Below are 57,671 nucleotides of genomic sequence, written 5' to 3' on the forward strand. Positions count from 1 at the left end.
CCACCCCCCAGGTCATCCCTTCGACAGGGGGCAACAGTCATACCGGGCCCGGAGGCCAGCGGCCCTCTTGCAGGACCGCGAAAAAGATAACGGGGTGACCAGTCCAAGGTTCATGGCGTGCGAGCCGAGGCAGTTCACCGTGCGGGCTGCCGTTCCGTGCCGGTGACAACTATCTTGCGACAGGCCCAGCGCCCAAGCCCTGACCCGGCCGTGGGCGGGGGCGCCGGTGGCGAAGGCGCCGCTGTGCGGGACCGGCTGCGGGGCGCTCACACACCAGAGGGCAGGACCCAGTTGCGGCGCTCGTAGACCACCTTGAAGCCCAACCGGCGCATGTTGCGGAGCGAGGTGTTGTGTTCTCCCGGAGCTTCGGCGCCGGTCTCGGTCACCAGCCAGCGGCAGCCGGCCGCCTTGGCCGCCTCGGCGCGCGCCGCGAACAGCGCGGTCTGGCCCCCGCGGCCTCGCGCTTCCGGGGCCGTGAAGCCGGCGTAGCAATGGGCCGTCTCGGCTCCGAGGAACACGATGGCGCCGCCGACGATCTCCTCACCGTCCCGAAGGACGAACGTCTCCCATCGGTCACGGCCCACGACCGCGTCGATGACGGGAGCCAGTTCGTCGGGCAGTCCGAAGACCCTGTCCCGCAGGGCGCCCCAGCGAGCGATGTCCTGGGGACGCACGGTCTCGACCTTGAGGGTCGGCCGCGGAATCGCGGGGTCGTCGAACCGGGCGAGCACGGTGTCCACGTCGCCGGCGAGCTTCACCCAGGTCTCGGCTTCCGCGATGCCCCGCTCGGCGCGGATCGTCTCCCAGTCCGCCGGCAGCGCCTGGGGGGCGACGTACAGGTTGGTGGAGGCCACGCGCTCGGCGCGGTAGAAGGCGCGGATCTCGTCGACGAGGTCGGCGGTCAGCGGCTCGTCGTGGCCGAACCCGACCGCCTTGCTCCAGTACTTGGTGGGGTCGTTCCGCATCGCCGTCAGCGCCCCGCCCCCGAACCGGGCACCGCTGATACCACGTTCGGCCCGGAATGCCGTCGGCGCCGCGTCCACCACCAGGTCGTACAGTGAATCGGCTTCCGACTGATCGGCCATGGCACGTCACGTTCACAGAAAGAACCACCTTGGATCGCGCGGGGGCGGTTGAGCGTCGTCAGGCCCCGCAGCTGAGCGTGAGTCGGATGCGGCAGCACCGGCGCATCCGTTCCCCCGTCGATAGATTACGGTCGCAATCTTTACATACGCAGGCAAAGACTTACGCAAGCACAACCTTTGGGTTGGCAAAGTCGCCGGAACGCCCGCTACGGGGACACCGCGCCGCTCGGGCACGCTGCCACACGTACGGCGGCCGTCCTCGTCAAGCCGTAGGCCCGGGGTGAGGGTCTGCGTGATGCCGCCGCCGTGGTGCTGCTCGGCGGTGGGGTGGGCGGGGGGACACGACCGCCATGAGCAGCGGCTGACCCGCAGGCACGGTCACGCCGTTGAGGACTCCGTCACCCATCGCTTGCTGCTGATGTCGACGGGGCTGTTGTGGGAGGCCCGGCGTTGCCCCTCGATGAGGAGGTGGCCGGCGGGCACGTCGTGCACGGTGCCGTCGAGCCACAGCCGCACCTCGCTGTTGGGCAGTCCAGGCCGGGTGATCACGGCGAGGTGGTGGATGTCGCCCCAGCCGGGGTGGAGTCCGCCGGGCCGAACCCACGTCCAGGTGCCCGGGCGGATGTCGCCGGGCCCGGCCGGGGTGTGCCGGTAGGGGGCTGCTGGCGGCAGGCCCGACGGGGCTTGGCCGGGTAGTAGTAGCTCGGTGGGTAGTGCGGCGGGCGGCCCTTGGCGGCGTCGGCTGCGCGGGCGGCGACGGCTCGGCTGGGGTCTGGCAGCGTGGGCCGGGGTGCCAGCGTCGGAGGCCACGCGTCTCCCACCAGGTGGGGCTTCCGCAGCCGCACTGGCCGGGTGTCAGGTATGAGGCGGCGGTCTCGCACGGCCAGGGCGCGCACTGGCGGGCACGTCCAGGTCGCTTCGCGGGTCTGCGGGAGGTGGAGGTCGGGGAGTCGGACGGGGCGCATCGTGCTGTCCCTTCCTTCGGGGCGGGGGAAGTCGATCGGGCAGGGAACCGGTAGAAGCAACGTGCGGCTTGGGAGCTGCTGCCCCCGCATGTGGCCGACTGGTACCGAAGGGGCCGGGGATGGTCTGGCCGCACAGCAAGGCCGGGATCGTACCCGCCCATTGGGGGCCCTGACCGCGCCAAGCAAGCCCCGCAACCCCCGTCCCGGGCAGCGACGCGAGGCGCGGCGGCCGTCGAGGGCTACGCGGTACGGCAACGGCCCCGCAGCCCTGACGCGGTGGCGCAGGGGTGCGGGGCCGTCAGTCACGAGTGGTGGTACGCGGCTGCCTGGTCGGCGTCGACCGTGGTGGACGGCGAGCAGGCAGCAGAGCTCAGCGCGCTCCGCGACAAGCTGTCGAACCGGTTGGACGAGGTCGCGGCAGCTACGGAGTCGATCGGATGTGACCCGGCCAAGGCGAGCGAGCTCTCGCTTGTGGCAACAGACGTGATCAAGAAGGCTGCGTCAGCGGCTCTGGCTGGCACGCCGGAGCAGGAGCACGCCACGTACTTGTGGCGGATAGGCAGCGGCCACGTCCACGGACATCCCTACACCCACTACCTCCAACTTCGGACGGGTGACCTCACAACGGACGCGGACGGCCGCCTCTGGGGCCGGAACACCGCCACGATCACCGAGGTCGGCCTGGCTGCGTCAGCGGTCGTCCCCATCACTGTGCGCGCATGGGCGCTTTACGACCAGCGCCGGAGCAACCAGCTCTAGCTAGAGTCGGCGGATGACCCTCTACTTCGACCCCGTCCCACTTCTCGGCGACGACCGTATGGCGTTCCGCGGGCTGAGCCGGGCCTTCCGCGAGCCCTGGAACCGCCGCGCACACTCAGCAGGCGTGCGGCACCAGGCCATGGCGCCAACGCGCGGGCCCGAACCCCCGGCAGAGGGTTCAGGTCGTCAGGTAGGTCCAGGTCTCCACGTGACGGAAGCCCAGTGACTCGTAAAGGGGGCGGGACATGGGCGAGTTCTGGGTGAACGCGAGCTTGACGCCGGCCGCGCGGGCATCATGCAGGCGCGTCAGCACGAGGGCGCGGTAATAGCCGTTGCCGCGGTGCTCGGGAGGGACCGAGCCGTTGAACAGGCCCACCCAGTCACCTGCCACGACGTTGTATCCAGTTGCCGCTGTCGCGCCGTCACGCTCGACAACGTAGGCAGTCATGCCGGGACCGTCGAGCAGCGTAGGGGCAGCCAGCGCGGCCGCGACCTCGGCGGGCATTTCGAAGCCCCGCGCAAGCGCATCAGCGTAGCCCCGCGGGTCCGTGCCGGAGACCGTGCGTACGACGGCCCCTTCCGGCAGCTGCGGCGCAGGCAGGGTGACGTCGTCCGTGAGGGCGAGCAGGGGCAGCCGAATGGTGTTCGTCAGTCCGTGTTCGGCAGCGAAGGCGGATACTTCCGCGGAAGCCTCGCCTCGAACCTTCACCGACCAGGGCAGCTCCAGCCCTGCCAGCTCTCCGGCGAGCTTCGCGGCTTCCGCGATGTCCGGGTGGCTCTCAAAGCTCAGCCCGTTCATAGTCGCAAGCGGCATCCTACTGACCAACAGCCGGGTCCCGGCGGCCCCATGCCGTATGTACCCTCCCGGAAACGCTTCGACCAGAGCCTCGGCCACATCGAAGAACGCCTCGACAACCTGATCCGCGTGTATCCCCTTCAGGCCCGTTCGACTTTTCTCCTGGCCTGATCCGCCCCCTTGCGTCACGGCAACAGAGGGGGACACCTTGATGTTGTGGTTGATCCGGAACATGTTGGTGGGGTCGTAGGTCTTCTTCGCGGCGGTGAGGCGCCGGTAGCGTTCGGCGCCGTAGACCTCGCTCAGCCGTTGCGGGTCGGTGGCTTCTTCGACGGAGAGGAAGTTGACCATCCTGCGCCTGTCGGCCCAGGGCTCCATCGCGTTCATGACCTCGTCGAGCTTGCCGCCGAAGAACTCGGCCTGGTCCGGGCCGCCCACACCGAAACCGAACAGGACGAAGGGCAGTCCACGGCTGGAGACGGCGTTGGGTACCGCGGGCTCGCGGTCGAGCGCACCGCCCAACATGCGGAGCTCGACGCTGACCAGAGGGGAGTCCGAGTCGGGGCCGAGTAGTTCGACCAGCTTGTCCGCCGCTTCGGCGGGGAACTCACGGAGCATGGTGGTGCGGTCGAAGTAGGGCATGGGTGTCGGGGGGTCCATGTGGAGGGCGCCCGTGGCGGTGTAAGGCATCTCGCCCACGGTGTCGATGAGCGCCGGGGCGGCGGCGCGCAGGGGTGCGATGAGCCGCTCGCCCTCGGCCGCCGGGCCGAGGTGGGCGATCCGTATGTGCACCACGAACGCCCCGCGCAGGGGTTCGGGCAGTTCCGGCAGCGGGGGCAGCCGTTGCACAGCTACCGAGGAGGACATCTCCTCCGGCATCCCCGACTGCCAGGTACGCCAGGTGTGGAGGACCTCGGCGAGTCGTTCGCCGGGGAACCAGATGCCGCCACCGTAGAAGTGGGTCAGCGGGAACAGGTCGAATTCCAGTGCGGTGACAACGCCGAAGTTGCCCTTGCCGCCGAGCAGGGCCCAGAAGAGTTCGGGGTCGCTGTCGGGCGTGACGTGGCGCAGTTCGGCATCGGCGGTGACCACGTCAAGGGAGCGTACGTGGTCTGCCGCGTATCCGTGGAGGCGGCCGAGGACCGGGCTGAGTCCGCCGCCGAGGGTGTACCCGGCGACGCCCACCAGCGGGGCCGAACCGCTCATCGGGGCGAGTCCGAAGGCGGCGGCCTCGTCGATCACCTCTTGCCAGATGACGCCGGTCCCGACGTGTGCGCGTCGTTCGGCGGCGTCGATGGCGATGCCCTTCATGCGCCGGGTGCTGATCAGGATCCCGCCCCGGGCGGGGGTGACCTGCTGGTGTCCCGTGGTCTTCACGGTCACGGGCCGGCCCTGACGGGCGGCGAAGTGGACCGCCGCCCGTACGTCGGCCGCGCCGACGGCGCCGACCACCAGGGCGGGCTCCAACGGGACGTTGAGATTGTAGATCCGGCATTCGGCCTCGTAGCCCTCGTCGCCAGGCAGCAGAACCGGGCCGCTCGTCAGTGACGCCAGTTCTTCTGCCTCCGTGGGCGACACTGGTGCGAACGCATCTTCGAAAGTCATGGGGTCCCTCGTGGCATGGCGCCGGAATGGACGGACGGCAGCCCGCCGAGTCATTCCGCGCCTGTGAATGTTTCCGCATGGGTGCCGGCCGCCACCCCTGGGCGGCCCGACCGGTCCATGCAATGTATTACACCAATAATCTAAGTTGCCGGTGGTGTCCGGTCCGTGGACGTCAGGCACGCCCGCGCCGAAGGCCGCCCCGGACGGGACCCCCTCGGAGGCAATGCACGGCGACGGGTGCGGGGTGGCCGGCGAACCGACCGTGCTCGCCTACCCAATGCACGCGCCCGAGCCGGCCACGGCCCCGGCCGCACCGCCGGGAGCCGCCCTCGGACCGCTTCTCGGACGGACCCGGGCGACGGTGCTCCAGGCACTGCGCGAGCCGGCCACGACCAACTGCCCTCGCCGAGCGGGTCCAGGTCTTGCTCGCGGCGGCCAGCCAGCACGCAGGTGTGCTGCGGAACGCCGGACTGGTGACCACAACCCGGATCGGTACCGCCGTCCTGCACACCCTCACCCCGCTCGGCGCGGCCCTGCTGTCGGGCGAACCGCCCACGGCGTAGCCAAGCCACGCCCGCAGGGCAACATCTGAAACGTGCCACGGCAGGCTGTCGCTGTTCGACGACGGAGCCCCCTGGCACACGGCGGAGGTCCGAGGCCGAGACGCCGACCGAAGGTGACCATGCCCACGCTGGGCACCGGCTGGCTCTCGCTGCAGGTGACCGGCGCGAACCGTTCCGGCACGTCAGTGACGGAGACGGTCACCGGGGCCACCGTGTCGGCTGCCCGGAGCAGTGGTCCGGCTCCGCCCCGGCCTGGCCCCACTGGCCGGGACGGATAGCGAAGTGGCCTTGCCACTCCAGCCGCGTTGAGGACCACACCGAGGCCGAGCAGCCCGAATGGTTCCCACTCGGCCCGGCCGCCGACCGTCGGGCAGTGCAGGCCAGTGGCCCCGGATGACCGTCTGTGTCGCGGTGTTGCCCCGTGTGTCCGAGGCGCGGAGCCACAGCCTACGAACGCGGCCTTCCGCGGGGTGTCCAGCGTCACGTCACGGCGCCGCCCTCCAGGTCCCACGTGGAAAACTCGGCCGCCGAACCGAGTGTAGGCGGGCCTTGGCCACCTTCGCGGACCTTCTGGGTCAGCGCGTCGACCCAGACGAACGCATAGGGTCCGGCGTCCAGCGGCCGGTTGCGGAACGCGGCGACCTGGTCGTCCAAGTGCTTGGACATGGCGCTGACCTGGGACTTCGACAGTTGCGTGAGGCCGAGGGACTCGGCGAGTTTCTCGACCCGGCGGGTGGAGACCCCGAGCAGGTAGGCGGTGGCGACTACCGAGATCAGGGCCTGTTCGGCCCTGCGGCGTCGTTCCAGGAGCCAGTGCGGGAAGTAGCTGCCGCTGCGGAGCTTGGGGATGGCCAGCTCGACGGTGCCGGCCCTGGTGTCCCACTCGCGCGGGCGATATCCGTTGCGATGGTTGACGCGTTCGTCGCTGACCTGCCCGTATTCCGCGTTGCAGAGGGCATCTGCCTCCGCGGACATGAGCGCGTCGGCGAACGTCTTGACCATCGCGCGCAACAGATCCGGACTCGCCGCGGCGAGATTCTCCTCGGCGAGGGCGTGCAAGGGCAGACTGTCAGGTGCGGTCATCGTGCTGATCCCCTTCGAGGCTTCGACACTTCGAAGATCAGCCGGTGGCCGTTTGTCCATGCGGGCACCAACCCAGACGCCGGAGCAAACCCCCGCATCAGGTCCAACCCGTTACACCACTTCCAAGGACGCAACCTCGGGCCGTCGATCACAACACACGGCCCCTTCACGTCGAGTGCGCAAGGTCACCGCGGTGCCGGCCAAGGTTCCGGCCTGGTCGAGGGTCAGGTGCACTGACACATCATGGGAGAGTGCGCCGTGTCAGGCATCAGCGCCATGGGCAGCTGGCATCGGCAATTCGAACCACACGGTCTTCCCCCGTCCGCTCGGTGAATTGCCCCATGCCGAAGCCAGCGCGGAAACAATGACCAGTCCTCGTCCCCCCTCGGCCTGGTCCTCATCGCGGGGAACCGTTACGGGCTGCGCGAGATGCGGATCGCTGTCACGGACCTCTACGCGTATGCATTCGGGATACTTGTGCACGTAGACGTATACGTCGCTGTCACCGTGTACCAGGCCGTTGGTGACGACTTCCGACACCAGCAGTTCCTCATCGTCAGCCATGGCCGACAGCTCCCACCCCGCCAACCACTCCCGCACAAGTCTGCGCGTCCGCTCGGCTCCTAGCAGATCGCGCCGGTGGATCCTCAACTGCCGGACATTCTGCTTAGCTTCAGCCGAGGGCCCTTCGTAGACGACCAAGAGCAACGCGGCATCGTCGGAGCACCGCAGGGGCGACTCGCTGAAGCCCCTGATGAGCCGGTCGCCGACGGACTCAAGATTCCCCGGGTCGTCGAAGGCCACGCTCACCACCTCGTGGTCCACATCTCCTCCGAGGCCGGCCAGACCGTCCGTGTAGAAGGCGAGCAACGTACCCGGCTCGAGTTGCAGGTCCATCACCTCGAAGGTCGCCTCCGGGTCGATACCGAGAGGCATGCCCGCTTCGAGAGAGAGGAGGGGCATCCGGCCGTCAGGCGTGCGCATCAGAGGCGGTGGATGCCCGGCGGTGGCCATCTGCGCCCTGCCGGTGTCCGGATCGAGCCAGGCGCAGCAGCAGGTGGCGAAGAGGTCCGTTTCCAGGCCGATCAGGAGCTGGTTCGCCCGGGTAAGGACGACTCCAGGATCGTGTCCTTCGGTCGCGTATGCGCGCACGCCGCTGCGCAGCTCGCCCATCACCACTGCGGCGGCCGTGTTGTGACCCTGGACGTCCCCGATCACCATCATCACCCGGCTGTCGGGGAGCATGATGAGGTCATACCAGTCTCCCCCGAGTTCGATGCCGCTGGTCGCCGATGTGTATCTGCTGGTGCTCACCACTCCGGCCGGCTGGGGCAGCACGGGTGGTAGCAGCGCGTGCTGCAGGTCATCAACCAGCGCGTGCTGAACGTGGTGCATCTGGGTCCGTTCTACCGCCTGACCGACTGCCGTGGCCAGCGCTGTCAGCGTTCCCTGCTCGGCGAGGATGTCCCTGCGCTCGGCGCCGAACGCCATGGCGAGGGCACCCACCGCCTTCCGCCCGGCAAGGAGCGGCAGGACCATCCAGAAGGACTCCTGGTCCGACAGCGGCTCGGGCAACCGGCCGGCTGTCAGTGCATCCCGGGGGCCGTACAGCGTCGGCCGTCGTCGGTCCACCGCCTCCGTCTCCGGCCTGCGCTGTGCGAGCAGTGAGCCATTCAAGGTGCGGATGAATTCCCTTGCACAGCCCGAGGCACATGCCACGCGAAGCCGATCTCCATCGACCAGGCTGACGACGGCGGCTCGGGCCTGGAACCCGTCCAGCACACGCTCCATCGACATCTCCACGACGTCTCGGGTGTGAACCGTCGTTGCCAGGAGCGTGGCGAGTTTGTGTAGGTGGTAGATGAGGGGAGCGGTTGATGAGGTCATGCTTTCGGCGCCCGCCCCCTGACCCTCTACGGTGACCACGTGCGGTACCGGGGGCGGGACCATCGATGTCCCATGATCGGCCAACCGGTCCAGGTCGCGGGCCAGCGACGAGGCCGCGACGGCCAGTCGCTCCTGCTCCGACTCGGCGATCTCGCCACCTACGGGCGGCCAGAACGCCGCGAGCGTCCCGAAGCGGCGGGTCGGCGAGAAGAGCGGCGCGGCCGCGGCCTGCAGTGGGAAATGTGCGTAGGCTGCCAAATGCGGGTGGCCTGTCATGAAGTCCACCTGATGCGCGGTCTCCACATGGCCCGACTGCCACGCCCGTGACGACGGGTAGGTGCTGTCATCCAGGGGTACATGTTCGGGCGCTCCGATTCCCATGGCGGTCACCGCCACGACAGCAGCATGCAGATGCGGGGTGTCCGCCACTTTGAGGTAGACCGTCGCGGCCGATGCGCCCAATTCGGCGACAACGCTCTCGGCCGCCGATACCAGCAGCCGTTCTCTATCTCGCGTTGCCGGGTGTAGACAGTCCCAACCCGGCGGGATGGGCCCAACCTGTTCCATCTCTTTCGCCGCCCGACTGCCGTTGGCGCTGCTACTCGCTTATTTTACTACCGCCGCCCTGACCTTCTCTGATTCTTGTCCCGACCGCCGGCCCGCCGGCGCTGCTGTTCTCAATCGGCTCAAGCACGGACGTCGAGAGGAATCTTCTCGGGCGCCGAGCGATCCTCGGCGCGCTCGCGGCGCGGCGTGCCGCGGTTGCGGTGACCCACAGTGACCTCGCGCTTACGAGCCCGTGCGGGCCTAGGCCGCCGAGCGCAGAGAAAGTGTCGCCGAGGAGTGCACGCTGACAGCGCTGGCCATGGCAGTCGGTCGAGAGAAAGTGTTCCGCCCCGTCCCGGCAGGTCCAGCGCCTGGCCTTCCTGGCCGCCGCGTGCCCCGGGGCCCGGACCAGCAAGCATACGAAGATCGGACTTCTTTAAGGGCACTCGTGCGCACCGCGGAAAGCCTCGTCCGCCCGAGCTCGTGCAGGCCTCTACCGGAAAGAGCACGATGCGATCTCGCTGGGGACACCAGGAAGGAGGGAAGACCCGCCGGGCAGGGATTCACCGTTGTCGAGGAACAAAGCCTAATCCAGGCGTGTCCTAGTGCCGATTGCGCTGTTGATCACGGGCATGAACACACTTCCCGATGACTCGCCGGCCTCGCTCCATCCACGCGTGGTCTTCGTAGAACTGCGGGGGCCGGCGCAAGAGGTTGCAAAGGTGCAGGCGTGGATCGAGGAACGCGCCCTGTACTGCGACGCCGCAACCGTCGGCGTATTCGGTGACCAGGCCACGTGCCACATCAACGTTGTCGTCGATCAGGAGTAGGCAACGCTCCCACCATCGAAGCCAGCGCCCTGAGCGGGAAACCACACCTAGGTTGCAGGGGGGCGGGCAGCATTTGCGGTCCGTGTCCAGGGTTGCTGCGGGCCCCTCCTCTGCGGCGCAGTGACAACCTCATCGTACGGACTTCCAACTGACACGCCGCCCATGCGCGGCGGCGGTTTCCCGGTCCCGGGCCGCCGCCGCGGGCGCACGCGGGTCAGCGGTTGGTGGACTCCAGTGCCGACGCGGTGTAGCGCGCGCCGCTGACTTCCCCGGGCGGCAGATTTCAACTTCCATGTGGCAGTCGTGACCTTATGAGATTTTGCATGCGGGTCCGCGGCGCTTGGCCGGTCGAATCCAGCGGGCATGGTGCTGGTCATGAGGGGTGGTTCTCCTGTAGTGCCAACCCGGCGAAGCGGGGCGGGCGTCTTACCAAAGGCTGGTTGAGAGGGGAATGCGGGCGGCGGAGATCTTCTTCTTCGCCCGGGTAATCCGGGCAGCCATCGTCTGTTCCGACACCAGCAGCGCCCAGGCGACATCCGGTGTGGGCGCCCGCACACCAGGTGCCGTCGCCGACGGTGACCAGCAGGACTGCGGCGGTCCTGACGCCGACGCCGGGCAGTGACGTCAGGACCGGGGAAAGAGGGTGGGCCTCCAGCAGGTCGCTGATCCGGGCTTCCAGGGCGCGTCGTTGTTTGTGGACGGCCGTGAGTTGGCGGGCCAGGGAGGGGACCACGATGTCGAGGGTGCCGGTGCCCGGAACGCCGACGGTCTGCTCGTCGAGCGCGTCGAGGACGTCGTCGATGAGCCGGTTGGCTATGCGCGGGGCCTTGCGGCGGATCAGCTCGACGAGTCTGCGGCGGCCGGCTTTGCGGAGGGCGGCCGGGGCCCGTGGCGTTCCAGGAGCCATGTGACGGCCTGGTGGTCCAGGCGGGGCCCGAGGACGCGCTCGAGGGAGGGGGGAACTGGGTGAGCAGGCCGCGGATGCGGTTGGAGGTGCGGGTGGCTTCGGCGGCGAGGTCCTGGTCGAAGCCCCCGAGCACGGTGAGCGACGGAGCCCGCGTCCGGCACGGGAGGGTCTGTGAGTGCGGAAGACGTGGAAGTTTCGCAATCGGAGTCGCGCGCGGCTGGGAGCGTCCCGACGGCCGCACCGTCGTGCTCCTCGATGAAGACCTGGCCGCTCGCGGCGAACAACCGCTGAGACGGCACGTGCAAACGTGTGTCAGGCCAACCTCGACTGCTGGCTCAGAAGTGCAGGGTCACAAAGCGTGTTGCTGGAACCACGCCGCCGTGGTGCGAGCACGCGCCCTGCTTGCCGATAGAAGACGAGATCCAACCGTCAGCACAACGAGATGCCGTGGGCATCTCTACCCATGCCACGGCTGTCGGGGTGCTGATGACGTGTTCGACCGCCTCGATGACGTCTTCGCCGAAAGCAGTCGCGGTGGGCTACGAGGATCGGGGCAGCTTCGCCGGCATGCTCCCGCTTGGGTGGCATAGGCAGCTCTGACGTCAGCCTCCGTGGCTGCAGGGTCCTCCCCGGGGCCTCCTGACAGATCGCCGTGCTCCTTGTTGATCTCCATCCCGCTCTCCGTGTTCGGCATGCACCATCGGCGGAGCGTAAAGGTCGCATATCCATGCGTGCCGTATCCGGTCGGTGAGCCGCGGTCAGCCACCCGGGTGACCTCCGGTGGCGATCAGGGGCAGCTTGGCGCGGCAGATTGATCCACTGCGAACTGTTGCCTTGACTCCGTGCACGTGGTGACCAACGGTTCTTCCCGGATGCCGCAGCCTTTGGGAGCGGTCCTGGACGGTGCGGCGATGTCGCGGCTGCACATGAGGTTCTGGCTGCTGGCCGGGCTGGGGATCCTGCTCGACGGGTTCGACTTCTTCATCATCGCGGTGGCGAACCCGCTGATCGCGAAAGACTTCGGGGGCAGTGCGGCCGAGCGGGGACTGCTGTCGGCGGCGGCGATCGTGGGGGCGGTGTTCGGTGCGGCGCTGCTGGGGCCGCTCGGCGACCGCATCGGGCGGAGCCGGATCTTCAAGGTCGACCTGTGGCTGTTCGTGGTGTTCTCGGTGGCGTGCGCGTTCGCCTGGGACATCTGGTCGCTGATCGTGTTCCGGCTCCTGCTGGGTGTCGCGGTGGGGCTGGACTACCCGATCGCGGCGAGTTACGTGGCGGAGATCCTGCCCTCGCGGAACCGGGGACGTTGGCTGGTCGGCGCATTCAGCCTGCAGGCGGCCGGGATCGTGCTGGGGGCGGTGGCGGGTGTGGTGATCCTGCTGGTGCTGCCGGAGACGGGGTCATGGCGGCTCATGCTGGGCTTCGGGGTCCTGCCGGCGCTGTTGATCATCGTGCTGCGTCGGAACGTACCGGAGAGCCCCCGGTGGCTCGCGCAGAACGGGCGCGAACGCGAGGCCTGCGAGATCGCGGAGGCCATGACCGGGCGGCGCTGCCATGTGACAGAAGCGGACCGTGCACGGGGCGAGCCACCGCCGGAAGGCCTGAAGGCTTTCGCGCAGCCCCGGTTGTTCGCCAAGCGGCTGCGAAGGCGGACGGTGTTCACCGCCGTGCCTTGGTTCCTCATGGACATCGCGACGTACGGGGTGGGGATCTTCACCCCTACGCTCCTTGCGGGGCTCGCTCTGGGCGGCGCGAACGCCACGTTCATCGCCGAGGACATCGCCTCGACCGAGGGCACGGCGCTGCTCGACGTCTTTCTGGTGGTCGGTTTCGTGCTGGCGATCGTGCTGGTGGAACGAGTCGGGCGGGTACCGCTGCAACTCGCCGGCTTCGCCGTGATGGCCGTGGCGCTGTGCCTGCTTGCCGTCGCCGAGTCGCTGCCCGGTGGCGGCAACGCCCACCTGCCCCTGGTCTTCGTGGGCTTCGCCCTCTTCAACACCTTCATGAACCTGGGCCCGAACGCCACGACCTTCACCCTCCCCGCCGAGGTCTTCCCCTCCGACGTGCGGTCCGCGGGCCACGGCTTCGCGGCCGCCTGCGGCAAGCTCGGGGCGGCGCTGGGGACCTTTCTGTTCCCGGTGGCGCTGGATGCCGTTGGGACTGCCGTACTGCTGTACGCCGTGGCCGCCACCAGCGCACTGGCCTTCATCGTGACGTGGGCCTTCCGCATCGAGCCCCGCGGCCGCTCGCTCGAGGAGCTCTCCGGCGCCGACACGGCGACGCTCGCACCGCGCGTCACCCCGCCATGACGGCCGGGGCGCCCGGTGGCCGCAGGAACCTGCGTGCAGCCGGGCGCAGCTTGTTCAGTTCCACTTTTCAGGGCAGTACACCTATGAGGTGAGGAAAATGGGCGAACGCGGATGTAACACATCCTCTGTCGTCAAGGAGACGGTGGCGCATCCCCTGGACACCATGAAGTCCACGGCGCAGCGACTGCCGGGGGCGGGCGCGGTCAAGGGGGCCTTCGACGGTGTGCTGGACACGGTAGGGGTGGTCTCGCCGCGCACGCGACGGGTGGCCGCGTACACCGGGGCAGGTCTGCTGGGCATCGCCGGAGTCGTGGAATGGCCGGTGGCGGCCGCCGGGGCGGCCGCAGTGTGGCTGACGCAGCAGCGGCCGGAGGCGAAGCAGGCCCAGTCGGTCCAGGACCAAGCCGGCGCACAGACACCCCCGGCGACGGGCATGGCAGGGCAGGAAGCGCCGGAGACCAAGGACTCGATGGCCCCGCCACAGTCGCGGGTACCGGCCGCGCCGCACGGGCAAGAGCCGATGCCTGCGTCGCAGATGAAGGAGGCATCCGGAGCCTGACAGGCCCATCGTCGACTGGGCAGGAAAAGACACGCCAGGCGGTCCGGCCCGCTCATCGCTGCCGAGACAGCGGTGATCGCCGCATTGGCTGCTGCTTCGCCCCTGTGATCGTCGGCCAAACGGCCTTGGCGAGCCCGCCCGGCTGGGGCCCGGGCCTCGTGGACTACTCACACGGCCAGTCGGGCGGACGTCTCCAGCAGTGTGGCCCTGCCCCGAGGGCTGAATCCGTTCCGCATTGGGCGGGGCCACAATTCCAGGATGCTCCTCCGACCACGGAACCGGGCATGGCCGACGTCCGGATGGTCGGCGGGCGGGACCGTCAGCCAGAAGATGGACGGGCCAGCCGCCCAGAGGGCGGCGAAGTCGCAGCGGAAGCGCAACGTCCCGGTCCGGGTGAGCAGGTCGAGGCGGCGCTTGACGGTGGAGGCGCTGAACGGTGGCTGCAGGGTGGTCCTGGCACCACAGCTGACGTGGGTGCGGACGGCGCGGACGGTGTGGGCCGGGTGTGCTGCGGGCGGGGCGAACGGCCAAGGTGCGGCATGTGCCGGTGCTCGGCTGAGGGCTCTCACCGCACGCAGTGGCCATCCGGCAGTGCCTCGTAGACTGGGACACCGCCGAAGGTCAGCTGGCTTCTTCCGATTGCCGATGTCGACCGGAACGCGCTGATAGGTGAAGCGGTCGTCCGCCCATACCCCGATCGTCATCATGGCCGCGGACACTTCCCAGCTGGTGTGATCTGGACACAGGGTTGGCGCCCTATGCGAAGGAGTTGTGATGCAGGTAGCCGTGGTCACTTTCGACGGGTTCAACGAGCTCGACAGCTTCATCGCTTCCGCGCTGATCAACCGGTGCCGCAAGGATGGCTTGGAGGCTTACATCACAACGCCGACGCCGGTGGTCACGTCGATGAACGGCGTCGAGGTGACCGGGCAGCGCCCGATGGACTTCGTAAGCGAGGCTGACGTCGTACTCATCGGCAGCGGAGTCAAGACGCACGACGTGGTCGCCGACAACCGATTGCTGTCGATGCTGCCGCTCGACCCCTCGCGCCAGCTGATCGGTTCGCAGTGCTCCGGCGCACTGGTGCTGGCGCACCTTGGGTTGCTGGGTGACATGCCGGCTTGCACCGACATGAAGAGCCGGCCTTTTGTCGAGGCCTGCAGCGTCACCGTGCTGGACGCGCCGTTCCATGCCGAGGGGAACATCGCCACGGCGGGCGGCTGCCTGGCGTCCCAGTACCTCGCCGCGTGGGTGATCGGCCGAACGCTCGGGGAGGACGCCGTGCGCGACGTGATCGGTTACGTGGCTCCGGTCGGTGAGAACCAGGAGACGGTCGAGCGCGCCATGCGGGCCGTCCACGCGGGCGAGGTCGCACTGCACTGACGCTCCGCGACCCGCTGGAGGAGCAACAAACCAGCGGTTTCACCATGCTGCCGTAGAGGTGGACGGGTGCGGGGCCCCTTTCGCTGCGTCCGCGGCGTCTGGTCGCATCGCGACGCTGGACCTGCCGGGCGCCGCCTCGAGACGCCCACTGCTTCCGGTCCAGGAATTTCTTTGGCGGGCGCAACCCGCGACCTTTGCGGGAACCGCTCGACACACGGCAGCGCACCGGGGTCTCGGCGTGAGCGGCGGCCCGACGAGCAGTTCCATGCCTGCGCAGGGCCTGTCAGGGCTCCGATTGCACTCGGCTGCTGCGCTGTCCAAGAGCCCGGCAGCGGCTGAGCCCTCAGGGCATTCCCGCTGCGTCCAGCAGGGCCGTGGCGGTGGCCATGGCCAGCCCGCCATGGTCTTGGGCCTGGGCGACGGCGCGGGAGCTGGAACCGTCGAAGGCGACGGTGAGCTGGCGGGCCAGCGTTTCGGGGTCATGCGCGTCGCCACGCCGGGCCTGTTCACAGAAGAAGTCGGTGAGCGCGTCCTTGTAGCGTCGGGCCACCACCCGGGCGGGTTGGACGGGATCCTTGAGTTCGAACGCGGTCGCCAGGAAAGGGCAGCCCAGGTAGTCCGGTGACGCCGACATCGACTCGAGCCGCTCGAAGACATACATGATGCGATCACGCGATGGCAGGTCGGCCTCGGGGGCGGACAGTAGCCGGCCCAGATAGCGGGAACCCGCGCGGTCCAGGCTGGCCGCCAGGACGTCGTCCTTGCTGGCGAAGAGCTGATACATCGACCGCTTGGAGACTCCAGCCGCACGGCACAGCGCCTCGACGCCGATGTTCACACCTTCCCGGTAGAAGAGCGCGGCCGCGGCGTCCAAGAGCCGTTCGCGGCTCGGCGTCGCCGCGGGCTCGGACGAGGCGAATGCGGTCGAAGTCATACGCCATAGGCTACGCCGCTCCTTGCCACGGCGAAACCGATCGGTTTACGGTACGGAAAACCGATCGGTTTCCGACATCGGCCGTCACGCTGGGAGCAGCTTCATGACCGCAATTGCAGGTTCGACCGTTCTCGTCACCGGGGGCAGCCGAGGCATCGGCAAGGCCCTGGTCGAGTCCCTGTACGCCCGGGGCGCCAAGAAGGTCTACGCCACCGCCCGCGATCCCCGCAGCGTCACCCACCTCGGCGCGGTCGCACTGCCCCTGGAGGTCACCGACCCCGCGTCGGTCACCGCCGTCGCGGCACAGGCACAGGACGTCACCATCCTGATCAACAACGCCGGCGGGTCCGTCGGGGCATCGTTCCTGACCTCCCCGGTGGACGACGTCCGCCGCGAGTTCGAGACCAACTTCTACGGCCCCCTGCAGATGACCCGGGCCCTCGTCCCGGTCATCGTGGCCAACGGCGGCGGCCACCTGCTCAACGTGCACTCCGTCCTGTCCTGGATCGCTCTCGCCGGTTCCTACAGCGCCTCCAAGGCCGCGCTGTGGTCCCAGACCAACTCGCTGCGTCTGGAGCTGAAGCCACGCGGCATCAATGTAACCGGGCTGCACGTCGGCTATGTCGACACCGACCTGGCGGCGCACGTCAACTCTCCGAAGACGTCGCCGCAGAGCGTCGCGGAGCAGGCCCTGGACGCGGTCGAAGCCGACGCTTATGAAGTGCTGGCCGATGAGCGTTCCCGCCAGGTCAAGGCAGGCCTGGCAGCCGATCCCGCCGCTTTGTACCCGCAACTGGCTCTCTGACGAACGAGGCCAGTCACCCAGGGGGCGCCCTCGTGGAGGGGCGGCGCCATCTGGCGGGGCCGGTGGAAGGGCGTCTGGTCCGCCGGCGTTTTATCGTCATCGTGTAGGAGTTTCCTCGCCGAACGAGGTCGGTGAGATGGACACCGTGGATGGGGCATCCGCCGCCAGCACCCCGGCCCTCGCTGGAGGTCCGGCAGCTTTCGTGGTGGACGCCGCGGGGCTGGTGTCCGGGTGGAGTCCAGCGGCTGAGCGTCTTTTGGGCTACGCGACAGCCGACGTCGTGGGCAGACCGGTGAGTGAGCTGTGCCCGGTGCTTCCGTGGGGCTCCCTCCAGCAGCTGTTGCTGGCGACGGGCACCGCCAGCACTCCGTGGCTCTCCGCCGTCCTCATGCATCGGCACGGTCGTGCTGTGCCGGTCGCGCTCATGGCCTGTTCCGTGACATCCGCTCTCCAGGGCAGCGAGCAAACGGTGATCTTGGCAGCCGCCGGTCCGCTACCGGAGATCTCCGAAAACGAGGCGGTGCGGAGCTGGCTTGACCACCACGAGCACCTTGCAGCGGTTGGCCTGAGAAGGCGTATGGAGACCGTTGATGCACCGGACCACAGCGCGGCTGAGATCACCCGGTCGTACCTGCCTGCCCGCAGCGGGACGGGGGTGAACGGCTCGTGGATCGACGTGGTCCCGCTGTCCGGCATGCGTGTTGCTTTCAGCGTCGGTGACGTCTCGGTCTCCGGCGTGCAGGCCACCGTCTGCATCGGGTTGATCGGCGCAGCCGTCCGGGCCCTGTCGGAACTCGACCTCGCGCCCGAGGAAGTACTGGCCCGGTTGGACGACATCGTCTCGCGCTACGCCGCGGGCGAGCACAACGAGTGGTCCGTGTGGTTTGTGGAACGCCTGGTCGGCGCGACGTTCCTGTACGCCGTGTGGGACCCGGTCGAGCGGCGCTGCGTCGTGGCCAGCGCCGGCCATCCCCCACCCGCGGTCGCCGACCGAAATGGATCCGTCCACGTCCCCCAACCGCCCGGCAACAGGCCCTTGGGCATGGGCGAGCCGGTCTTCGAACCACTGGACCTCGAACTCGCCGAAGACAGCACGCTGCTCTTCTACACGGGCAGTCTGGTGCGCGCATGCGGCACGAACGACGGTGTCCCCCGCCTCCTGCGCACGGCCGTGCAGCGCAGCGGCCCCTCGGTCGAGGAGGTCTGCCGGAGTACCGCGGACGTCGCGGCGCCGCTCCTGGCAGCCGTCGACGACCTGTCGCTCCTTGTCGTTCGGACGCGGGCGCTCAGCGACGATCAGGTGGTCACCTGGAAGCTCCCACGCGACCCTGCCGCCGTCGCCGAGGCTCGCTCTCAGGTCACGCGGCAACTGCACCTGTGGGGGCTGGGTCACCTTGACTTCGCCACGGAGCTGATCGCGAGCGAGCTGGTCACCAACGCCATCCGCTACGGTCGTGAGCCGATCCGGCTGCGGCTGATTCGCGACCGAGCCCTGATCTGTGAGGTGCATGACGGCAGCAGCACCTCACCGCACATCCGCCGGGCGAGCACCACCGACGAGGGAGGGCGCGGCCTGTTCCTCGTGGCTGAATGCTCGCAGCGCTGGGGCGTGCGCTACACCGGACAGGGCAAGACCATCTGGGCCGAGCAGGCGCTTATGGCTGAAGCCGCTGCGGACCTCCCGCGCTAGCCGGGCATCCTCAATCGGCGCCGAGGGGTGCACGCAGGAGCGTTGCGGGCTGGGCGTCCTCGGGTGTCCGGCCCGGCTCACATGTGGAGCGGGTCGGCAAAGACCTCACGGGCGGCATCGATGAGTTTGTCGAGGTCCCCTGCAGCTGCCCGGTCATGCCGCCAGATCAGGGCGGTATCCAGTCGGGGCTCGAAATCCGCGAACGGCAGGACTTTCGTGTTCTCCATCGCGTAGCCGTGCATGGGGCTTTCCGCGTGGAGTATGGAAAAGTAAAAGGCCAGCCCTCCGGAAACTACTTCGGCAATTCCGTCATAGCCTGTGTCGGTGAGCTTGATACGTTTCTTGACCCCTCGTTCAGCCATTTCCCGGTCGAGTAGTTCGAAATAGGTGGGCCTGATCTCTCTGGGGGAGACGACGAAGGAAAGGTCGCTGAGGTCGGCCAGGGCCACGCAGTCCCTCCCGGCGAACCGGTCGGCGGGCACCACCGCTCCCAGCCGTTCCGACAGGACGGGCAAGACGTCCAGTACGGGGTCGTTGATCGGCAGCCGGGCCAGCGCCAGCGCGAGTCTGCTCTCGCACACGCCTGCGATCAGGGCCTTGGTGCTGCCGGGCCAGGTGAGGAGTTCGCACCACTCGCAGACACGCTCGGCGAGCATGGTGACCTGTTCCCTGATCCGCGGGTGCACCCCTGGAGGGATGCCCACGAACATGGTGCTGCGCACCACACCGGACGCCTCACGGAGTCGCCAGGGAATGGAGTTGACCCGCTCCAGAACGTCCCGCGCGATCGGCAGCAGCGCCTCACCGGCCGGCGTGAGGGTGACGTGGTGCGTGCTGCGGTCGAAGAGCCGCTGGTCGAGCTCACGCTCCAGGTCCCTGATCCGCTGACTCAATGGCGAGGTGGCCATGTGCATGCGACGGGCCGCCGCCGAGAAGTTCAACTCCTCCGCAACCGCAACAAAATATCGCAAATGGAATATCTCCACCCCAACACATTAGCCTGATCCGCCGGTCTGAGCCTGCACGACTCTGCGACCCCAAGGGCGGGACGCGCGCCACACCGGCCCGGCCGCGGCCCCGCCAGTCCGTTGGTTCACCGCCACAGGCCCAAAATAAATGCAAAGGAATCTGCTTCTTGCGAGAATCTAAAATGCATGGGCCAGGCAGCACCATTAAACGCCAAATTTCCAAGACGGCGCCCGAGAACGGGCTGCTCGCGTGGCGAAAGACTTCCTGCACCGGCACACGCTGATGGAGGGCCGTACATGCCACTTCGCACCGGAAGCGCCCCCATTCGGTGTGACCGCTGCGGTCACACCGATGTCAGCAATACGATAATTCCGCTGCCTGCAATGTGCGCTTAGCGTTTCTTTCGTATCCGGCAAAAGCAGCGAAAGGACGCGCCCATGGCGGAATCGCACTCCCCCGGACCGCTCGACGGGGTGCGGGTCATCGACCTCTCGACCGTGGTCATGGGCCCGTATGCGGCCCAGATCCTGGGAGATCTGGGTGCCGATGTCATCAAGATCGAGTCACCCTCGGACTCCCTTCACGTGGGTGAGTACCGCAACACGCCTGGCATGACCCCGTTGCACCTCAACGTCAACCGCAACAAGCGGAGCGTGGCGCTGGACCTCAAGGACGAGGCCGAGCACGCCCAGGCCCTCGCGCTGATCCACGCCGCCGACGTCCTGATCACCAACATGCGCCCCCGCGCACTGGCCCGCCTGGGCATGACCTACGACGACCTCGCCGTCGCCAACCCGGGCCTGGTCTACGCGCACGCCGCAGGCTTCCGCGCCGACTCCGACCGGGCCGACGCCGCCGCCTACGACGAGACCGTGCAGGCCGCCTCGGGACTGGTCGACATCTCCAACCGCGCCCTGGGCACACCGCTCTACCTGCCGTCCATCCTGGCCGACAAGGTCTCGGGACTGACCATCGTCTACAGCGTGCTCGCCGCCCTGGTGCACCGGGACAGGACGGGTTCGGGTCAGCAGATCGAGATCCCGATGGCCGACACCCTGATCACGTTCAATCTGGTCGAACATCTCGCCGGGCACACCTTCGATCCCGCGACGGGCCCCACGGGCTACCCGCGGTCGCTGTCGCAGCACCACCGGGCGCGGCGCACCAAGGACGGCCTGGCCGCCGTGGTCCCGTACAACCCGCACAACTACCGCGACTTCTTCGCCGCCGCCGGCCGCCCGGACCTCGCCGCAGACCCGCGCGTCAACGGCCCCGCCCTCAACATGGCGGACGTGGACGACCTGTCGGACCTGGTCGACGAGTGCGCCCCCGCGCTGACCACGGCGGAGTGGGCCGAGGTGTGCGCCAAGCACAACATCCCGATGGGGCCCGTGCTGGAGCTGGACCACTCGCACCAGGACCCCTACATCCGCGAGGGCCACTTGCTGGAGACGGTCGACCACCCGACCGAGGGCCCGGTGCGCACGATCGGAATCCCGGTGAGGTTCTCGGCCACGCCCGGCTCGATCCGACGCCTTGCCCCGGTGCCCGGACAGGACACCGCTGAGGTCCTCGCCGAGCTGACGGACGCCGGCTGAGCCGCGCGGAGCCATGGGAGAAATCATGAACAGCGATGTGCGCGTCCAGCGGATCTGCTCGACCCTCCTGATCACGATCGACCGCCCGCAGGCACGCAACGCGGTGAACTCCGCGGTCGCCGCCGGCCTGGCCGCGGCGCTCGACGAACTGGAGGGCGACAGCACCCTTAGGGCCGGTGTCCTCACCGGAGCGAAGGGCACCTTCAGCGCCGGCATGGACCTCAAGGCCGCCCTGAACGGCGACTTGCCCGTGATCCCGGGCCGTGGATTCGGCGGCCTGACCGAAGCGGAACTCACCAAGCCGCTGATCGCCGCCGTGGAGGGATTCGCCCTGGGCGGCGGCTTCGAACTCGCCCTGGGGTGCGACCTCATCGTCGCCGCCGAGGATGCGACGCTCGGCCTGCCCGAGGTCAAGCGCGGGCTGATCGCCGCAGGCGGCGGCGTAATCCGGCTGCCCCGGCGCATCCCCTACCACCTGGCCATGGAGTTCCTGCTCACCGGCGAGCCCGTCAGCGGTCGCCGGGCCGGGGAATTGGGCCTGGCCAACCGGGTCACTGCGCCCGGCGAGGCCGTGGCCACCGCCCTGAACATCGCCGAGCAGCTCGCGCACAACGCGCCGCTCGCACTGGCCGCGGTGAAGAACCTCCTGCGGCACGCCGACGGCACGCCCGAGACCGACGCCTTCGCCGCGCAGCGCGTGGCGCAGGACACCTTGATGGCCTCGGCCGATGTCCGCGAGGGCATGACCGCCTTCGCCGAGCGCCGCGCACCGCGGTGGACGGGGAAGTGACATGCGGATCCCTGATGTACGCCGCCACGCGACCACCCCGCTGACCAGCCCGGCGTTCCCGCCCGTGGCTCCGCGGTTCACCGACCGTGAGTACCTCAGCGTCGTCTACCGCACCGACCCCGACGCGCTGCGCGCCGTCGTCCCCGAACCCCTGCGGGTCGAGGAGCCACTGGTCCGGTTCGAGATCATGAAGATGAACGACGTCACGGGGTACGGCCCCTACACCGAGGGCGGCCAGGCGATTCAGGTCGGCTTCGAGGGCGAGCGGGGCGAGTACCTGCACGCGATGTACCTCGACAACTTCCCGGCGACAGCGGCCGGACGCGAGATCGGCGCCTACCCGAAGGTCATGGGCGCACCGAAGCTGTACGTCGACCACGGTGTGCTGGTCGGCACGCTGGACTACGGCTCGCTGCGGGTCGCCACCGCGACCATGGGCTACAAGCACCACCCGCTCGACGCGCGTGAGGCCGAAACACAGATCTCGGTGCCGACCTTCATGCTCAAGACGATCCCGGGCTACGACGGCGTACCGCGCGTGCAGGAACTGGTCCGCACCCGGATCACCGACGTCGTGGTAAAGGCCGCGTACACCGGCCCCGCCCGGCTGCAGCTCTTCCAGCACGTCCTGGCCCCACTGGCGGACCTGCCCGTCCTGGAGATCGCCTCGGCGAGTCACATCCTCGCCGACCTCACCCTCGCCCCGGTCGCGCCGGTCTTCGACTACCTGAAGGCGGACACGCGATGACGCACCACTTCCGCACCGCAGCCGTGATCGGCGCGGGCACCATCGGACTGTCCTGGACGGCGCTGTTCGCCGGCCACGGCCTGACCGTCCGGGTGAGCGACCCGCGCCCCGACCTCGCCGAGGCCGTCGAGGCGGCGCTGGCACAGAGCGCACCGCACCTGGCCGCCCTGGGCCTTGACGTCGCGGGCCTGACCGACCGGGTCCACGTCGCGGCCGACGTCACCGAAGCCGTCCACGACGCCGACGTCGTGCAGGAGAACGGCCCCGAGGACCTCGACTTCAAGAAGCGGCTGTTCGCCCGCCTGGTGGAGGAGGCTCCCTGGCACGCGCTGCTGCTGAGCTCGTCGTCGGCGATCCCCGCAACGGCCTTCACCGGGGACCTCCAGGATGCGAGCCGGATCCTGATCGGTCACCCGTTCAATCCGCCCCATGTGATCCCGCTCGTCGAGGTCGTGCCGGGCGAGTACACCAGCGAGGACGCTGTTCAGGACGCCGTGGACTTCTACACGCTCGTCGGCCGTTCCCCGGTCGTCGAACGCAAGGAGGTCCCCGGGTTCGTCGGGAACCGGCTGCAGCACGCGCTCAGCAGGGAGGCCGCCTACCTCGTCCAGCAGGGCGTCATCACCCCGGCTGACCTCGACACGGTGCTGACCCGTTCACTGGGCATCCGCTGGGCGACGGTCGGGCTCTTCCTCGGCCAGCACCTCGGCGGCGGACCCGGCGGCTACCGCCACCTGGTCGAACACATCGGGGCGTCCATGGGGGAACTCACGCCCGGCGAACCCTCGGGGCACCCCGCGGACCGGCTGCGGGTCGTGGAGGCCGTGGAGAAGGCCTACGGCTCCCGCACGTACGCGGACCTCGTCGAAGAACGCGACCGCAGGCAGCTCGCCGTGCTCTCCGCTCTGGACGGCACCGCCCACACGAACGCACACAGCGAGGAGAACTGACATGACGACCACCGCCGCCGAGCTGCAGGAACACCTGACCGCCGACTTCTACGACTACGAGTCGCTGCTCCCGGACGACGAACGCACGATCCTCCTTACGGCACGCACTTTCCTGCACAAGGAGGTCAAGCCGCTGGTGAACGACAACTGGGCCAAGGGCGAGTTCCCCGAGGAACTCATCGACACCTTCCGCGGCAGCGGACTGGCAGCGCTGTCCTACGAAGGCTACGGCGAGTACCAGCACGCGACCAGCCACCTGCTCGGGGGCATGCTGGCGATGGAGATGACCCGCATCGACGCCTCGGTCGCCACCTTCTTCGGCGTCCACAACGGACTCGCGTTCTACTCCATCTACGCGGGCGGCAGCCAGGAACAGCGTGACCGGTGGCTTCCTCAGATGGCGACCATGGACAAGATCGGCGCGTTCGCCCTCACCGAGCCGCTGGGCGGCTCCGACGTCGCCGGCGGCATGCGCACCACCGCCCAGCGCCAGGGCGACACCTGGATCCTCAACGGAGTCAAGAAGTGGATCGGCAACGCCACCTTCGCCGACTACGTCGTGGTCTGGGCACGCGACGTCGACGACAACCACGTCAAGGGATTTGTCGTCGAGAAGGGCACGCCGGGATTCACACCCGAGAAGATCGAAGGCAAGATCGCACTGAGGATCGTGCAGAACGCCGAGATCACCCTCAACGACGTCCGCGTACCGGAGGCAAACCGGCTGCAGAACATCAACTCCTTCCGCGACGTCGCCGAGATCCTGCGCATGACCCGCAGCGGAGTCGCATGGCAGTCGCTGGGCCTCATGATCGGCGCCTACGAACTGGCCCTGGACTACGCCAAGCAGCGCATCGCCTTCGGCCGCCCGATCGCCAAGTTCCAGATGGTGCAGGACCTGCTCGTCAAGAGCCTGGGCAACATCACCGCCTCCTGGGGCATGCTGACCCAGCTCGCGCACCTGCAGGACGCCGGCATCTTCCGCGACGAACACTCCGCGCTGGCCAAGGGCTTCGTCACCTCGCGCATGCGTGAAGTCGTCGCCTGGAGCCGCGAGATCTTCGGCGGCAACGGCATCCTGCTGGACTACGACATCGCGCGGTTCTTCGCCGACGCCGAGGCCCTCTACTCCTACGAGGGCACCCGCGAGATGAACACCCTGATCGTGGGCAAGTCGATCACCGGACAGAGCGCCTTCGTGTGAGACCCCGGACAAGTCTTCCCGGGAAACGGGTGCCGCAGGTGCGATCACCGCGCGTGCGGCACGCCGCCCGCAACGACGCGACAGCACCGGCTCGGGTCAACGCCGACGCGACCCCGGGGATGAATCAGCCACCCCACCCACAGCCCCCAGACTCCCGCACACGTCCCTTGACGGAGGATCCCATGCCCGTCTTCAACGCCCATGTCCCCGCCCGGCGCTACTCCCCCGCCCAAAAACGTGCGCTGGCCGACGCGCTCAACCAGTCCCTGGTCCAGGGCCTCGGGATCCCCGAGGGCGACCGCTTCATCATGATCAGCGAACACGGCCAGGACGAGCTGTTCCTGGACCCGACGTTCATGGGTATGCAGCGCAGCAGCGACGCCATGATCATCACCGTCCTGATCGGCGCGCACCGCCCCCTTCAGGACAAGCGGGCCGTGATCGCGACCATCAACAAGCTGGTGGTCGAGACGCTCGGTATCTCCCCCGACGACGTCTTCATCGCGCTGGTACCGGTTCCGAATGAGAACTTCTCCTTCGGTAGGGGAGAGATCCAGCTCGCCGACGGCCCCCCTCGCTGGTGAACCCGGTGGCGGGCCTCCGTCAGGCACGCACAGGCGACCGCATACACGGCGTGACGAACGCGCTGTTCCCCCATGCGACCCGCTTCTCAGCCCCTGGGCGAAATCGGACAGGTCACGCACCGCCCGCTGCGGCGACGGCGTGACCGCCCAGATGTGAATCCCCGCTTCATCGAGGAGGTTGTCGCTCATGGCCGAGCGCAAGGACATCGAGTTCACCGCGGACGAAGGGGTCACGCTGCGCGGATGGCTCCACCTGCCCGACGGGCCCGGGCCGCATCCGGCGATCACGATGGCCCATGGCTACGCGGGGATCAAGGAACACGGCCTCGAGCCGTTCGCACGAGCCTTCACCGAGGCCGGATTCGCCGTGCTGCTGCACGACCACCGCACTTTCGGGGCCAGCGACGGAACGCCCCGGCAGGACGTCGACCCCTGGCAGCAGATCGCCGACTGGCGACGGGCCATCTCGTACCTGGAGAGCCGGCCCGAGGTCGACTCTGACCGCATCGGCCTGTGGGGCACCAGCTACGCCGGCGGCCACGCCATCGTGCTGGGCGCCACCGACCGCCGACTGCGCGCGGTGGTCGCCCAGGTGCCCACCATCAGCGGATTCGAGCAAGGACAACGCCGCGTAGCACCAGATGCCGTCGCCGCGCTGGAGGAATCCTTCGCCGAGGACGAGCGGGCGCGGTTCCAGGGCGAGGCCCCGCGCACGCAGGCCGTCGTCAGCAGCGACCCCACGGTCCCCGCCTCCTACCGCACGCAGGAAGCCCTCGACTTCTACCTGCAGCCCGCGCCCGGCGGCATGTGGGAGAACAAGGTCACCATCCGGTCCACCCGCGCGGCCCGCATGTACGAACCCGGGACCTGGATCACACGGGTCTCCCCCACTCCTCTGCTCATGGTGGTCGCCCTCGCCGATAAGGTCACCGTCACCGACCTCGCGCTCGCCGCCTACGAACGCGCACTCGAACCCAAGCGGCTGCACCTGATCCCAGGCGGCCACTTCGACCCCTACGTCGCCCAATTCGACCAAGCGAGAGCCGCCGCCGTCACCTGGTTCCGTGAACACCTCGGCTGACGGAGCACACGCACAGCGCTGGGTACTTGTACCGTGCCGGAAATCCGGTGGCGTATTCGTCGGGCGCGGCAAGCAGGACCAGCGCGGCTCGGTCAGGGACAGTCCCCACCTGGGCCAGCATGTTCCCGGCGATGAGCGCCCCGTCTTTACACCCCGTCCCCTTGTCCGAGTAGGCGCAAGAGAGCGGTTTACGCAGGCCGCCTTGCCTGCGCTTCCGCCAGTTCCGGCAGCCTGCAGGATGCGTGAGATTGTGACCCGTATGACCCGCATCTTGACCCGCACTGACCTGCTCAGTCTGCTCGACCCCCTGGCCTGCATCCAGGCTCTGCGGGAGGGGTTCAGTGCCTCCGCTGCAAACGCGGTCCCCGGTCAGCGTGTCCGCACCGATCTTCCTTTTCCAGGTACTGCAACAGCTCTGCTGCCTGGACTGCTGCCCGGCATCAACGCCTACAGCGTCAAGGCCAACGCGAAGTTTCCCGCTGCCTCACCTGCGCTCCGGGGAGTGATCTGCCTCCACAGCGGCACAGACGGCGAGTTGCTGGCCCTGCTGGACTCCGCGACCATCACCGCCTGGCGCACGGGCCTTGCTGCAGCCCTGGCGACTCACCTGATTGCCATGCCGACCGGGAACGCGCCCCACACGGTCGGCGTCATCGGAGCCGGCGCCCAGGCCGAACTCACCATTCGCGGACTCGGCGAGCTACGAACCTGGGACCGCCTCGTCGTGCACGACACCGATCCGCAGCGCGCGGCCGCCTTCGCAGACCAACACGGCGGCGCCACCGTCTCCACGGCCGCACAGGTCGCTGCCGAGGCATCCATCGTGGTGCTGGCGACGTGGTCCCGCAGGCCCCTGCTGCACCTGGAAGAACTCAGGCCCGGCCAGCACCTGACCTCGCTCGGCTCCGACGAACCGGGAAAGCAGGAGCTTTCTCCCGACGTGCTCGCCTCCACGCGATTGATCGTCGACGACGTGTCACTCGTTGCCGCTCATGGCGCACTCGCCAATGCCGGCCTACCGGCTTCCACAGCCGCCGCGTCCTTGAGTGAGATCATCCGCGGTGACGCTCTCCCACGCACGCATGCGTCGGAGATCACCGCCTACGCCCCAGTCGGACTGCCCTGGCAGGACCTGGTCCTCGCCTGGCTGGCCTATCAACAGGCTGAGACGCAAAAGATCGGCGTGACCCTCGATCTCCTCTCCTGAGCAGGCACCTGCCGAGTGTCAGGTGAAGTGGATGTCGCTGAGGTCGATTGAGACCATGACCTCGTCGGGGATGGGGCGACCGTCGGCGTTGCGGCGGTAAGCCCGGCGCTTGGTGGGCACGATGTTGCCGTCCGCTTCCACGCGGTCGTGCACGTACTGCGCGGCGGCGAAGCCGCCCGCCACATCGACGTGGTAGTCGTGCCTGCGGAGCAGGTGATCGGGGCCGAAGTAGAAGTCCTGGTGGGTGCTGTGGCTGGCGATCTCGGATGGGAAAGCGGCGCGCAGCCCACGCCAAAGTTCGTCCCCCTCCTGCCACGGCTCGATCTCTGTGACGGTGAAGCCGGGCATGGCCAGCAGGAATGGCGTGGTGAGGTAGGTCCACAGCGCATAACCATTGAAGTAGGCGCGGTCCAGCGCGTCCCAGGGGGCGTTGAACGTATGGCCGCTGAAGGACGACCGCGGGTCCTCGCGGACAGCGACCACCCGCCCGTCGAGCTTGTTGATGCTCACGCGTCCGGGTCTGAAGTCGGTCTCCTGGTCAGGGGCCCCAAAGGGCCTGACCGAGGCGTGCTCCTCGTGGAGCAGCACCGTCATCTCGCGCGGTTCAGGATCCTGGGGCAGGCCCTTGGCGGCGAACAGGTGTCCCCCGCTGACCAGGGTGGCTCGCGCCCGGGTCAGATCACGCCAGCGTGTGAGTCCACCGTGGGCTTCGATTGCCGCGGTGAGCAGTTCGTTCACGTAAGTCTCCTGCAGTCGATCGGGGCCGGGATACGGAAGCCATCGCCGGGCGTTGACGCCGCACTCAAGGCAAAAGCGGTCGGTCAGCACCATCCGTCGGAGCCCAGGCATCCGCCTCGAGCTACCTCGACGCGGCAAACGCCATCTGGCCCGCGCCGCCGCGGCTGAGGTGCACACCGAACGCCGAAGTGGCCAGGCCCAGTACGGCGGCTATGCACCAGACGATCCGGAAGTCGTGAAGTGAGGCCGCCCCGATGTGGGAGCCGACCACCGCGACCAAAACGGCGACGCCGACCGAGGTCGACACCTGGCGGACGGAGTTGACCAGCGCCGACCCAGTTGCCGCACGATGCCCCGGCACGGCGTGCACACCGGCGGCCACCAAAGTGCCCAGCGCCAGCCCGACCCCGACACCGGTCAGCAGCTGGCTGGGCAGCATGCCGCGCCAGTAATCCGGTGTGACGGATGCGAAGCACGCGAACCAGGCCATCCCGCCAGCGAACAGCAACCCGCCCGCGGCGACCAGCGGGCCGTGGCCGTAGCGCTGTGCGGGACGGGCGGTCAGAACAGTGACGACCGGCACAAGGGCAGGACCGGGGGCCAGGGCCAGGCCGGTGCGCAGCGCGCTCCAGTGCCAGACGTCCTGGCACCACAGCACGTTCGACAGCAGCATGATCGCGAAGGCGACGCCGAACACGAGGCTGCCCGCGTTCGCCGCTCCGAAGCGCGGCAGCCGCAGCAGGTCCAGCTCGAACAGCGGGTGGGGGTGCCGCAGCGACCTGAGGACAAACGCGGCGCCGCTGATCAGGGCAACCGCCAGGAGCACTAGGGTCCTGCCGCTCGTCCAGCCCCAGTCGGGCGCCTGCACCAGCGCCCCGGACAGCGTCGCGACCGAGGAGATGACCAGCAGGGCGCCGAGGAGGTCGGGCAACGGGCCGGCCTCCCGGGCGGCCGGCTTCGGCAGGACCGACCGGCCGGCGACGAGCGCCGCGACGCCAATGGGCAGGTTGACGGCGAACACCCACCTCCAGTTCACCTCGGTCAGCAGGCCGCCAGCAACGGGCCCGGCGGCCGCGGCAAGTCCACCGACCGCAGCCCAGCTCCGGGTGGCATGCGTACGACGCTCGGCCGGCACCGTCGCCAGCAGCAGGGCCAACGACGTCGGAATCTGCGCGGACGCCCCGACGGCCTGCACCACCCGGGCCACAACCAAGGTCCCCAGGTTCGGGGCCAGAGCACAGCCCAGCGACGCGAGGGTGAAAACAGCGATCCCGGTCAGGAAGACCGGCCGCTGGCCTATCCGGTCACCGGCACGCCCGGCCAGCACCAGCAACGCGGCAAAGGTGATCGCATAGGCGTTCAGGACCCACGACAGCGAACCAAGACTCGCGCCCCCGCCGCCCGCGGAGAAGGTCTCTCCCATCGCCGGAAGCGCCACGTTGACGATCAACAGATCAAGGTTCGTCATGAACACGGCCACCAGGACGACGGCGACGGCCGCTCGAGGGTGCTTTGAAAATCGAAGCATTGAAGCCATGCCGCAAGCGAAGCACAGGGTGGTTTGAAAATCAAACCATCCGGTGTGACAATTGGGGACGTGAGCACGCGCATCGATCCCCAGGACATGGCCGGCCGCCCCTGCTCGCTCGCCGCCGCCCTACAGGTCATCGGCGACCGATGGGCCCTGCCGGCGATCCGCGAGGTCATGCTCGGCAACCACCGGTTCCGGCAGATCGCCAGGAACACCGGCGCCCCCACGGACCGCCTCGCGGCACGCCTGAAAGCGCTGGTGGAAAGCGGCATCCTCGAACGACGCCCGCTGCCTGACGACGCACACCACAACGGCTACTACCTGACAGAGGCCGGGCGCGACCTAGGGGGCATCACCCGCGAACTCATCGGCTGGGGCGACCGCTGGGCCGTCACCACACCACCCAGCCGGATCCTCCACCGAGACCACGAACTCGTCACCCACACGGTCTGCGAGACCTGCGGGGAACAAGTCCACGGCGAGGACATCCACCGCGAGGAACTCACCCCCGGCTGGGACCAGTCCGGCCCAGTACCCTCCCCGGCAGGCAAGACATCTCCTCACGCCGGCACGCCGTAAGACTGGCCGAGGCATCCGAATGCGCTGAGGACCGGCTCGAACTGGGTACCGACCTGGCTCACGCCTCTGACCTGAGCTTGGCCATTCCCGGCCCGTGGTCCCTGGTCGTCGTCGGTCAATGCAGCGCGCCTCGCACGGCCAAGGAACGGCTCAGAAGTCACTGTCCGCGTCACCGGAGGGCGCCGCCCACGGCCGGCCGACTCGCCTGTCGGATCTTCACGTCCACAGCGGCACCAGTGGATGCAAACAGCCCGCAGACGCACTCGAATCCGGGAACCAATTCGCGCACAGAAATTGGCTCTCTTCACTCGGTGAGAGATCACTCGCAGCCCACCCTGAGTGCCCGTTGCTACGGGCGCGACACTGGCCCCCGCCTCGTACGCGGAAGGGCCCGGCTCTCAGCGGAGGCGGCGGGCAGCCGCCCGTAGAGGCTCGGGCGGATGCGGGGGCAGCCGGCGACCCCCTATCGAGACATCGCGAAGAAATGCGCGAACATGGATGAAGAGGCTGTTTCGGCATGGGCCAGGGAGCCACGGATGGACGCCTCGGACGAACTGCTTCGAAGGGCTTGCCCGTCAGCCCTTCTGACGCTGGAGGGTGCCATACGCGGCCTCAACGCCGCGATGGCCACGGCGCTGGCCAGGACGGCGGAGCGGTGCCTGGGACGCGACTTCAAGGATCTGTGGCCTGCGAGCCAGCGAATGCCGGCCGAGAGTCTGGTGGCCCACGCCGCCAGGGCGGATGCGGTCGCGATGCGGGAGCTGGAGTTTCCCGGCCCAAGCGGAGTACCCGTTGCCTGCTTGCTCGAGGCACGACAGGTGAAGGATCCCGCCGACGACAAGCAGCTGATCTGGGTACGCGCCCTGGATGCGCGGAACGACCTGGCCAGCCTGCTCATCCCGTTCCGGCTGGCCACCGCGGCCGCCGGCCTCGGCCTGTGGATGTATTCACCCCAAGGGGACCAATTGGAGTGGCTCGGTGGCCTGCCCACGCTGGTTGCGCTCATCCCGGATCCGACGGCGCCGATTTCCACGATGATCTCGGCAGTGCACCCCGACGACAAGGAGGTCTTCCGGCACCTTCTGCACTCGGCCTCCGTCCAGCAGTCCCCCTGGATAAGGCTGAGGTACCACACCCCACACGACGGCTGGCACCGACTGGCCGTTCAAGTCCGTCGTCTCCAGCTGGGCTTCGACGGCCCCGAACGACACTTCGTAGTGGTCCGCGACGACACCAAGCAGGAGAAGCGCAGGCAGCAGGAGAAGGCCGCGTTGACTGCCGAGCGGCAGCGCGCCAAGGACACCGCCGACTTTTCCTCTGCCTTGATCACCGCAACCACGGAACAGGAATGGCGGCAGGTCGTCCTGACCCGGCTCGCCGCGACCTTCGGCGCCGGCGGCGCCCTGCTCGCGCTCGTCGACGGCAGCCGTCTGCGCATCTCCACCGACGCGAGGATCGGCATGCGCGAGGTCGAGGCCCTGCACGGCCTGCGCCTGGACCAGCCGACCCCGCTCTCCGAGGCGATCCGTACCGGCAAGCCGCAGTTCATCACCAACCGCGAGGACTTCATCCGCCGCTGGCCGCACGCTCCATCTCTGCGCTTCCTCCGACTCGGCTCCGACTACGCCATCTCAATCACCCCCCTCAGCGAGCCCGGCGACCAGCCGCTCGGGGCGTGGGCGATGGTCTACCCGCGCGAATACCTGCCGTCCCAGGACGAGCGGACCCTCGTGGGCACGCTGGCCGACCTGGCAGGGCAGGCACTCAAGCGGATCAGGTTGCAACAGGCACGCGTCGAGCTGGCCACGGCACTTCAGCACACCATGCTCCCCACACTGCCCGAACACCTCCCGGGCCTGGAGGTCGCCGCCCGCTACCGGCCCAGCCGGGACGGGCTGGACATCGGCGGGGACTGGTACGACGCGTTCCCCTTGCCCGACGGCGCGATCGCGCTGGAAATCGGCGACGTCCAAGGACACGACGTGGACGCCGCCGCATTCATGGGACAGGTCCGCTTGTCCCTGCGCGCGATCGCCGCCCAGGAACCGGATCCCGGAACCGTGCTGACCCGAACCAACGAACTGCTCGTCGCGACGGCCTCCGCACGATTCGCCAGCTGCGCCATGCTGCACATCGACCCACACGATGGGCTGGTCACCGGCACCAGTGCCGGCCACGTGCCGCTGGTGTGCGCACACGGAGACGGCAGCCACGAAGTACGCGAGCTGCCCGGCGGGCCCGTCCTGGGCGTCCTGCCCGGCACCGAATACCGGAAGGAGACCTTCACCCTGGACAACGACAGCGCGCTGATCATGGTCACCGACGGCGTGGTCGAAGGGCCGGGACTGACGCTGGACGCCGGACTGGAACGAGCCGGAACACTGGCCGCCCAGGCCGTCCACGACGGACTGAACGCTGAAGAGACCGCCGACCGCGTCCTCGACGCCGCGATCGCAGTCGACCACCACGACGACGTGGCCGTGCTGGTCATCCGACGCGCATGACAGCGCCCGTGTGCCGCCACCCCTCTATACGGGCCCCACTGCAAGAGGTGCTTCACCTTCCACCGGCATCGATCTGGAAAGGATCAACCAACGCCACCGTGGACAAAGACCACGCTCGGAGTACGGCGCTGCCCATCGACTGCGGTGAGCACCGGGCCGTGCGCAGAGGGTCGAACTTCGTTCAGCTCCGGTCGACATCCGACGGGTCAGCACAGTACTTCTCGTACTCTGTCCCAGCGAAGTGCTCGCCCAGCTTCCGGGAGAAGTACTGGAGCATCGGCAACGGACGGTGATTCATCACAAGATGTTGCGTCTTTCCCTCTTCGTTCATATAAACGACAGCGATATTGGCGATCGGCCTGCCGTCCACGGTCGCCGCATAGTCCTCGACGAATCCATTCTCTCCGTACTTACCGATGTAGATGAAGTCCTGGAATTCGTACAGAGTGCGCGCGTAGGACAGTATCGCCAAAACGTCCTTGGCTCCGTGGACGGTCCCGTTGAAGACTCCGGCCTCGAGCGTGACATCATCGGCGAGATTGTCCAGCCAAGGGGGGTAGTAGTCCCTGCGCTGCCGCGCCGGATCACCGCTGCCCAGATATGTCGGTGGCGTCTTGTAAGTCATCTTCATCCTCCTGTACCGGTTGAACTTCTAACAGAGTCACTGGAAGCAACAGGCACAGTCCAACGAAAGTCAGAGACTGCCGCCATCTCATCGAGAGATACCGTGGGCTGCACGCCCGGGCCTCGACGCTACGGGAGCGTGCGGTGACCGGTCAGCCGGCGAAATACTGGTCGTGTTTGTCGAAGAACTCGGCTCGCTCCGCCTCCGATGCGTTGCCCATCTCCCGCATCTTCTCGAAGAACTCCTCACGCGGCGCACCCGGCGTGAAGAGCAGCAGCATCTCGGCCAGAGAGTCGGAATCGTTGCGGAAGGCGTGCAACCCGCCCTGCGGAACATGCAAGAAGTCGCCTTCTCTCGCGTCGACCCACTGCTCGCCGTTGAAGAGGCGGACAGTGCCGTTGAGAATGAAGAAGGACTCCGAGATGGTCCGGTGGAAGTGCGTTTGAGGACCACCCGCCTTCGCCCTCAGCATGACCCGGTAGAGGCCGAACTCGCCACGGGTGCTGTCGCTCGTCGCAAGGTAGCGGATGGCCATGCGGGCTTCAGGTCCGCCAACGTCCGGCGCGGTGTCGTACGGCAGGAAGTGAGCGTTTACCTCGCCCCCATTGCCGAAATACACCTGCTTTGGGTACGACATGCAAACCATCCCCTTAGGCGCTCCGGAGGTCGGGGCTGAAGGCGGCGCCCGCTCTTCCATCCTGTGCACAGCATCCGGGGTATGCCATCCGGGGACGGCCGAGATGGGGCAGCGGTCAGGAGGCGGTTTGGGTCGGGCTGAGCGAGTGGGTGCGGACCAGGAGCAGGCTGGCGTCGTCGAACGCCTGCTGATCCTGGGACGGCACCATCGCACGGATACAGAGCCCGTCCAGGGACAGATCGGGTTGTGCGAGGACGTGCCCAGGCGGTCCACGCCGCCTCGACGTCGTGGTCACGGCTCTCGAACATGCCGTCGGTGTACAGGGCTAGGAGGGTGCCCTCGGTCAGTTCCATCTACGCGGCCCCGAAGGGGAGCCCCCCAAGGCGATGACCTCCCCCCGCACTCCTCACTCTCACCATTTCGTGAGCTTTGAGGTTGCAGCGCTGTCACAAAATGGACCTCTGCCCGGTCAAGAGCGCGAAAGGGGCAAATCGCCCTTACTTTCTCCCAGCTCACCTAACTCCGAGCAACCCGAGGCAGCAGCTTGATGACCATCACCAGCCCCAACCCGGCGACCTTCGGCAATCAGATGAACGCGTCAGGGGTGTCGGACGCGGTGTTCGCGCTGCTCGACGAGCAAGGGGTGGTCGTCGCATGGACGCAGACCGCCGAGCGGCTTGTCGGATATTCCGCCGGGGCCGTGGTGGGGCGGTCGGCCGCGCTCGTCCTGCCTCGCTTCGAAGAAGTGTCGGCAATGTCGGCGTTCGTCGAACAGTGCCGGGCCCGGAACGGCTGGTCGGGCACTTCTGCGGTGCGCCATCGAGATGGCCGCGTGCTCGACGTCAGCCTACGGATGTCGACGGTGCGCGGGCGGGACGGAGCAGTCCGGTGGCTCGCTTCCATGACCGACGTCGGCGTGCCTTCCGGGGACGAAACGAGCGGATCGGTGCGGGAGGCGCTTCTTGCCCGCGCGCCGATCGGCATCGTCGTTCGTGACCTGGCGCTGCGCTGCGCCTGGGTGAACGACGTGATGGAGAGCCACGATGGCATCTCCCGAGAGCAGCGGCTCGGATGTCGAATCACCGAGGTGTGGACCGGTGTCGAGGCCGAAAGGATCGAGGAGGTGATGCGGCAGGTTCGCCAGAGCGGTACGACCAGGGTCCACGAGTACCCGACGTGGCTGCCGGCGACTCTGGGCCACGAGCACCCGTTCGCGGTTTCGTTCACCTCTCTCCAGGGCGCCGACGGCCAGCCCCTGGGGGTATGCGGCATCAGTGTCGATGTCACGGAGAGCCAGCGGGTGCGTGGGCGCCTCGCCGTCCTAGGGGAAGCCGGCAAAGGTCTTGGCAGGACCCTGGATGTGATGCAGACCAGCCAGGAACTGGCCGATCTCGCCGTACCCCTGTTCGCCGATTTCGTCACGGTGGACCTGGAGCAGTCGGTCACGCTCGGCGAAGGGCCCCCGCTCAGCGTGGAGACATTGGGAGAACGCCTCCCCGTTCTCCGACGCGCCGGCATGGCCTCGATCCGCCCAGGGGTCCCGGAATCCGCGTGGGAGCGCGGTGAAACGGTCTCCAGGCCGTACAACGCGCCCTGCTTTCAGGTCCTGCGCACCGGGAGGTCCTATCTGGAGCCGATCATGGACACCGCCCCAGGCTCGTGGATCGACCAGGATCCGGCACTGGCGCGGAGGATCCGTGAGAACGGCATACATTCCGTGATGCTCGTACCCATCCAGGCGCGGCGGCAGCTGCTGGGTACGGCGCTGTTCGTCCGCACCGAGAACCCGATGCCGTTCCAGGAGTGCGATCTGCTCCTGGCCGAAGAGCTGGTCAGCCGCGCCGCGGTGTCGTTGGACAACGCGCGCCAGTACGCGCGCGAGCAGACCACAGCCCTCGCGCTCCAGTGCAATCTGCTCCCACGCCGTCTGCGGGGAGGCTCGGCGGTTGAGGCGGCCTCCCGCTACCTGCCCGCCGACATCGACCGCGGCGTCGGAGGCGACTGGTTCGACGTGATCCCGCTGTCCGGCGCCCGGGTCGCCCTCGTCGTCGGCGATGTGGTCGGACACGGCATCGACGCGGCTGCGGACATGGGCAGGCTCCGCACCACCGTACGCACGCTTGCCCACATGGAACTGCCCCCCGATGAGCTACTGGCCCGCCTCGACGACATGGTCCAGCGACTGGCAGAAGAGGACGCCGAGGATTCGGATCCGGCTGCCACCGTGGTGGGTGCCACCTGCCTGTACGCCGTCTACGACCCGGTCACCCGGAAGTGCACCATGGCAACGGCCGGACATCTCCCACCCACGATCATCGACCCTCAGGGCCGGGTCACCTTTCCCGACCTTCCCACCGGAGCCCCCCTCGGCATCGGACTGGGGATCCCTTTCGAGGCCGTGGAGCTGGAACTGCCCGAAGGAAGCCTCCTCGCCCTGTACACCGATGGCCTGGTCGAGACCCGCGACGGAGACATCGAGGAGGGAATGCACCGTCTGGGCACCACCCTCGCGCAACGGGACCTCCCCCTGGAGGAGCTGTGTACCCGTGCGATGCAGCTCATCCAAGGCCGGCCGGCGTCCGACGACGCCAGCCTGCTCCTGGTCCGCACTCGCGTACTGACGCCGACCCATCTCGCCTCGTGGACGCTGTCTCCCGACGAGACCACTGTCGGCCATGCCCGGGACCTGGCTGCCGGCCAGCTGGCCAAGTGGGGGCTGGAAGGACTTGAGGACTCCATGAGGCTGATCGTCAGCGAGCTGGTCACCAACGCAGTACGCCACAGCACCGGATCGATCGATCTGCGTCTGACCCGGCACCAGGTCCTGACCGTTGAAGTGTCGGATACCGACGCTTGCTCCCCGCGGCCGCGTAACGCGGGCACCGCCGATGAGAACGGCCGCGGTCTCTTCCTCGTCTCCCAGTTGTCCCGCCGTTGGGGTACCCGCCCGATACCGGGCGGGAAGATCGTCTGGGCCGAGAAAGAATTCGACCTCTGCAACTGAGGAGCAACCGGTTCGTGCCTCCTCATCGCGACCGCTCGGCATGCGTGCCAACTCGCGACCGGCTGCAACGCTCCGGGGAGTTGCTCGCTCGCAGGCCCGTATGGCCGCGGTTGTTCTCTGTCGTCGGCGGCGGGACCTGGCTGCGCTCAGGCGGCCGCAGGAGGAAGGCACTCGGTCAGTGGAGCGGGCGTTTCGGCCTGTCATCGATGTCGGCCATGTGCTCCCGCCACGGGTTCAGCCATGCCTTCGTCGACTTAGACCGTGTCCTATGTGGTGAGGCGGACGAGGAGCACTGGCACGGCGCCGCCCCGAACCGGCTCATGGTCCACCTGGCCATCAACGAGAGCGACGCCGACCACGACGTCGTGCACTGGATGACCCCGGTCACCGATCAGGAATACGCCCGCCGCGCCCACCACCGACTGACGCGCCGCTCCTGAACCGACCTCGGCATTTGCGCGGGACGGGACAGCACCTCCTGCATGATCGGCCATCCGGCAGGGCGAAACCCCCGCACGGGCGGGAGCCTCCTCTCCGTCACCGCGGCATGCCCCGCCGACTCCGGTCATCGGCCGGTCAGCGCCGTCGCTGCCTGGCCTTGCTGCGTCTGCGCGGTCACACCCATCCACTGGTGGACCCGCAGCGGCTCACCGAGGTTTCTGCTCTGCCCGGGCCCGGTACGGGCCTGTTGGCGTGCCATAGTTATACGTGTAACCTACGATCTGATTTCGTCGCCCGAGAGCTGCAGTGACCGTTTCCACGGGAGGGAGGCCCCGATGAGCATGATCGGAAGAAGCCGCCGCCTGTGCATCTTCGGCGACCACTCCTACCGCAGCGAGTTCTACGGCTGAAGCGTCGGTTCGCATCCGCGCAACCGCGTGCACGCACCAACGCACTCTTCACAGCCAAGGAACCTGTCATGTCCCAGTTCTCCGCTGCGCCCCTCGCGATTTCCCACGACGACACCCAGTGGGCCGCCCGGCACATGCCGCTGCTCGCGGCAACCATGGAGACCCACGCAAGCGCCTTCGCCGGCCGGCGGATCGGCATCTGTCTCCACATCGAACCCAAGACCGCCGTGCTCGTGTCCCACTTGGCCCGGGCCGGCGCTCATGTCACGCTCACCGGGTCCCCGGGCACGACTCAGGAAGCCACCGCCGCCGCCCTGCGCGACGCGGGCGTGCACGTCATCGGCTACCGCTCGGACACCCTGGAGCAGCATCGCGACAACATCGCCCGCGTCCTGGATGCAGAGCCCGACCTGATCCTCGACAACGGAGGCGACCTGATACAAGGCGTCCTCACACGGGGCGGCCTCCCCTCCCTTGAGGGGGCCACAGAGGAGACCACCACCGGCGGACTGCGCATCCGCTCCTGGGACGTCCAGCCCGACTTCCCGGTGATCGTCATCAACGACAGTCGGCTCAAATTGCTGGTCGAGAACGAGTACGGTGTCGGGCAGAGCGTCGTGCAAGGCTTCATGAACGCCACCAACCTCATGCTCCCCGGAGCGCGTGCGACCGTCGTCGGCTACGGGCCGTGCGGCAAGGGGGTGGCCGACACCCTTGCCAAGCTCGGCGCTCGTGTCTCGGTGGCCGACATCGACCCGTACCGCGCGCTCGAAGCCGTCATGGCAGGGCATGCAACAGGAGCGCTGTGCGATCTCCTGCCCGAGACTCAGTTGCTGTTCCTTGCCACCGGACACCCCGATGTCATCGGCGCAGCGGAGCTGGACGCTCTCGCGGACGGCGCGGTGATTGCCGGCGTCGGACACATGCCCTGGGAACTGGACACCGAGGCCTTGTCCGGGCGTACGGTCGCCGTCGAGCGCTCGGGAGCCAGCGGACAGGAACGCGCTGTTCACCGTCTGGAGGACGGGAGGGAGGTCATCGTGCTGGCCGACACCAAGATGATCAACCTGACGGCCGCCAAGGGGAACCCCATCCAGGCCATGGACCTCGGACTCACTCTCCAGGCCAGGAGCCTTGCGGCACTCACCGCGGCAGCGGAAAATCGGCTGATCCCGGGGGTGCAGGCTGTGCCGACGCCGATCGACCGCCAAGTGGCCACCGACCTGGTGGCCTTGTTGAGTGCCTGACCGGCCACGCTGTTCGAGGGGTTGGACCACGCGAGGCGCTGGTCGCCGGACTCCGTGCGGCGTCGGTAGGCGTGACCGCTGTCGCCTCGTTCGATCGGGCGATGGGCCCCGCACACGGGTAACACCGCGACCGCTTCCATGACCGTCCTGGTGCTCGCCAGAGCAGTAGGACGGTCATGGGGGAATCTGGGACGTGACCGGCAATGGCGCGTCGACGTCGACGGCGCCGTGCCGGGACCGGGAAGGAACTGGGGGAACAGACCGCGGATCCGGTTGGAGGTGCGGGTGGCCTCGGCCGCGAGGTCCTGGTCGAAGCCGACCAGGCGGTGAGTTTGTCGAACTGTCATGCGCACGATCCGCCGAAGATCATCCGCTGGTGACGACCACCAGCGAACTCGACGTGCGCGGCAGCAGCGGACGTATTTGTTCCGCGTCACGGACATTGTCGAGTACCAGCAATATCCGCCGGCTGGATAGCAGACTGCGATAAAGCGCTGTTCGACCATCCAAGTCGGATGGGATCAGTGACGACGAAACTCCGAGGGACCGGAGAATCGATGCGGATGCCTCCATCGGAGTCATGACCGGACTGGATGAATCAAATCCGCGCAGATCAAGGTATATGTGCCCATCGGGAAATCGATGTGCGATCCGGTGTGCCCAGTCCACCGCGGGGGTGGCCCTCCCTGCTCGGGCCATGACGACGATCACGCAGATCGCCATGATGGCAGCACCTTGTGCATCGTCTGCCAACAGCGCGTCGATCACGCCGAGTTCGTTGTCACGGCCGACCGGAGTCGGCAAGTCGGCCGGCGGCGGGGACGGAACCCGGGGTGGTGACACCCCGAGGGTGGCTCCGGCTGGGGATCCGGGGACGGCAGGGCCAACTTCAGGATCGGGAAATATGTCCGACACCAACAAGTCGGGGTCAGCCCTCCGCACACGTTCATGGAGGACCTGCAGGCGGGGGCCGGGCTCCGCCTGCAGGGCCTCCGAGAGCAGATTCCGCACCTCTCGGTACACCGCAAGCGCATCAGCCTGCCGCCCGGTCTTACAGAGAGAGAACATCAGCATCTCCCTGAATCTCTCGTTCAGGGGGTGTTTGGCGACCAGATCGAAGAGCTCCGCGGTGGCCTCGCCGAACCGGCCGAGTTCGTATTCCACGTTAATACGTCGCTCGACTGCGACGAGGCGCAGCGACTCAAGACGGTTGCGCTGAGACTCGGCCCACGTTCCGGGAATTCCGGCCAGCGGTTCTCCGCGCCACAAGTCGAGGGCATCGCGGAGATGAGCTACGACTCTGGATTGGTGTGCCGTCCCGACGGCCCCCTCCGCCATCGCGACCCGCTGACGGAACACACTCAGATCCAGTTGGTCGGGGGCGACCCGCAACGCGTAGCCATTACCCGCGGAGACGATGAACGAGGCGCCCGCATCGTCAGCCGGTCCCAGACTCTTCCGCAAACGGTGTATATAGGTGCGGATTGTCTGTCCGGCCGTACGTGGAGGATTTGTCCCCCATACCGCCTCGATCAACTCGGAGAGCGAGGCATGGCCGTTCTCCCGCAGCAGGAGCACTCCAATGACCGCGCGTTGCTGACGGGATCCCAGTTCGATCTCCGTCGAGCCGCGCTGGGCACGCACTGGGCCCAACACCGTGAACCAGAAATGTTCGCTCACCTTGGCCCTGTTCCCTCTCGATCCCGGCCTCGATTCGTCAGCGGTGGTGGCTATGGGGCGGCGGATCCATGGGAACAAGCGACGCGGCAGCGATGTATGCGCGTGCCCCGTGCACAGCCCCTGCCGGACAGTCGCGTTGAGCTAGGCCGGTCCGGCCTCCGCTCGGATGCTCTTGCGCCAAGGAAGCCATCGAGGTCCGGAATCCGGTACGGGCAATCCCTTGCGGCCGACAACCGATGCCGGTCACGAGTGGCCGGGGCGGGCGGCGTCGGCCATCGCGCAGCAGCGCCCAGCTTCGCCCCGGGCCGGGCCGGCGAACGCGCCGGCGGCCGCGGCAGTGCGAGCGGCCCATCGGTTTCCCAAGTGTTCACGTCAGGGAGACGATGCACCCGGCGTGGATGTGACGACTCGATGGTGGCGGATCGAGTCGCATCCTTCCGTCCGGCGCAGAGAGTGTGAGCGGGGCGCGCATCTCCTGCTCGACGCACGGGGTCGCCCGAGCGCAGGACCACGCCGCGGATGTGGGTGTGCTCTGCGCTCCGAAACAGTCCACGTTCCGTTCGCCGGTGGGCACCAGAACCGCAGGGTGACGTTCCGGTGGGCGTGCCGTCGGTGACCGGCTGGCGCAGCGGACCCGGGACGGCGTTCCGTCCCGGGCCCACTCGGGTGTGCGGTTCAGGTCACCTCAGGCCGAAGGCCCTGGTGATGGTCTGCTGCACGGCGTTCCCCCGGTCGTCGGCGGCCGTGGCGCGAACGGTGACGTGAGAAGCCGTCCTCGGGGCGGCGAGGGTGGTGCGCCAGCCGCCTCCCTTGCGCGTCACGTCGGCCTTGTGCCAGGTCTTGCCGTTGTCGTAGGAGAGCTCCAGGCCGACCTTCCCGATGGCCGAGGAGGGCGGTATGTCCTGGCCGGGGTCGGTCGTCGGCGGGTGCTCGGCGGTGACGGTCAGGGACGCGTCACGCCGCGCCCTGCCGTCGCCGTCCGTGTCGACGGCGTAGTCGAGCTGGATCAGCGCCACGGCGCGGCCCTCGTACTGCGCACCGGCGGCGGAGGTGAAGTCCCACTCCGTCCGGGTCGCCGTGGAGAACGGGTTGCTCCACGCGCCGCGGGCGGTCTCCAGTACGTACCGGTACGCCTGCCGCTCGGGCTTCAGACCGGTGGCGACGGTGAGGGTGCCGCTGCTGGAAGCCAGGAGGGTGTCCCCCCGGTAGAGCGAGGCGGTGGCACGGGCGTCCCGGGTCAGTGCGTGACCCTCGCGGCGGGTGCCGGCGTCACCCCAGGCCGGAACGTTCACGAAGAGCAGGTCGTCCTGCCGGAAGTTGAACGTGCCGGGGAAGGAGGTGCTGATCCGGGGCCGGGTGACGGGTGCGAACCACTCGTCGGACGTGGTGGTACCGGCCTTGTAGGTCCGCGGCGGGGCCACGATCCTGGTCTCGCCGAGCACCGTCGCGGCCTGCGCCCACTGCACGCCGGAGCTGGTGGAGACCCAGTCGGTGCGGGTTCCCCGTGCCGGGCGCGGGAGTTCGGTGTCGACACGGAGATCTGGCGCGTCAGGCCAGACGGCGTAGCGGGTCTCGCGGGCGTCGGTCTGCCGGTGATTCTTGAACGCGACGTCGATCCTGGCCAGGTCCTTGGCTGCGGGCCGGTAGACCGTGTCCGCCGGCACCGCGCCGTCCCAAGCGCCCGCCAGGTCGTACAAGTACTCGGTGGTGGGGTTGGAGTACACCTTCAGCTCGGTGCCGCCGGGGGTGGCAGCACGGCGGATCAGGCGGTCGCCCTGGTCCTTGCCGACCGCGACGACGGTCAGCGGCGGGGTGGCCTGGGTGCGGGGGTCCAGTCGGCCTTCGCCGTCGCTGACGACGATGAGCAGCTTGGCCCCGGCCGCCGCGGCGGCCGCCGCCTGCTCGCTCGCGGTGACCTTGTCGTTGCGGACCACGACGGCGGCCTTCCCGCTGACCCGCAAGTCCTTGTAGTCCGCCGCCGCGCCCTGCCCGGCGTAGACCGCGGCGAGCCGGCTCGTGCCCTTGGGCAGCGGGGTGGCGCCGCGTCGTACGAGGATGTCGTCGACGGCCTCCTGCCGGGAGGCGAGCTTCAATGGGGGCTGCTCGTTGCGCCAGCGGGTCCGCATGGTCAATTCGCCCTCGGTGACCTTCTCACCGGTGGGCAGCGCCCAGACGCTGTCGTACGTGGGCCACTGGTAGAAGGACAGTTCGTGGGTGCCCGAGGCGTCGAGTGTGCGCTTGTAGTCCACCCGCATGTAGGTGGTGACGGACTCCTTCGGGGTGACCGCGGTGACCCGGCGTGTCTTGGAGGCGTCAAAAGTGAGCGTCGCGTCCTCGTCGAGCCGGAATGCCGGATCGGCGACCATGGCCAGGCCGCGCGAGTGCGGGCCGTTCGCGCCCTCCACCGAGATGGCCGCGACGACCGACCAGGGCCCGGAGTACATGGTCACGGTCACGGATTCGGCGACGAATCCCGCCATGGTGATCCCGGGCCGCTTGCCCTGCTGAAGCACGACCCAGTAGTCGCCGGTGACGGGCTTTCCGAAGCGGTCCTTGGCCGCGATCGTGAGGTCGTGCAGCTCGTACGTGGTGACGAGGCCGAAGGCCGTGGCGAGCTTGACCGAGCCGCCGTCTGCGGCCTCGATACGGGCGTTGTAGAGCATGGCCTCCTCGGCGCGGTCCGGGTGCGCGGTGACGGTGACCGCGGCGGTGCCGTGCGCGGGCACCGTCACCCGTGGTGCCGACAACGTGAACAGGCCTGAGGGGGCCTTGCCGGCCTCGACCGCGAGGTCGAGGGTGACCGCGGTGTCACCGTCGTTGGTGTACGTCACTTTGCGGTCGACGTCCACGCCTGGAGTCGGCGGCCACTCCTGCACGGCGTCGACCACTCCGGTGGCGTACACGTCAGCCTTGGCGGCCGCAGCGGCGTCCAAGCGGCCGTTGCCCGCGTCGTAGGCGGAGTAGTCGGGCGTGGCCTTGGTGGTGCTGACCAAGGCGTCCTTGATCTGCTGCCCCGTCCAGTCCGGGTGCGCGGCCGCAACCAGGGCGGCGGCGCCCGCGACGTGCGGGGTTGCCATGGACGTGCCGCTCATGGTGGTGTAAAAGCCCTCACCCGAAGCGTGCTGCGACCGGGCGGCCGGCACGCCGACGCCGGGAGCCGTGATCTCCGGCTTGAGCGCGCCGTCCCCGACGCGGGGCCCGCGGCTGGAGAACGAGGCCAGCCGGTCGGCCGAGTCGACCGCGCCGACGGCCAGCGCCGCGTCCGCGACGGCGGGTGAACTGACCGCTCCTCGCGGGCCGGTGTTGCCCGCGGCAATCGCGAACAGTGCCCCGGTCTCGGCGCTGAGAGTGTTGACCACCTCGCTCATCGGGTCGGTGCCGTCGGTCGGCTCGCCGCCCAGGCTCATGCTGACGACCTTGGCGTGCTGGTCCCGCGCGGCCCACTCCATGCCGGCCAGGATCCAGGAGGTCTGGCCCGCACCAGAGTTGCCGAGGACCTTGCCCACGTGCAGGCGGGCTCCGGGGGCGACGCCCTTCTCCTTGCCGCCGGACGCGGCGCCGGTGCCGGCGATGGTCGACGCGACGTGGGTGCCGTGCCCATGGTGGTCGACGACGCTCTCGTCGGGAACGAAGCTCTCGGCGGCCGCGACCTGGCCGACCAGGTCGGGATGGTCGGCGTCGACACCGGTGTCCAGCACCGCGACGTCCACGCCCTGGCCAGTGTCACCGCTCTCCCAGGCCTCGGGCGCGCCGATCTGCCCGACGGAGTCGGCCAGGTCGGCCTTCACCTTGCCGTCCAGCCAGACGCGCTGAATGCCGCCGGCGAGTAGCGGGGCCGGGGCGCGCTTGGAGGTCACCGCACCACCCAGCGTGCTGCTGCGCGCGAGAGCGGAGGTGTTCACGTTCTTGGTGAGCGCGTCCCAGAACTTCCCTGCCTCGTCGCGCTTCTCCGCGACAGCGGCCCCCTGCAGGCTGGTCAGCGTCCGCAGGCGCACGGCTCCTGGGGGGAGCGAACCGGCACTGCGCGCGCGGGCCGCGTCGGCGTAGCGGACGATCAGCGGCAGATGGTCGCTACGCGTGTCGTCGTAGCCATCGGCGAGCAACCGCGTGACGTTGAACAAGTGCTCGTCGAGGATCCCCGCCGAGACGTACGGCAGCACCTCCTGCGGGTACACGAAGGTCTCGCCGTCGTGTGTGGCGGTGTACGCCGACACCGGGCGGCCTTCGGGGCCCTCCAGTGATGTGACCGCGGACTCGCCGGTACCCGTGACGGTCACCTTGTCGCCGTTGATCAACGTGACCGTCCGGGGAACGCCGGCGTCTTTGCCGGCCGCCACGGCCGCCAGGAGCGCGGTGTCCGCCGTATGGGTACCGGTCTGAGTTGCGGAGGCTGTGATCGCGCCGAGCGACGGCAGCAGCGCCAACGCGATGCCGAGTGCGGTCAGCCTTAGGCCGCGTATGCGTGAACCAGGCAAAGGAGCTCCCAACCGAGCTGAAAATGAACCAGCGGATGTGCGAATGCCAAAGTCGAATGAATCCGCTTCCGGCCGGTCGTGTCGAGATCACCGACGTGTCACTTTGACGCCATGTCACTTTTGCGCCGGTGCCTGTATGCGACTGGAAGGGTCATCTGCGCGGCCCGACCGGCACATCGCAAGTTCCCGAATGGCCGTCCCCGGATAGGCGCGGCACTCCAGCAGGACGTTGAAATTCCGGCCGATCGGGGGCGGCGCCGGCTGCAGGACGGGGGAAGGGGAAGCCGAGGATCTCGTTGAACGAGCTTCCGTAGAGCGGCGGTACAGCGGGCTCGCCGTGGCGGCGGGGCGAAAGCCGGCATGCAGCTGGGCCGCCGGGCCGGTTCTTGACGGCACCGGGGTTTACGGCATGGCAGCGCAGCAGCCAAATCGGCGGGTCACCGGGGCTGCGCCGGTGCAGGCCTTCACCGCCCTGGCCTGGGCACATCGTGTGCGGTCGTCGCGGAGCTCGGCTACGACCCGGGCCCCCGGACCCTGGGCGGCCCGGATCGCTGCATGGGGGCCGCCCTGCGCCGTCGCCCGCGAACGCGGCGGGCTCGAGATCGCTGGGTACGTCAACACCGTTCGGCGGCTTGATCAGGCGAAAACGCACGTTGCCCTGACGCGGCGGTGCGGACACTACTTCGAATCCGGCCGTACCGCATGAGGGGGGCGGGAAATTGCGCAGTCCGACCGCCTTCCACCATGAACGCGGGGACAGCGAGCGGATTGGGGTCAAAAAGTTCGTTAATGCCGTGAATAACAAAACGGTTGACGGCCCGTTTATCAGTCATCTACCCAAGATCAACCCGTTGACACCCTCTCGGGACCGGTGCTTCGCTGTGCGGCGCGCCCCAAGGCCACCGTGAAATCCACGCGTCGGCGCGGGGTGAATGAGCGAGAGGACACCGTGAAATTCACGTCCAAGAGACCTGCGTTCGGCACGGTCGTGGGACTCAGCATGCTGCTGGTCGCCGCTACCCCGTCGGCGTCCCTGGCACTTGCGAAGTCCACCGACACGACGTCGGCCACGCCGGCCTCGGCTTCGGCAACGGCGTCGCCCCTCGGAACGAGTCCCGCAATCACGGGCACTTCGACCGGGGCGGGTATGCACCGGTGGATCCCGCTGATCACCGGTGACCGGATCGCGGTGAACGCGAAGGGCGAGATCGTCTCCGCGCGTCCGGCCAAGGGCCGGGAGGACATACCCATCCGGGTGGAGACCCGCGACGGCCACACCTACGCCCTGCCCGACGACACCCGGAGCCTCGTCCTGAGCGGCCGGGTGGACCGGCGTCTGTTCGACATCACCACACTGAGCACTCCGGCCTACGCGGACCGTCAGGACGTGCGCCTCATCGTGATGTACGACGCGGCCCGTCCGGCGGCCAGGTCGGCGCTGCGTTCCACCGGGGGTGCCAAGGTCGAGCGCACGCTGCCGAGCGTCAACGCCGACGCCGTCGCCGCGCCCGCGAACGGCACCGCGGACCTGTGGTCCGCGGTCACCAACGGGCCCGCGGACGCCGTGAAGCGCAGTGTCGCACCGGGTATCGCCTCGGTGTGGCTGGACGGCGTCGTCGAGGCGAGCCTGGACAAGAGCGTCCCCCAGATCGGCGGCCCCGAGGCGTGGGCGGCCGGTTTCGACGGCACCGGCACGCGGATCGCCGTTCTCGACACGGGTGTCGACACCACCCACCCCGATCTGGCCGGACATGTCGTCGCCGAGCAGAACTTCTCCGACTCGCCCGACGCCGGGGACCGGTTCGGTCACGGTACGCACGTCGCGTCGATCACGGCCGGCACCGGAGCCAAGTCCGGTGGCACGTACAAGGGGGTGGCGCCGGGGGCCCGCCTTCTCAATGGCAAGGTGCTCGGCGACGGCGGCAAGGGCAGCATGTCGCAGATCATCGCGGGCATGGAGTGGGCCATTGCCGAGAAGGCAGACGTCGTCAACCTGAGCCTGGGCACCTGGGACTCCCCGGAGATCGATCCGGTGGAGGAGGCCGTCAACAGGCTCTCGGCCGAGAGCGGAACCCTCTTCGTCGTCGCGGCCGGCAACACCGGCGAGCAGGGAGCCGGTACCGTCAACTCCCCGGGCAGCGCGGACGCCGCGCTCACCGTCGGCGCGGTGGACAAGCAGGACAAGCTGGCGCCGTTCTCCAGCACCGGCCCGCGCGTCGGTGACGGCGGCATCAAGCCGGATCTGACGGCGCCCGGTGTGGCCATCGGGGCCGCGGCCGCGCACGACAGCTACCTGGCAAGCGTCGCCCCCTCCGTCGCGGACGGCTACATGGCACTCAACGGCACCTCGATGGCCACCCCGCACGTCGCCGGCGCCGCCGCCATCATCGCCCAGCAGCACCCCGGCTGGACCGGCGACGACATCAAGGACGCGCTGGTCTCCTCGACGACGCCCGGCGGGTACACGCCCTTCGAACAGGGCTCGGGCCGGGTCGACCTGCACAACGCGATCAGGCAGACCGTCGTCGCCCGCGAGACGTCGCTCTCGTTCGGACTCGCGCAGTGGCCGCACGCCGACGACCAGCCGCTGACCAAGGACCTCACCTACCGCAACTCCGGCGACGCCCCGGTCACCCTGAAGCTGACCGTGGACGCCACCGCACCGGACGGAAACCCCGCGCCCGCCGGGATGTTCACCGCGGACGAACAGGTCACCGTCCCGGCGCACGGCGAGGCGACCGTGAAGGTCACCGCCGACACCCGCCTCGGCGGTGACGCAGCCGGTGCCTTCACCGGACGGCTCACGGCCACCGGCGACGGGCAGACCGTCGGCACCGCGCTGGCCGTGGACCGCGAGTCGGAGATGTACACCGTCACGGTGAAGCCCCTGGACCGCAAGGGCAAGCCCGCCCCCGCCCCCGCCTGGTACGCCCAGCTGCAAGGCCTGTCAGGACCCGCTGTGGGCGTCGGCGTCATGCTGGACGGCGACACGTACTCGGTGCGCGTCCCCAAGGGCCGGTACCTCCTGAACAGCATGGTCGGGGTCGACCCGGAGGGTTCGTACGGCCAGGGCGGTGACTGGTTCAACCAGCCCAACCTCGACGTCACCAAGGACACCACGGTGACGGTCGACGCACGCACCGCCAAGCCGCTCGACATCACCGTCCCCGACCGTTCCGCCCATCAGATTTTTGGTCACGTCAGCGCGGGCATCGAGCTGCCCGACGGATCCAGGGCCCTCAACGGGGTCTTCACCAGCTCCCTCGCCAAGTACCGCACCGCCCACCTCGGCCCGAAGGCGGCCGATGGCGACAGGCTGATCCAGCAGCTCACCGTCACCTTCTCCACCGGCGTCAACGGGCACGACGAGTACCATCTGGTGTACCAGCCGACCGGTGACCGCTACCTCACCGGCTTCACCCACCACTCCAAGTCCAGGGAGTTCGCCGACGTCACGATGAAGCTCGGGGCCCCCGCCAAGGGCAAGTTCGGATTCATCACGCCGGGCACCGAGGGCGGTGGCGGCCTCGGTACCGTGCACGCCCTGCCCTACACCGGCACGCTGCACCTGCTTTCGGAGAGCACCTCGTGGCACGTGAACTTCATGCAGGTCGACGCGAACGACTCGTACGAGTCGCGCTATGACGCACTTCCGCGGACGTTCAAGCCCGGACGGTCCTACGAGCAGGTGTTCAACGTCGGTGTCTTCGGGCCGGATCTCCCGGAGGGCGCCGGACTCCTCGGGTTGCTCCGGACGGACGAGGCGATCAACGGACGGCTTCCGCTCTTCTCGGACGGTGAGGGGAACAGCAGCAACAACAACTCGCCGATCGAGAGCGCGCGAACGGACCTCTACCGCAACGGTGAGCTCGTCAAATCCAGCTCCAACCCGCTGGACGTTTACTACCTCGCGGAGGACGAGCGTGCCGACTACCGACTGACCGTCTCGGTCAAGCGCGGCAAGGTCGCCGACGTCTCCACGAGCATGACGGCGAGCTGGACGTTCTCCTCCGAGTACGCCCCGGGGATCACCAAGCTCCCGACCTCCGTCGTGCGCTTCACCCCCGCCCTGTCCCTCGACAACACGGGCAAGGCCCGGGCGAAGGTGTGGGTCCCCGTCACGGTCCACGGCACCGCTGCGGGCAGAAACCTCAAGTCCCTCAGCGTGTGGGGCTCCTACGACAAGGGAGCCAACTGGCACAAGCTGAGTGTGTGTGACGGCCGGGTCCAGGTCACCAACCCCAAGGCCGGCGGCAGCGTGTCGTTCAAGGCACAGGCCGTGGACAAGCAGGCCAACACCGTCGACGAGACGATCATCGACGCCTACCTGACGAAGTAACCCGCCCCCGCAGGACCGGAACCGCGGCCCAGGGCTCACGCCTGCCGCGGTTCCGGCCTACCGGTGCCACTCCAACGACCTCCGGCCCCAGCTGGCCCGCAACCAGCCACCACCGGATGATCGAAAGCAGCCATCAGATGTCGGCACACACGAACTGCTGCGCACCGGCATCCTCGGCGGCTCGTCGACTAGTACGGGTACCCTGCCCGATCACCTGCGCCGCCGCGAGCACGACGTTGCGCTTCCCTGGCCCGGCAACCGGATGCTCGGTCTGCGCTACCGCAACGACATTCCGCCGGCGCCACACGGCGGGACCGACGACCGGGTGCCCGCCATCATCTCGGACTGGCCCGCCACCCTCCACTCCGTGGCCAACCGACCACCTCTCCCGTAACGTGGCAGGCCAACTGCACGTCGAGCCCGCTGATGGGTCCTGACCCCTACGTCGGGCTACGCAGGTGGCTGCCACTGCCGTTGTATCCATTCGGATGGCCGTCGACGAGCACGGAGCTCCAGTACTCGGCATGCGAAGCGTCGGCGTGGCGCCAGCGCCGAAGCGTACTTTCGCACTTGAGCAGCCACCGGCCCTCGTGCAACGGGCTGTCCGACGATTCGATGAGGTACTGGGCGAAGCGGTGGGCCCACCGGTCCGGGCTGCCCGCCAGAGCGCGCCCCGCGTCGGCGCGCAACGGCGGGAGAAGGAGTGGTACTCGTCGGTGCGCCAGAAGTCCACGCCCTGGAGGTGTTCTTCGACAACGGCGAGCAGCACGGGCCGCGACAACTGGGAGACCAGCAGCAGCCGCCCGGCACTGAACACGCACACTCCCGGCTGGAGACGGTCCTGTACGTCCAGAGACAGGCCCACTCACGTGCCGTCGTCCCGCGTGACATCGCTGCCGCGGGTGGCCTACGAGGCCCGCGGCTGGCAGACACGCCTGGGGCTCGTCGCCGCTGGGCTGGGCGTCTCGGTCCTGCCCGCACTGGCGGCAGACACCGTCCCAAACGGCGTGAAGTGGCTGCGAGTGGAGGACCCCGCCCTCGTACTCAACAGAGAGACCGTGATGGTCACGGCCGCCGACGCGTCAGCTGCCGCGAGAGCCATTCTGCAAGCCATGCGCGACGAGATCGGACACGCCCCGGAGCGCCAATGAGACCGGTGCGCTTACGCAAGCGCGCGATCGCTCGGGATCGAAAGGCGTCTGATCGTCGGGGCGGGCGTGACCTTACGAGCATCAGCACACTCCACTCCGCCACCTTCGCGTCGGCACGAGCAGTCGAGTGGTAGAAGCCGCGCGTCTCTATGACTCGAACTCTATGTAGTCGATATCGGTGAACTCCACCTGCAGGCGGGTGGCGCGGCGGTCGCGGAAGCAGAAGTCCCGCAGGCCCTCGGCGCCGACCACACGCAGTTGCTGCTCGCCGGCGCCCTGGTCCTGGGCCAGGAGTGCGGTTGCAGCGCACGGGCCGCTGCGAATTGAGCGACAGCAGGCAGCCGGACACCCTGCCCTCCGCAGCGACGGCCGGCCAGCGCATCGTGTCCGCCCTCGAAGACGACGGCTACCACGTCGAGCACATCGACCACCCACGCGGCCGGCGCACCCCCGCACCGTGGTCAGGTCCTCAGCCGAACTCCTCGACCAGCCTGCCGCCGATCCCTCCATCCCATGTATCCGGGCGCGCCCCGCCCTTCCGGCCCGGGACGCCTGAGCGACCGGCCGACCCGACCCCCGTGCTCGCCCTACGCGGCGGGGACGGCTCCGTGCGTTACGACACGGGCGTGAGGGCCCCACCTGCCCGCTGCTCGCGGAACACCGGGTGCGCGTCCAGACGGGCGGCGTACGCCGAGAGGTGGGTGTGGCGGGAGAGCAGGCCGCTGTCGAGGTGGGTGAGGGCCACCCACACGTCGACGTCGGCCGCAGTCAGGTGCGCGCCGAGGACGTGGGCCCCGCGGGCCAGTCTGCGGTCCAGCAGGTCGAGGGTGGCATGGAGGGTCCGCAGCGCCGCGTCGCGCTCGGACGGCGCCCCGTCCGCGGCCTGACGGGCGGCCCGCGTGACGCCGGCGTCCACCGTGCGCCGGATGGTCTCGATGTCGGCCAGGAGCGCCGGGGGATACAGCTGCGGCACGGGACGGCACCCTTCGGCGCCGAGGCGGCCCGCGAGGTCTCCGAGGATGTCCGGAGTGTGGTTGCTGACGACCCGTCCGGTCCACCGGTCGCACAGCGCGGGCACCGTGAGCGGGCCGTCGTAGCGGTGCCACGTGGCCTCGTAGGCCCCGCGCAGCGCCGCGAGCGCCGTGCCGCCCGCGGCACCCGCAGGGACGGGCGTCGTGACGACGGAGTCCCGCAGCCCCAGCAGGTCGAGGGTGATGGCGACCCGCTGCGAGAGCGGACATCCTGGGGAAAGGAACAACTCGTAGCGACGGGGCGCCGGGTAGAAGCCGCCGGCGAGGTCGACACCGATGCGGCTGCGGAAGCGCTCGGGACGTGACGTGGGCGGCAGCGCGGAACAGAGCACGTGGAGGCCGGGTTCGAGCGGGATCGTGTCGGTCATGCCCTCTCCAAGGCGTGGCGGCCACCGGTCACCCCGTGGAGGCACCGGCGGCGGAACGGCTGAAGGTCCTGGGTGGAGGTCAGCCGGCCGCGCCGAACGCGCTGCAGACGCGCAGGAGGTCGATGTGCAGACGGCGGGTGAGGAACAGGACTCGTGCCCTGGGCATGTCCGCCTCCCCGGCTCGGGGCCCGCGGGACGCGGGACCGCGCTTGCCCCGCCGCGCCGGCGGGGCCAGGTCGTCACCCGGGGCACCCCACCGCGATGTGAGGGTTGCCCGTCAGCGGGCCGGGGCCGATGACCCACCGTGCCGCGGGGCGGTGTGGGGGGCGCTGACGATCGTGACCTGCCCATCAGTGTCGAGTCGTCAAACCCCGCGCGTCAAGGCAGCGGTGCGCGTCTCATCGCACCGCTCACGATGTGAGACAGGGTCGTTGACATTCCCTGCGGGCCGTGCCTAACTTACGCCGCAGATCGGGCAGGAACTCCGGCGCGAGTCCGGACCCGCCGGACGGCGACCTCCGTGTCGCGGTGCGGTGCCCCGGACGACGACCGGACCGTACGGCCCGACGACGACGGTGAACGCGAGGCCCCGCGGGGCGGAACGGTGACGGTGACGACAATGCACGCAGCCCCGGGGACGGCCGCACAGCGGCCCCACGGCCGCGTCACGTCGCCCCCGCGGCTGCCCGTCGGCCCGCACCACTTCCACAGCGCCCTCTGTTGCGCGTGTACCGCGCCCTGTCGCGCCCTCTGTCAAGGCTGACGGCTTCCTGACCCCGGCACACCGCCGCTGACGCGGCGTTGTCCCCACCCACCCGGGCCCGCCCGCTTTGCCCCGCCTCCCGTCGTCGCCACGCCCGCCGATTCCCTGCCCGGCGGGGTCGCTGCCGCGTGCGCGGCCCGGGCGGGCGTACCGAACCGCTGGAGTCATCCATGACCGAACCACCCGGCACCGCCGTGTCCCCCCGCTCGGCGCCGACCCCACCCGCGCCACCCTTCGGCGGGACACCTTCCGCACCTCCACCGCCCGCCGCACAGCGGGTGCTGCCCCTGCGGCGCCGCGGGCGGCTGCTCGCGGCGGCGATCGTGCTGGTGCTCGTCGCCCAGATCGTCCACGGCCTGGCGACCAATCCCTTCTACCAGTGGGACCGCTTCGCGTACTGGTTCGTCCGGCCGGTGATCCTCGACGGACTGCTCGTCACGCTGGAGGTGACCGCGTACAGCGCGGCGCTCGGTCTGCTCGGCGGGATCGCGCTCGCGCTCGCCAGGCTCTCCGGCAGCCCCGTGCTGCGCGCCGTCAGCTGGACGTACACCTGGCTCTTCCGCTCGGTGCCGCTCATCGTCGTGCTGCTGTTCCTGTACAACTTCAGCGCGCTGTACCGGACGCTGAGCCTGGGTGTGCCCTTCGGGCCGGCCTTCCTCACCTTCGACGAGTCCAGGCTCGCCACCGATCTGGCGGTCGCCGTCGTCGGTCTGAGCCTCAACGAGGCGGCCTACGCTTCGGAGGTCGTGCGGGCCGGGATCCTCTCCGTGGACCAAGGGCAGCACGAGGCGGCCGCCGCGCTCGGTCTGCCGAAGCGCTACCAGTTCGCCAGGATCGTGCTTCCGCAGGCGCTGCGGTCCGTCGTCCCCAACTACGTCAACCAGCTCATCGGGCTGATCAAGGGGACCTCGCTGGTCTTCTACGTCTCGCTGCTCGACCTGTTCGGCTCGGTACAGAGCATGGGCAGCACCTATCCCGGCGACATCGTGCCCCTGCTGCTGGTCGCCACCGTCTGGTACGTGATCCTCACCAGTGTCGTCTCCGTCGTCCAGTTCTACGTCGAGCGGCACTACTCGCGCGGCGCGCTGCGCACGCTCCCGCCGACCCCCCTGCAGAAACTGCGGACCGCGCTGGGCGACCTGCGGGCCCGCGTCCGGGCGGAGACCGCGACATGACCACCGACGTACGACCTGCCGCCGTCGAGGTCCACGACGTGCACAAGTGGTACGGGGCCCTTCGGGTACTGGAGGGGGTCAGCCTGACGGTCCGGCCCGGGGAGGTCACCGCCGTCATCGGCCCGTCCGGATCCGGCAAGTCCACGCTGCTGCGTGTCATCAACCACCTGGAGAAACCGGAGGCCGGTCACGTCAGTGTGGACGGCGAGCTCATCGGCGTGCGCCGGCACGGCGACCGGCTCAAGGAACTGAGCGAGCGCGTGATCCTCACCCAGCGCAGCCGGATCGGCTTCGTCTTCCAGAACTTCAACCTCTTCCCGCACCTCAACGTCCTGGACAACGTGGCCGCCGCCCCGGTGGCGACCGGCAGGCTGCGCAAGCCGGAGGCGCGGGAGCTGGCCCGCACCCTGCTCGGCCGGGTGGGACTGGCCGACAGGACCGCGGCCTACCCGCGGCAGTTGTCCGGCGGCCAGCAGCAGCGCGTGGCCATCGCCCGGGCACTCGCCCTGCGCCCCGGCGTCATCCTCTTCGACGAACCCACCTCCGCCCTCGACCCGGAGCTCGTCGGCGAGGTGCTGTCCGTCATCAAGGACCTGGCCACCAGCGGCACAACCCTCGTCATCGTCACCCACGAGATCGGCTTCGCACGGGAGGTCGCGGACCGCGTGGTCTTCCTCGACGGCGGCCGGATCGTCGAACAGGGCCCGCCCGACCAGGTGCTGAACCATCCCGAACACCAGCGGACCAGGGAGTTCCTCAGCAAAGTGCTGTGAACCGCGGCCCGTGATGCCAGCGAACCCCAGCCGGACCAACAACGAAGAGCAATCGACGGACAAGGACGGCCATGCCCACTCATCGCCCTCACGGCAGACTCATCCGTACTCTGACGGCTACCGCCGCCCTCACCCTCCTCGCCGGCGGACTCGCCGCCTGCGGGGGTGACAGCGAGGCGTCCGCCACCATCGGCGCGGGATCACCCACCGGAACGGTCACCCTCGGCAGCCTGTCCAATGGCGCGGCCAAGGAGACCACGCTGAAGGTGACGGAGGTGAAGTCCATCACCGCCGGCCTGCCCAAGGCCGTCGCCGACAAGGGCGAACTGCTCATCGGAGTCGGTGCGTTGCCCGCCGGCTTCGCACCGCTGGCGTACGTCGGCAGCGACCAGAAAACCCTCACCGGTGCCGAACCCGACCTCGGCCGACTGGTCGCGGCGGTGCTCGGGCTCAAGCCCGTGCTCAAGAACTCGACCTGGGAGAACCTCTTCGTCGGCATCGACAGCGGCAAGGTCGACGTGGCCTTCTCCAACGTCACCGACACCGAGGAACGCAAGCGGAAGTACGAGTTCGCCTCCTACCGGCAGGACAACCTCGCCTTCGAGGTCCTGAAGGACAGCGCCTGGAACTTCGCCGACGACTACCGCAACCTCGCCGGGAAGACCGTCGCGGTCGGCTCCGGCACCAACCAGGAGAAGATCCTCCTGGAGTGGCGGAAGAAGCTCCAGACGGAGGGCGAGGAACTGACCGTCAAGTACTTCCCCGACAACAACAGCACCTATCTGGCGCTCAGCGGCGGGAAGATCGACGCCTACTTCGGCCCCAATCCCGGCATCGCCTACCACATCACCCAGGTCGCCACATCCCCCCACCCCACCCGCAACGCCGGCAAGTTCTCCGGCGCGGGAGCAAGCCTCCAGGGCCTGATCGCCGCGACCGCGAAAAAGGAGAGCGGGCTCGCAGAACCGGTCGCGGCCGCGATCAACCACCTGATCGAGAACGGCCAGTACGGCCAGTGGCTCGCCGCGTGGAACCTGTCCAACGAGGCCGTCACCACCTCGGAGGTCAACCCGCCCGGTCTGCCGCTGGACAACTCCTGACGCCCCGTCCGCCGCACGACCGTACGGAGATCCGGCACATGTCCCTAAGCATCCCAGCGGACCGCCCGCACAGCCCGGCGGCACCGCACGTCCTGGACAACCCCGCCTGGGCGGCACTCACCGGCCCGCACGCCCGGTTCGCCGAGCGCGTCGGCCGTGCCGCCCGCTACCCCTCCGACGTCTCCCCGTTCACCGCGCTTGCCGACCCGGCCGATCCGCGCGCCTGGGCGGACCTGGCGGTACTCGCAGGGCCGGGGGCCGCCGTCGCGGTCACCGGCGCGCAGGAGCCCCCGGACGGATGGGAACTCCTCGAGGGCGGAGCGGGAGTGCAGCTCGTCGACGCGTCGCTGCGCGCAGAACACGCGCCCGAGGCGGTGCGCCTGAGGGCGTCCGACGTACCGGAGATCCTGGACCTCATCGCCCTGACCAGGCCGGGGCCCTTCCTCCCCAGGACCGTGGAACTCGGCACCTACCTCGGCCTCCGGGAAGGCGGACGGCTGATCGCCATGGCCGGGGAACGACTGCGAACGCCGGGATGGACGGAGATCAGCGCGGTGTGCACCCATCCCGGGTACCGTGGCCGGGGCCTGGCGACCCGGCTGGTCCGGGCCGTCGCCGCCGGGATCAGGGACCGCCGTGAGACTCCCTTCCTCCACGCCGCGGCCGTCAACACCGGCGCGATCCGGCTCTACGAGTCGATCGGCTTCACCCTGCGCCGGCAGACGACCTTCCTCTTCCTGCGAACCCCGTGCGGCTCCGGGGAACAGACCGGCCAGGGAGGGCGTTGCGTTGCCAGGTGACATGCGGGCGCTGTACCGCCCGCCCCATCCGGAGGGAGCGGAGGTGACGTTCGTGCCGACGCCGTCCCGCACGTACTTCCTCGCCGTGCCCACCCCGCACCGCGGCCCCCTCCTGTACTCCCGCGCGCACATCGACCTGCAGCGCGTGGCCGCCTCGCTCTGTCGTTCCTGACCCCCTCCCCGCCGCCGGTCCTCCGGACGAGGGCCGGTGAGACCCGCGGTCGATCAGGAAGGCCCCTCCATGTCCTCGGACGTCCCTTCGCCGTACCCTCTTCCCGCTTCGTCGCCACACGCCCCGCTACACCTCGCCGTCGCCCTCGACGGGGCCGGCTGGCACCCGGCCGCCTGGCGTGAGCCCGTGGCGCGCCCCTGGGAACTGCTCACCGCCCGCTACTGGCAGGACCTGGTCACCGAGGCCGAACGAGGGCTGCTCGACTTCGTGACGATCGAGGACTCCCTCGGCCCG

43 protein-coding genes, 2 pseudogenes and 1 riboswitch (1 of these 46 running past the window's edge) are annotated in these 57,671 nt (G+C 68.8%); of the genes and pseudogenes, 28 read left to right on the forward strand and 17 right to left on the reverse strand.

Translation table 11 applies throughout. The features are described 5' to 3' along the window. Nucleotides 1-266: 266 nt before the first annotated feature. Both ACZ7MY_RS39870 and ACZ7MY_RS39875 read right to left on the reverse strand, forming a co-directional pair. Nucleotides 267-1,085, reverse strand: coding sequence for a GNAT family N-acetyltransferase (locus tag ACZ7MY_RS39870; RefSeq protein WP_499610456.1), 819 nt, complete (start codon nucleotides 1,083-1,085; stop codon nucleotides 267-269). Between the two features lie 378 nt (nucleotides 1,086-1,463). Continuing rightward, the gene (locus tag ACZ7MY_RS39875; RefSeq protein WP_499610458.1) at nucleotides 1,464-1,634 is read right to left on the reverse strand and encodes a hypothetical protein; all 171 of its coding nucleotides are present in this window, start codon (nucleotides 1,632-1,634) and stop codon (nucleotides 1,464-1,466) included. A 761-nt stretch (nucleotides 1,635-2,395) separates the two neighbouring features. On the opposite strand from ACZ7MY_RS39875, the gene ACZ7MY_RS39880 reads away from it, so the two are divergent. After that, on the forward strand, nucleotides 2,396-2,809 hold the full coding sequence (locus tag ACZ7MY_RS39880; protein WP_499610460.1) for a hypothetical protein: 414 nt from the start codon (nucleotides 2,396-2,398) through the stop codon (nucleotides 2,807-2,809). A gap of 178 nt (nucleotides 2,810-2,987) precedes the next feature. Here ACZ7MY_RS39880 and ACZ7MY_RS39885 read toward each other — a convergent pair whose 3' ends face one another. The 3 genes and pseudogenes from ACZ7MY_RS39885 to ACZ7MY_RS39895 all read right to left on the reverse strand — a co-directional run bounded on the left by ACZ7MY_RS39885 (nucleotide 2,988) and on the right by ACZ7MY_RS39895 (nucleotide 9,139). After that, nucleotides 2,988-5,264, reverse strand: a complete 2,277-nt coding sequence (locus tag ACZ7MY_RS39885) for a GNAT family N-acetyltransferase (protein WP_499610463.1) — start codon at nucleotides 5,262-5,264, stop codon at nucleotides 2,988-2,990. A 1,058-nt stretch (nucleotides 5,265-6,322) separates the two neighbouring features. Next, a pseudogene (locus ACZ7MY_RS39890) lies at nucleotides 6,323-6,856 on the reverse strand (transposase); the annotation flags it as partial. A 261-nt stretch (nucleotides 6,857-7,117) separates the two neighbouring features. Next, nucleotides 7,118-9,139, reverse strand: a complete 2,022-nt coding sequence (locus tag ACZ7MY_RS39895; RefSeq protein WP_499610465.1) for a SpoIIE family protein phosphatase — start codon at nucleotides 9,137-9,139, stop codon at nucleotides 7,118-7,120. Between the two features lie 755 nt (nucleotides 9,140-9,894). On the opposite strand from ACZ7MY_RS39895, the gene ACZ7MY_RS39900 reads away from it, so the two are divergent. Further along, on the forward strand, nucleotides 9,895-10,119 hold the full coding sequence (locus tag ACZ7MY_RS39900; protein WP_499610467.1) for a hypothetical protein: 225 nt from the start codon (nucleotides 9,895-9,897) through the stop codon (nucleotides 10,117-10,119). Nucleotides 10,120-10,615: 496 nt separating this feature from the next. Here the strand turns inward: ACZ7MY_RS39900 and ACZ7MY_RS39905 are convergent. Next, nucleotides 10,616-11,165 (reverse strand): annotated as a pseudogene (locus ACZ7MY_RS39905) (IS110 family transposase); the annotation flags it as partial. 196 nt (nucleotides 11,166-11,361) lie between these two features. Then, complete coding sequence (locus tag ACZ7MY_RS39910; RefSeq protein ID WP_499610592.1) at nucleotides 11,362-11,481, reverse strand: DUF3761 domain-containing protein; 120 nt, start codon at nucleotides 11,479-11,481, stop codon at nucleotides 11,362-11,364. A 417-nt stretch (nucleotides 11,482-11,898) separates the two neighbouring features. Here ACZ7MY_RS39910 and ACZ7MY_RS39915 point away from each other — a divergent pair, with 417 nt between their 5' ends. From ACZ7MY_RS39915 to ACZ7MY_RS39925, 3 genes are all read left to right on the forward strand, one after another. Then, the gene (locus tag ACZ7MY_RS39915; RefSeq protein ID WP_499610469.1) at nucleotides 11,899-13,332 is read left to right on the forward strand and encodes an MFS transporter; all 1,434 of its coding nucleotides are present in this window, start codon (nucleotides 11,899-11,901) and stop codon (nucleotides 13,330-13,332) included. Nucleotides 13,333-13,474: 142 nt separating this feature from the next. Then, the gene (locus tag ACZ7MY_RS39920; RefSeq protein ID WP_499610471.1) at nucleotides 13,475-13,891 is read left to right on the forward strand and encodes a hypothetical protein; all 417 of its coding nucleotides are present in this window, start codon (nucleotides 13,475-13,477) and stop codon (nucleotides 13,889-13,891) included. Nucleotides 13,892-14,665: 774 nt separating this feature from the next. Beyond that, nucleotides 14,666-15,274: a type 1 glutamine amidotransferase family protein gene (locus tag ACZ7MY_RS39925; protein WP_499610474.1), complete on the forward strand. Its 609-nt coding sequence runs from the start codon at nucleotides 14,666-14,668 to the stop codon at nucleotides 15,272-15,274. Nucleotides 15,275-15,617: 343 nt separating this feature from the next. Here the strand turns inward: ACZ7MY_RS39925 and ACZ7MY_RS39930 are convergent, their stop codons facing one another. After that, nucleotides 15,618-16,208, reverse strand: coding sequence for a TetR/AcrR family transcriptional regulator (locus tag ACZ7MY_RS39930; protein WP_499610477.1), 591 nt, complete (start codon nucleotides 16,206-16,208; stop codon nucleotides 15,618-15,620). Between the two features lie 103 nt (nucleotides 16,209-16,311). Between ACZ7MY_RS39930 and ACZ7MY_RS39935 the strand changes: the two genes are divergently transcribed. Together ACZ7MY_RS39935 and ACZ7MY_RS39940 are read left to right on the forward strand one after the other, a co-directional pair. Further along, nucleotides 16,312-17,013 carry an SDR family oxidoreductase gene (locus tag ACZ7MY_RS39935; protein WP_499610479.1) on the forward strand — a complete coding sequence of 234 codons (702 nt, stop codon included), beginning with the start codon at nucleotides 16,312-16,314 and terminating at the stop codon, nucleotides 17,011-17,013. 136 nt (nucleotides 17,014-17,149) lie between these two features. Then, nucleotides 17,150-18,703 carry a SpoIIE family protein phosphatase gene (locus tag ACZ7MY_RS39940; RefSeq protein ID WP_499610482.1) on the forward strand — a complete coding sequence of 518 codons (1,554 nt, stop codon included), beginning with the start codon at nucleotides 17,150-17,152 and terminating at the stop codon, nucleotides 18,701-18,703. A gap of 77 nt (nucleotides 18,704-18,780) precedes the next feature. On the opposite strand, the gene ACZ7MY_RS39945 is transcribed toward ACZ7MY_RS39940, so the two are convergent. Next, nucleotides 18,781-19,689 (reverse strand): LysR family transcriptional regulator, encoded by a 909-nt coding sequence (locus ACZ7MY_RS39945; RefSeq protein WP_499610485.1) that lies wholly within the window; start codon nucleotides 19,687-19,689, stop codon nucleotides 18,781-18,783. A 420-nt stretch (nucleotides 19,690-20,109) separates the two neighbouring features. Between ACZ7MY_RS39945 and ACZ7MY_RS39950 the strand changes: the two genes are divergently transcribed. The 8 genes from ACZ7MY_RS39950 to ACZ7MY_RS39985 all read left to right on the forward strand — a co-directional run bounded on the left by ACZ7MY_RS39950 (nucleotide 20,110) and on the right by ACZ7MY_RS39985 (nucleotide 27,834). Next, on the forward strand, nucleotides 20,110-21,270 hold the full coding sequence (locus ACZ7MY_RS39950; RefSeq protein WP_499610488.1) for a CaiB/BaiF CoA transferase family protein: 1,161 nt from the start codon (nucleotides 20,110-20,112) through the stop codon (nucleotides 21,268-21,270). Nucleotides 21,271-21,295: 25 nt separating this feature from the next. Continuing rightward, nucleotides 21,296-22,060 (forward strand): crotonase/enoyl-CoA hydratase family protein, encoded by a 765-nt coding sequence (locus ACZ7MY_RS39955; RefSeq protein ID WP_499610492.1) that lies wholly within the window; start codon nucleotides 21,296-21,298, stop codon nucleotides 22,058-22,060. Between the two features lies 1 nt (nucleotide 22,061). Further along, nucleotides 22,062-22,808, forward strand: a complete 747-nt coding sequence (locus ACZ7MY_RS39960; RefSeq protein WP_499610495.1) for an acetoacetate decarboxylase — start codon at nucleotides 22,062-22,064, stop codon at nucleotides 22,806-22,808. Next, nucleotides 22,805-23,758, forward strand: a complete 954-nt coding sequence (locus ACZ7MY_RS39965) for a 3-hydroxyacyl-CoA dehydrogenase NAD-binding domain-containing protein (RefSeq protein WP_499610498.1) — start codon at nucleotides 22,805-22,807, stop codon at nucleotides 23,756-23,758. The genes ACZ7MY_RS39960 and ACZ7MY_RS39965 overlap by 4 nt, the downstream gene beginning before the upstream one ends. A gap of 1 nt (nucleotide 23,759) precedes the next feature. Further along, nucleotides 23,760-24,962, forward strand: coding sequence for an acyl-CoA dehydrogenase family protein (locus ACZ7MY_RS39970; RefSeq protein ID WP_499610501.1), 1,203 nt, complete (start codon nucleotides 23,760-23,762; stop codon nucleotides 24,960-24,962). Between the two features lie 182 nt (nucleotides 24,963-25,144). After that, nucleotides 25,145-25,546, forward strand: coding sequence for a tautomerase family protein (locus ACZ7MY_RS39975; protein WP_499610503.1), 402 nt, complete (start codon nucleotides 25,145-25,147; stop codon nucleotides 25,544-25,546). A gap of 187 nt (nucleotides 25,547-25,733) precedes the next feature. Beyond that, nucleotides 25,734-26,627 (forward strand): alpha/beta hydrolase, encoded by an 894-nt coding sequence (locus tag ACZ7MY_RS39980; protein ID WP_499610505.1) that lies wholly within the window; start codon nucleotides 25,734-25,736, stop codon nucleotides 26,625-26,627. Between the two features lie 259 nt (nucleotides 26,628-26,886). Further along, complete coding sequence (locus tag ACZ7MY_RS39985) at nucleotides 26,887-27,834, forward strand: ornithine cyclodeaminase family protein (protein WP_499610507.1); 948 nt, start codon at nucleotides 26,887-26,889, stop codon at nucleotides 27,832-27,834. An 18-nt stretch (nucleotides 27,835-27,852) separates the two neighbouring features. On the opposite strand, the gene ACZ7MY_RS39990 is transcribed toward ACZ7MY_RS39985, so the two are convergent. Both ACZ7MY_RS39990 and ACZ7MY_RS39995 read right to left on the reverse strand, forming a co-directional pair. After that, entirely contained in the window at nucleotides 27,853-28,572 is a 720-nt protein-coding gene (locus ACZ7MY_RS39990) for a hypothetical protein (protein ID WP_499610509.1), read from the reverse strand. Nucleotides 28,573-28,693: 121 nt separating this feature from the next. Continuing rightward, on the reverse strand, nucleotides 28,694-30,109 hold the full coding sequence (locus ACZ7MY_RS39995; protein WP_499610511.1) for an MFS transporter: 1,416 nt from the start codon (nucleotides 30,107-30,109) through the stop codon (nucleotides 28,694-28,696). A 60-nt stretch (nucleotides 30,110-30,169) separates the two neighbouring features. Here ACZ7MY_RS39995 and ACZ7MY_RS40000 point away from each other — a divergent pair, with 60 nt between their 5' ends. Further along, the gene (locus ACZ7MY_RS40000) at nucleotides 30,170-30,682 is read left to right on the forward strand and encodes a winged helix-turn-helix transcriptional regulator (RefSeq protein WP_499610512.1); all 513 of its coding nucleotides are present in this window, start codon (nucleotides 30,170-30,172) and stop codon (nucleotides 30,680-30,682) included. A gap of 536 nt (nucleotides 30,683-31,218) precedes the next feature. Continuing rightward, on the forward strand, nucleotides 31,219-33,186 hold the full coding sequence (locus ACZ7MY_RS40005; RefSeq protein WP_499610515.1) for a SpoIIE family protein phosphatase: 1,968 nt from the start codon (nucleotides 31,219-31,221) through the stop codon (nucleotides 33,184-33,186). Between the two features lie 181 nt (nucleotides 33,187-33,367). Here ACZ7MY_RS40005 and ACZ7MY_RS40010 read toward each other — a convergent pair whose 3' ends face one another. Further along, nucleotides 33,368-33,811 carry a hypothetical protein gene (locus ACZ7MY_RS40010; RefSeq protein ID WP_499610517.1) on the reverse strand — a complete coding sequence of 148 codons (444 nt, stop codon included), beginning with the start codon at nucleotides 33,809-33,811 and terminating at the stop codon, nucleotides 33,368-33,370. Nucleotides 33,812-33,962: 151 nt separating this feature from the next. After that, nucleotides 33,963-34,448, reverse strand: coding sequence for a cupin domain-containing protein (locus tag ACZ7MY_RS40015; protein ID WP_499610518.1), 486 nt, complete (start codon nucleotides 34,446-34,448; stop codon nucleotides 33,963-33,965). Between the two features lie 547 nt (nucleotides 34,449-34,995). On the opposite strand from ACZ7MY_RS40015, the gene ACZ7MY_RS40020 reads away from it, so the two are divergent. Continuing rightward, the gene (locus ACZ7MY_RS40020; protein ID WP_499610519.1) at nucleotides 34,996-37,452 is read left to right on the forward strand and encodes a SpoIIE family protein phosphatase; all 2,457 of its coding nucleotides are present in this window, start codon (nucleotides 34,996-34,998) and stop codon (nucleotides 37,450-37,452) included. A 215-nt stretch (nucleotides 37,453-37,667) separates the two neighbouring features. Continuing rightward, nucleotides 37,668-37,892: a cupin domain-containing protein gene (locus ACZ7MY_RS40025; protein WP_499610521.1), complete on the forward strand. Its 225-nt coding sequence runs from the start codon at nucleotides 37,668-37,670 to the stop codon at nucleotides 37,890-37,892. Nucleotides 37,893-38,017: 125 nt separating this feature from the next. Here the strand turns inward: ACZ7MY_RS40025 and ACZ7MY_RS40030 are convergent, their stop codons facing one another. Further along, on the reverse strand, nucleotides 38,018-38,152 hold the full coding sequence (locus ACZ7MY_RS40030; RefSeq protein ID WP_499610524.1) for a hypothetical protein: 135 nt from the start codon (nucleotides 38,150-38,152) through the stop codon (nucleotides 38,018-38,020). Nucleotides 38,153-38,371: 219 nt separating this feature from the next. Here ACZ7MY_RS40030 and ACZ7MY_RS40035 point away from each other — a divergent pair, with 219 nt between their 5' ends. Continuing rightward, nucleotides 38,372-39,550, forward strand: a complete 1,179-nt coding sequence (locus tag ACZ7MY_RS40035) for an adenosylhomocysteinase (RefSeq protein WP_499610527.1) — start codon at nucleotides 38,372-38,374, stop codon at nucleotides 39,548-39,550. A 366-nt stretch (nucleotides 39,551-39,916) separates the two neighbouring features. Here the strand turns inward: ACZ7MY_RS40035 and ACZ7MY_RS40040 are convergent, their stop codons facing one another. Continuing rightward, nucleotides 39,917-41,230, reverse strand: a complete 1,314-nt coding sequence (locus ACZ7MY_RS40040; RefSeq protein WP_499610529.1) for an AfsR/SARP family transcriptional regulator — start codon at nucleotides 41,228-41,230, stop codon at nucleotides 39,917-39,919. Nucleotides 41,231-41,910: 680 nt separating this feature from the next. Beyond that, nucleotides 41,911-45,705 (reverse strand): S8 family serine peptidase, encoded by a 3,795-nt coding sequence (locus ACZ7MY_RS40045; protein ID WP_499610532.1) that lies wholly within the window; start codon nucleotides 45,703-45,705, stop codon nucleotides 41,911-41,913. Nucleotides 45,706-46,852: 1,147 nt separating this feature from the next. Between ACZ7MY_RS40045 and ACZ7MY_RS40050 the strand changes: the two genes are divergently transcribed. Further along, nucleotides 46,853-50,044, forward strand: coding sequence for a S8 family peptidase (locus ACZ7MY_RS40050; RefSeq protein ID WP_499610534.1), 3,192 nt, complete (start codon nucleotides 46,853-46,855; stop codon nucleotides 50,042-50,044). An 884-nt stretch (nucleotides 50,045-50,928) separates the two neighbouring features. Then, a complete protein-coding gene (locus ACZ7MY_RS40055; RefSeq protein WP_499610537.1) occupies nucleotides 50,929-51,195 on the forward strand; it encodes a LysR substrate-binding domain-containing protein in 267 nt (88 codons plus the stop codon). Between the two features lie 613 nt (nucleotides 51,196-51,808). Here ACZ7MY_RS40055 and ACZ7MY_RS40060 read toward each other — a convergent pair. Beyond that, complete coding sequence (locus tag ACZ7MY_RS40060; RefSeq protein ID WP_499610540.1) at nucleotides 51,809-52,594, reverse strand: glutathione S-transferase C-terminal domain-containing protein; 786 nt, start codon at nucleotides 52,592-52,594, stop codon at nucleotides 51,809-51,811. A 200-nt stretch (nucleotides 52,595-52,794) separates the two neighbouring features. Beyond that, a riboswitch (SAM riboswitch) is annotated at nucleotides 52,795-52,938 on the reverse strand. Nucleotides 52,939-53,527: 589 nt separating this feature from the next. Between ACZ7MY_RS40060 and ACZ7MY_RS40065 the strand changes: the two genes are divergently transcribed. From ACZ7MY_RS40065 to ACZ7MY_RS40090, 6 genes are all read left to right on the forward strand, one after another. Continuing rightward, nucleotides 53,528-54,532 (forward strand): amino acid ABC transporter permease, encoded by a 1,005-nt coding sequence (locus ACZ7MY_RS40065; protein ID WP_499610543.1) that lies wholly within the window; start codon nucleotides 53,528-53,530, stop codon nucleotides 54,530-54,532. Further along, nucleotides 54,529-55,305, forward strand: coding sequence for an amino acid ABC transporter ATP-binding protein (locus ACZ7MY_RS40070; RefSeq protein WP_499610545.1), 777 nt, complete (start codon nucleotides 54,529-54,531; stop codon nucleotides 55,303-55,305). The genes ACZ7MY_RS40065 and ACZ7MY_RS40070 overlap by 4 nt, the downstream gene beginning before the upstream one ends. A 71-nt stretch (nucleotides 55,306-55,376) precedes the next feature. Further along, nucleotides 55,377-56,405, forward strand: a complete 1,029-nt coding sequence (locus tag ACZ7MY_RS40075) for an ABC transporter substrate-binding protein (protein ID WP_499610548.1) — start codon at nucleotides 55,377-55,379, stop codon at nucleotides 56,403-56,405. A gap of 38 nt (nucleotides 56,406-56,443) precedes the next feature. Next, the gene (locus tag ACZ7MY_RS40080; RefSeq protein WP_499610551.1) at nucleotides 56,444-57,205 is read left to right on the forward strand and encodes a GNAT family N-acetyltransferase; all 762 of its coding nucleotides are present in this window, start codon (nucleotides 56,444-56,446) and stop codon (nucleotides 57,203-57,205) included. A 43-nt stretch (nucleotides 57,206-57,248) separates the two neighbouring features. Continuing rightward, nucleotides 57,249-57,377, forward strand: coding sequence for a putative leader peptide (locus ACZ7MY_RS40085; RefSeq protein WP_499610554.1), 129 nt, complete (start codon nucleotides 57,249-57,251; stop codon nucleotides 57,375-57,377). Between the two features lie 69 nt (nucleotides 57,378-57,446). Beyond that, a protein-coding gene (locus ACZ7MY_RS40090; protein ID WP_499610556.1) for an LLM class flavin-dependent oxidoreductase crosses the window boundary here: on the forward strand, nucleotides 57,447-57,671 show its start. It continues 1,029 nt past the right edge of the window; 225 of the gene's 1,254 nt are visible here — the first part of the coding sequence; it begins with the start codon at nucleotides 57,447-57,449; its stop codon lies off the right edge, out of view.

This window comes from Streptomyces sp. NPDC111520 (genome assembly GCF_055635295.1).

Excerpts from the sequence above, each read along its gene's own strand:
- ACZ7MY_RS39870 (WP_499610456.1), bottom strand. The coding sequence starts at position 1,085 with ATGGCCGATCAGTCGGAAGCCGATTCACTGTACGACCTGGTGGTGGAC.
- ACZ7MY_RS39885 (WP_499610463.1), bottom strand. The coding sequence starts at position 5,264 with ATGACTCGGCGGGCTGCCGTCCGTCCATTCCGGCGCCATGCCACGAGG.
- ACZ7MY_RS39910 (WP_499610592.1), bottom strand. The coding sequence starts at position 11,481 with ATGCCCACGGCATCTCGTTGTGCTGACGGTTGGATCTCGTCTTCTATC.
- ACZ7MY_RS39915 (WP_499610469.1), top strand. The coding sequence starts at position 11,899 with ATGCCGCAGCCTTTGGGAGCGGTCCTGGACGGTGCGGCGATGTCGCGG.
- ACZ7MY_RS39925 (WP_499610474.1), top strand. The coding sequence starts at position 14,666 with ATGCAGGTAGCCGTGGTCACTTTCGACGGGTTCAACGAGCTCGACAGC.
- ACZ7MY_RS39930 (WP_499610477.1), bottom strand. The coding sequence starts at position 16,208 with ATGACTTCGACCGCATTCGCCTCGTCCGAGCCCGCGGCGACGCCGAGC.
- ACZ7MY_RS39935 (WP_499610479.1), top strand. The coding sequence starts at position 16,312 with ATGACCGCAATTGCAGGTTCGACCGTTCTCGTCACCGGGGGCAGCCGA.
- ACZ7MY_RS39940 (WP_499610482.1), top strand. The coding sequence starts at position 17,150 with ATGGACACCGTGGATGGGGCATCCGCCGCCAGCACCCCGGCCCTCGCT.
- ACZ7MY_RS39950 (WP_499610488.1), top strand. The coding sequence starts at position 20,110 with ATGGCGGAATCGCACTCCCCCGGACCGCTCGACGGGGTGCGGGTCATC.
- ACZ7MY_RS39955 (WP_499610492.1), top strand. The coding sequence starts at position 21,296 with ATGAACAGCGATGTGCGCGTCCAGCGGATCTGCTCGACCCTCCTGATC.
- ACZ7MY_RS39960 (WP_499610495.1), top strand. The coding sequence starts at position 22,062 with ATGCGGATCCCTGATGTACGCCGCCACGCGACCACCCCGCTGACCAGC.
- ACZ7MY_RS39965 (WP_499610498.1), top strand. The coding sequence starts at position 22,805 with ATGACGCACCACTTCCGCACCGCAGCCGTGATCGGCGCGGGCACCATC.
- ACZ7MY_RS39970 (WP_499610501.1), top strand. The coding sequence starts at position 23,760 with ATGACGACCACCGCCGCCGAGCTGCAGGAACACCTGACCGCCGACTTC.
- ACZ7MY_RS39975 (WP_499610503.1), top strand. The coding sequence starts at position 25,145 with ATGCCCGTCTTCAACGCCCATGTCCCCGCCCGGCGCTACTCCCCCGCC.
- ACZ7MY_RS39980 (WP_499610505.1), top strand. The coding sequence starts at position 25,734 with ATGGCCGAGCGCAAGGACATCGAGTTCACCGCGGACGAAGGGGTCACG.
- ACZ7MY_RS39985 (WP_499610507.1), top strand. The coding sequence starts at position 26,887 with ATGACCCGCATCTTGACCCGCACTGACCTGCTCAGTCTGCTCGACCCC.
- ACZ7MY_RS39995 (WP_499610511.1), bottom strand. The coding sequence starts at position 30,109 with ATGGCTTCAATGCTTCGATTTTCAAAGCACCCTCGAGCGGCCGTCGCC.
- ACZ7MY_RS40005 (WP_499610515.1), top strand. The coding sequence starts at position 31,219 with ATGGACGCCTCGGACGAACTGCTTCGAAGGGCTTGCCCGTCAGCCCTT.
- ACZ7MY_RS40010 (WP_499610517.1), bottom strand. The coding sequence starts at position 33,811 with ATGACTTACAAGACGCCACCGACATATCTGGGCAGCGGTGATCCGGCG.
- ACZ7MY_RS40015 (WP_499610518.1), bottom strand. The coding sequence starts at position 34,448 with ATGTCGTACCCAAAGCAGGTGTATTTCGGCAATGGGGGCGAGGTAAAC.
- ACZ7MY_RS40020 (WP_499610519.1), top strand. The coding sequence starts at position 34,996 with ATGACCATCACCAGCCCCAACCCGGCGACCTTCGGCAATCAGATGAAC.
- ACZ7MY_RS40025 (WP_499610521.1), top strand. The coding sequence starts at position 37,668 with ATGTGCTCCCGCCACGGGTTCAGCCATGCCTTCGTCGACTTAGACCGT.
- ACZ7MY_RS40030 (WP_499610524.1), bottom strand. The coding sequence starts at position 38,152 with ATGGCACGCCAACAGGCCCGTACCGGGCCCGGGCAGAGCAGAAACCTC.
- ACZ7MY_RS40035 (WP_499610527.1), top strand. The coding sequence starts at position 38,372 with ATGTCCCAGTTCTCCGCTGCGCCCCTCGCGATTTCCCACGACGACACC.
- ACZ7MY_RS40050 (WP_499610534.1), top strand. The coding sequence starts at position 46,853 with ATGCACCGGTGGATCCCGCTGATCACCGGTGACCGGATCGCGGTGAAC.
- ACZ7MY_RS40060 (WP_499610540.1), bottom strand. The coding sequence starts at position 52,594 with ATGACCGACACGATCCCGCTCGAACCCGGCCTCCACGTGCTCTGTTCC.
- ACZ7MY_RS40065 (WP_499610543.1), top strand. The coding sequence starts at position 53,528 with ATGACCGAACCACCCGGCACCGCCGTGTCCCCCCGCTCGGCGCCGACC.
- ACZ7MY_RS40070 (WP_499610545.1), top strand. The coding sequence starts at position 54,529 with ATGACCACCGACGTACGACCTGCCGCCGTCGAGGTCCACGACGTGCAC.
- ACZ7MY_RS40075 (WP_499610548.1), top strand. The coding sequence starts at position 55,377 with ATGCCCACTCATCGCCCTCACGGCAGACTCATCCGTACTCTGACGGCT.
- ACZ7MY_RS40080 (WP_499610551.1), top strand. The coding sequence starts at position 56,444 with ATGTCCCTAAGCATCCCAGCGGACCGCCCGCACAGCCCGGCGGCACCG.